The sequence below is a fragment of the Streptomyces sp. NPDC054872 genome (genome assembly GCF_053610705.1).
Genome location: NZ_JBSGYY010000047.1, coordinates 1 through 57,671, shown reverse-complemented (window position 1 = coordinate 57,671; position 57,671 = coordinate 1). Strand labels below are relative to the sequence as shown.

Annotated in this window: 53 protein-coding genes and 3 pseudogenes (1 of these 56 running past the window's edge); 32 read left to right on the top strand and 24 right to left on the bottom strand. The window is 66.7% G+C overall.

The genetic code is table 11. The features are described from left to right. The 6 genes and pseudogenes from ACWGIH_RS37945 to ACWGIH_RS37920 all read left to right on the top strand — a co-directional run. On the top strand, positions 1–45 hold the 3' portion of the coding sequence (locus tag ACWGIH_RS37945; protein ID WP_453450235.1) for a cytochrome P450. The gene continues 1,176 nt to the left of window position 1, outside the view; 45 of the gene's 1,221 nt are visible here — the last part of the coding sequence; its start codon lies beyond the left edge, outside the window; it ends in the stop codon at positions 43–45. 85 nt (positions 46–130) lie between these two features. Then, a complete protein-coding gene (locus tag ACWGIH_RS37940) occupies positions 131–976 on the top strand; it encodes a thioesterase II family protein (RefSeq protein WP_453450234.1) in 846 nt (281 codons plus the stop codon). Positions 977–1,323: 347 nt separating this feature from the next. Then, complete coding sequence (locus tag ACWGIH_RS37935; protein ID WP_453450233.1) at positions 1,324–1,464, top strand: hypothetical protein; 141 nt, start codon at positions 1,324–1,326, stop codon at positions 1,462–1,464. A gap of 561 nt (positions 1,465–2,025) precedes the next feature. Further along, positions 2,026–3,027 carry a DUF6192 family protein gene (locus ACWGIH_RS37930; RefSeq protein ID WP_453450232.1) on the top strand — a complete coding sequence of 334 codons (1,002 nt, stop codon included), beginning with the start codon at positions 2,026–2,028 and terminating at the stop codon, positions 3,025–3,027. A 4-nt stretch (positions 3,028–3,031) separates the two neighbouring features. After that, positions 3,032–3,460, top strand: a complete 429-nt coding sequence (locus ACWGIH_RS37925) for a hypothetical protein (protein ID WP_453450231.1) — start codon at positions 3,032–3,034, stop codon at positions 3,458–3,460. Positions 3,461–3,469: 9 nt separating this feature from the next. Then, positions 3,470–4,424: pseudogene (locus ACWGIH_RS37920) on the top strand (IS5 family transposase); the annotation flags it as partial. A gap of 3 nt (positions 4,425–4,427) precedes the next feature. Here ACWGIH_RS37920 and ACWGIH_RS37915 read toward each other — a convergent pair. From ACWGIH_RS37915 to ACWGIH_RS37905, 3 genes are all read right to left on the bottom strand, one after another. Continuing rightward, entirely contained in the window at positions 4,428–4,625 is a 198-nt protein-coding gene (locus tag ACWGIH_RS37915) for a hypothetical protein (protein ID WP_453450251.1), read from the bottom strand. 262 nt (positions 4,626–4,887) lie between these two features. Then, a complete protein-coding gene (locus tag ACWGIH_RS37910) occupies positions 4,888–5,883 on the bottom strand; it encodes a tyrosine-type recombinase/integrase (RefSeq protein ID WP_453691758.1) in 996 nt (331 codons plus the stop codon). 802 nt (positions 5,884–6,685) lie between these two features. Next, positions 6,686–7,099 carry a hypothetical protein gene (locus ACWGIH_RS37905; RefSeq protein WP_453450229.1) on the bottom strand — a complete coding sequence of 138 codons (414 nt, stop codon included), beginning with the start codon at positions 7,097–7,099 and terminating at the stop codon, positions 6,686–6,688. A gap of 941 nt (positions 7,100–8,040) precedes the next feature. Here ACWGIH_RS37905 and ACWGIH_RS37900 point away from each other — a divergent pair. Then, positions 8,041–8,319: a hypothetical protein gene (locus tag ACWGIH_RS37900; protein ID WP_453450227.1), complete on the top strand. Its 279-nt coding sequence runs from the start codon at positions 8,041–8,043 to the stop codon at positions 8,317–8,319. Positions 8,320–8,371: 52 nt separating this feature from the next. On the opposite strand, the gene ACWGIH_RS37895 is transcribed toward ACWGIH_RS37900, so the two are convergent. Beyond that, positions 8,372–8,557 (bottom strand): hypothetical protein, encoded by a 186-nt coding sequence (locus tag ACWGIH_RS37895; RefSeq protein ID WP_453450226.1) that lies wholly within the window; start codon positions 8,555–8,557, stop codon positions 8,372–8,374. Between the two features lie 197 nt (positions 8,558–8,754). Continuing rightward, positions 8,755–8,930, bottom strand: a pseudogene (locus ACWGIH_RS37890) (IS5/IS1182 family transposase); the annotation flags it as partial. 1,582 nt (positions 8,931–10,512) lie between these two features. Here ACWGIH_RS37890 and ACWGIH_RS37885 point away from each other — a divergent pair. The 12 genes from ACWGIH_RS37885 (at position 10,513) to ACWGIH_RS37830 (ending at position 21,844) form a co-directional block, all read left to right on the top strand. Further along, positions 10,513–10,653, top strand: a complete 141-nt coding sequence (locus tag ACWGIH_RS37885) for a hypothetical protein (protein ID WP_453450225.1) — start codon at positions 10,513–10,515, stop codon at positions 10,651–10,653. A 1,198-nt stretch (positions 10,654–11,851) separates the two neighbouring features. Continuing rightward, a complete protein-coding gene (locus tag ACWGIH_RS37880) occupies positions 11,852–12,139 on the top strand; it encodes a DNA-binding response regulator (protein ID WP_453450224.1) in 288 nt (95 codons plus the stop codon). Between the two features lie 480 nt (positions 12,140–12,619). Beyond that, positions 12,620–13,912, top strand: coding sequence for a sensor histidine kinase (locus tag ACWGIH_RS37875; RefSeq protein WP_453450250.1), 1,293 nt, complete (start codon positions 12,620–12,622; stop codon positions 13,910–13,912). Continuing rightward, positions 13,912–14,322, top strand: coding sequence for a roadblock/LC7 domain-containing protein (locus ACWGIH_RS37870; protein ID WP_453450223.1), 411 nt, complete (start codon positions 13,912–13,914; stop codon positions 14,320–14,322). The genes ACWGIH_RS37875 and ACWGIH_RS37870 overlap by 1 nt, the downstream gene beginning before the upstream one ends. Next, positions 14,319–14,681, top strand: a complete 363-nt coding sequence (locus ACWGIH_RS37865; protein WP_453450222.1) for a DUF742 domain-containing protein — start codon at positions 14,319–14,321, stop codon at positions 14,679–14,681. Before ACWGIH_RS37870 ends, ACWGIH_RS37865 begins: the two co-directional genes overlap by 4 nt. Beyond that, positions 14,662–15,291, top strand: a complete 630-nt coding sequence (locus ACWGIH_RS37860) for a GTP-binding protein (RefSeq protein ID WP_453450221.1) — start codon at positions 14,662–14,664, stop codon at positions 15,289–15,291. Before ACWGIH_RS37865 ends, ACWGIH_RS37860 begins: the two co-directional genes overlap by 20 nt. Beyond that, entirely contained in the window at positions 15,288–16,757 is a 1,470-nt protein-coding gene (locus tag ACWGIH_RS37855) for a cytochrome P450 (protein ID WP_453450220.1), read from the top strand. The genes ACWGIH_RS37860 and ACWGIH_RS37855 overlap by 4 nt, the downstream gene beginning before the upstream one ends. 157 nt (positions 16,758–16,914) lie before the next feature. After that, a complete protein-coding gene (locus tag ACWGIH_RS37850; RefSeq protein WP_453450219.1) occupies positions 16,915–18,024 on the top strand; it encodes a selina-4(15),7(11)-diene synthase in 1,110 nt (369 codons plus the stop codon). Continuing rightward, positions 17,966–19,399 carry a cytochrome P450 gene (locus tag ACWGIH_RS37845; protein WP_453450218.1) on the top strand — a complete coding sequence of 478 codons (1,434 nt, stop codon included), beginning with the start codon at positions 17,966–17,968 and terminating at the stop codon, positions 19,397–19,399. Before ACWGIH_RS37850 ends, ACWGIH_RS37845 begins: the two co-directional genes overlap by 59 nt. A 199-nt stretch (positions 19,400–19,598) precedes the next feature. Next, positions 19,599–19,781, top strand: a complete 183-nt coding sequence (locus ACWGIH_RS37840; protein ID WP_453450217.1) for a hypothetical protein — start codon at positions 19,599–19,601, stop codon at positions 19,779–19,781. Between the two features lie 690 nt (positions 19,782–20,471). Next, positions 20,472–20,846, top strand: a complete 375-nt coding sequence (locus tag ACWGIH_RS37835; RefSeq protein WP_453510381.1) for a hypothetical protein — start codon at positions 20,472–20,474, stop codon at positions 20,844–20,846. Positions 20,847–21,076: 230 nt separating this feature from the next. Continuing rightward, on the top strand, positions 21,077–21,844 hold the full coding sequence (locus ACWGIH_RS37830; RefSeq protein ID WP_453450215.1) for a DeoR/GlpR family DNA-binding transcription regulator: 768 nt from the start codon (positions 21,077–21,079) through the stop codon (positions 21,842–21,844). Between the two features lie 17 nt (positions 21,845–21,861). Here ACWGIH_RS37830 and ACWGIH_RS37825 read toward each other — a convergent pair whose 3' ends face one another. The 10 genes from ACWGIH_RS37825 to ACWGIH_RS37780 all read right to left on the bottom strand — a co-directional run bounded on the left by ACWGIH_RS37825 (position 21,862) and on the right by ACWGIH_RS37780 (position 32,811). Then, positions 21,862–22,851 carry a hypothetical protein gene (locus ACWGIH_RS37825; RefSeq protein WP_453450214.1) on the bottom strand — a complete coding sequence of 330 codons (990 nt, stop codon included), beginning with the start codon at positions 22,849–22,851 and terminating at the stop codon, positions 21,862–21,864. Positions 22,852–22,887: 36 nt separating this feature from the next. Then, complete coding sequence (gene ilvD, locus ACWGIH_RS37820) at positions 22,888–24,534, bottom strand: dihydroxy-acid dehydratase (RefSeq protein ID WP_453450213.1); 1,647 nt, start codon at positions 24,532–24,534, stop codon at positions 22,888–22,890. Continuing rightward, complete coding sequence (locus ACWGIH_RS37815; protein WP_453450212.1) at positions 24,531–25,406, bottom strand: fumarylacetoacetate hydrolase family protein; 876 nt, start codon at positions 25,404–25,406, stop codon at positions 24,531–24,533. Before ACWGIH_RS37815 ends, ilvD begins: the two co-directional genes overlap by 4 nt. Positions 25,407–25,444: 38 nt before the next feature. Continuing rightward, entirely contained in the window at positions 25,445–26,806 is a 1,362-nt protein-coding gene (locus ACWGIH_RS37810; RefSeq protein WP_453450211.1) for a family 4 glycosyl hydrolase, read from the bottom strand. Positions 26,807–26,845: 39 nt separating this feature from the next. Further along, positions 26,846–27,613: a DeoR/GlpR family DNA-binding transcription regulator gene (locus ACWGIH_RS37805; RefSeq protein ID WP_453450210.1), complete on the bottom strand. Its 768-nt coding sequence runs from the start codon at positions 27,611–27,613 to the stop codon at positions 26,846–26,848. Then, on the bottom strand, positions 27,613–28,608 hold the full coding sequence (locus tag ACWGIH_RS37800) for a D-2-hydroxyacid dehydrogenase (RefSeq protein ID WP_453450209.1): 996 nt from the start codon (positions 28,606–28,608) through the stop codon (positions 27,613–27,615). Before ACWGIH_RS37800 ends, ACWGIH_RS37805 begins: the two co-directional genes overlap by 1 nt. A 26-nt stretch (positions 28,609–28,634) precedes the next feature. Further along, complete coding sequence (locus tag ACWGIH_RS37795) at positions 28,635–29,471, bottom strand: carbohydrate ABC transporter permease (protein ID WP_453450208.1); 837 nt, start codon at positions 29,469–29,471, stop codon at positions 28,635–28,637. A gap of 77 nt (positions 29,472–29,548) precedes the next feature. Next, positions 29,549–30,499: a carbohydrate ABC transporter permease gene (locus ACWGIH_RS37790; protein ID WP_453450207.1), complete on the bottom strand. Its 951-nt coding sequence runs from the start codon at positions 30,497–30,499 to the stop codon at positions 29,549–29,551. Between the two features lie 215 nt (positions 30,500–30,714). Then, positions 30,715–32,010 carry an ABC transporter substrate-binding protein gene (locus ACWGIH_RS37785; RefSeq protein WP_453450206.1) on the bottom strand — a complete coding sequence of 432 codons (1,296 nt, stop codon included), beginning with the start codon at positions 32,008–32,010 and terminating at the stop codon, positions 30,715–30,717. 264 nt (positions 32,011–32,274) lie between these two features. Continuing rightward, positions 32,275–32,811, bottom strand: coding sequence for a hypothetical protein (locus tag ACWGIH_RS37780; protein ID WP_453450205.1), 537 nt, complete (start codon positions 32,809–32,811; stop codon positions 32,275–32,277). 250 nt (positions 32,812–33,061) lie between these two features. Here ACWGIH_RS37780 and ACWGIH_RS37775 point away from each other — a divergent pair, with 250 nt between their 5' ends. Genes ACWGIH_RS37775 through ACWGIH_RS37760 form a run of 4 tightly spaced genes read left to right on the top strand, consistent with a single transcriptional unit; the run spans position 33,062 to position 35,329 of the window. After that, positions 33,062–33,967: an SIS domain-containing protein gene (locus ACWGIH_RS37775; protein ID WP_453450204.1), complete on the top strand. Its 906-nt coding sequence runs from the start codon at positions 33,062–33,064 to the stop codon at positions 33,965–33,967. A 20-nt stretch (positions 33,968–33,987) separates the two neighbouring features. Beyond that, positions 33,988–34,323, top strand: coding sequence for a hypothetical protein (locus ACWGIH_RS37770; protein ID WP_453450203.1), 336 nt, complete (start codon positions 33,988–33,990; stop codon positions 34,321–34,323). A 32-nt stretch (positions 34,324–34,355) separates the two neighbouring features. Beyond that, positions 34,356–34,652 (top strand): hypothetical protein, encoded by a 297-nt coding sequence (locus tag ACWGIH_RS37765; protein WP_453450202.1) that lies wholly within the window; start codon positions 34,356–34,358, stop codon positions 34,650–34,652. Beyond that, positions 34,649–35,329 (top strand): polysaccharide deacetylase family protein, encoded by a 681-nt coding sequence (locus ACWGIH_RS37760; protein ID WP_453450201.1) that lies wholly within the window; start codon positions 34,649–34,651, stop codon positions 35,327–35,329. The genes ACWGIH_RS37765 and ACWGIH_RS37760 overlap by 4 nt, the downstream gene beginning before the upstream one ends. 87 nt (positions 35,330–35,416) lie before the next feature. On the opposite strand, the gene ACWGIH_RS37755 is transcribed toward ACWGIH_RS37760, so the two are convergent. The 4 genes from ACWGIH_RS37755 to ACWGIH_RS37740 all read right to left on the bottom strand — a co-directional run bounded on the left by ACWGIH_RS37755 (position 35,417) and on the right by ACWGIH_RS37740 (position 39,907). Further along, positions 35,417–36,265, bottom strand: coding sequence for a class II fructose-bisphosphate aldolase (locus ACWGIH_RS37755; RefSeq protein WP_453450200.1), 849 nt, complete (start codon positions 36,263–36,265; stop codon positions 35,417–35,419). Between the two features lie 145 nt (positions 36,266–36,410). Further along, on the bottom strand, positions 36,411–37,412 hold the full coding sequence (locus tag ACWGIH_RS37750; protein WP_453450199.1) for an N-acetylglucosamine kinase: 1,002 nt from the start codon (positions 37,410–37,412) through the stop codon (positions 36,411–36,413). Positions 37,413–37,457: 45 nt separating this feature from the next. Continuing rightward, entirely contained in the window at positions 37,458–38,612 is a 1,155-nt protein-coding gene (locus tag ACWGIH_RS37745; RefSeq protein WP_453450198.1) for an SIS domain-containing protein, read from the bottom strand. Then, positions 38,609–39,907 carry a D-tagatose-bisphosphate aldolase, class II, non-catalytic subunit gene (locus ACWGIH_RS37740; RefSeq protein WP_453450197.1) on the bottom strand — a complete coding sequence of 433 codons (1,299 nt, stop codon included), beginning with the start codon at positions 39,905–39,907 and terminating at the stop codon, positions 38,609–38,611. Before ACWGIH_RS37740 ends, ACWGIH_RS37745 begins: the two co-directional genes overlap by 4 nt. A 122-nt stretch (positions 39,908–40,029) precedes the next feature. On the opposite strand from ACWGIH_RS37740, the gene ACWGIH_RS37735 reads away from it, so the two are divergent. Next, entirely contained in the window at positions 40,030–40,824 is a 795-nt protein-coding gene (locus tag ACWGIH_RS37735) for a GntR family transcriptional regulator (protein WP_453450196.1), read from the top strand. Positions 40,825–41,133: 309 nt separating this feature from the next. After that, positions 41,134–41,452 (top strand): annotated as a pseudogene (locus ACWGIH_RS37730) (transposase); the annotation flags it as partial. Positions 41,453–41,972: 520 nt separating this feature from the next. On the opposite strand, the gene ACWGIH_RS37725 reads toward ACWGIH_RS37730, so the two are convergent. From ACWGIH_RS37725 to ACWGIH_RS37710, 4 genes are all read right to left on the bottom strand, one after another. Next, positions 41,973–43,178, bottom strand: coding sequence for a hypothetical protein (locus tag ACWGIH_RS37725; protein ID WP_453450195.1), 1,206 nt, complete (start codon positions 43,176–43,178; stop codon positions 41,973–41,975). Between the two features lie 697 nt (positions 43,179–43,875). Beyond that, on the bottom strand, positions 43,876–44,262 hold the full coding sequence (locus tag ACWGIH_RS37720) for a DUF6009 family protein (protein ID WP_453450193.1): 387 nt from the start codon (positions 44,260–44,262) through the stop codon (positions 43,876–43,878). A 150-nt stretch (positions 44,263–44,412) separates the two neighbouring features. After that, positions 44,413–46,008, bottom strand: coding sequence for a DNA primase family protein (locus ACWGIH_RS37715; protein ID WP_453450192.1), 1,596 nt, complete (start codon positions 46,006–46,008; stop codon positions 44,413–44,415). A 1,274-nt stretch (positions 46,009–47,282) separates the two neighbouring features. Beyond that, entirely contained in the window at positions 47,283–47,468 is a 186-nt protein-coding gene (locus ACWGIH_RS37710; protein ID WP_453450249.1) for a hypothetical protein, read from the bottom strand. Positions 47,469–47,763: 295 nt separating this feature from the next. Here ACWGIH_RS37710 and ACWGIH_RS37705 point away from each other — a divergent pair, with 295 nt between their 5' ends. The 6 genes from ACWGIH_RS37705 to ACWGIH_RS37680 all read left to right on the top strand — a co-directional run bounded on the left by ACWGIH_RS37705 (position 47,764) and on the right by ACWGIH_RS37680 (position 55,201). Continuing rightward, entirely contained in the window at positions 47,764–47,991 is a 228-nt protein-coding gene (locus ACWGIH_RS37705; RefSeq protein ID WP_453450191.1) for a hypothetical protein, read from the top strand. Positions 47,992–48,392: 401 nt separating this feature from the next. After that, a complete protein-coding gene (locus ACWGIH_RS37700) occupies positions 48,393–48,908 on the top strand; it encodes an Lrp/AsnC family transcriptional regulator (RefSeq protein WP_453450190.1) in 516 nt (171 codons plus the stop codon). A gap of 151 nt (positions 48,909–49,059) precedes the next feature. Continuing rightward, positions 49,060–49,896 (top strand): dimethylargininase, encoded by an 837-nt coding sequence (gene ddaH / locus ACWGIH_RS37695; RefSeq protein ID WP_453450189.1) that lies wholly within the window; start codon positions 49,060–49,062, stop codon positions 49,894–49,896. Then, on the top strand, positions 49,893–51,137 hold the full coding sequence (gene rocD, locus ACWGIH_RS37690; protein WP_453450188.1) for an ornithine--oxo-acid transaminase: 1,245 nt from the start codon (positions 49,893–49,895) through the stop codon (positions 51,135–51,137). Before ddaH ends, rocD begins: the two co-directional genes overlap by 4 nt. A 1,261-nt stretch (positions 51,138–52,398) precedes the next feature. Further along, positions 52,399–52,557: a hypothetical protein gene (locus ACWGIH_RS37685; RefSeq protein WP_453450187.1), complete on the top strand. Its 159-nt coding sequence runs from the start codon at positions 52,399–52,401 to the stop codon at positions 52,555–52,557. Positions 52,558–52,627: 70 nt separating this feature from the next. Then, positions 52,628–55,201 (top strand): class III lanthionine synthetase LanKC N-terminal domain-containing protein, encoded by a 2,574-nt coding sequence (locus ACWGIH_RS37680; RefSeq protein WP_453450186.1) that lies wholly within the window; start codon positions 52,628–52,630, stop codon positions 55,199–55,201. 435 nt (positions 55,202–55,636) lie between these two features. On the opposite strand, the gene ACWGIH_RS37675 is transcribed toward ACWGIH_RS37680, so the two are convergent. Continuing rightward, positions 55,637–56,161, bottom strand: a complete 525-nt coding sequence (locus tag ACWGIH_RS37675) for a MarR family winged helix-turn-helix transcriptional regulator (protein WP_453450185.1) — start codon at positions 56,159–56,161, stop codon at positions 55,637–55,639. Between the two features lie 39 nt (positions 56,162–56,200). On the opposite strand from ACWGIH_RS37675, the gene ACWGIH_RS37670 reads away from it, so the two are divergent. Further along, entirely contained in the window at positions 56,201–57,136 is a 936-nt protein-coding gene (locus ACWGIH_RS37670; RefSeq protein WP_453450184.1) for an EamA family transporter, read from the top strand. Positions 57,137–57,671: the final 535 nt, after the last annotated feature.

Genomic DNA, 57,671 nt, shown 5'->3' with positions numbered 1-57,671 from the left:
GTCAACGGCCCAGAGCACCTGCCCGTCTCTCTCACCGTGTCGTAATCAGACACCAACACCACCTTGCCCCACTGGACTTGAGTGGCGAAAAGTCAGCACGGCTTAGTTCCACGAAGGAGAGGACAGACTCGTGGGCGACTGGATACGCCGGTTCCACCCCCCGCCCGGCACCGAAAGCCGCCTACTCTGTTTTCCTCACGCGGGCGGTTCGGCCAGTGCTTACCACACACTTTCGGCGGCCGTTGCGAGCAGCCTGGAGCCGTTGATCGTGCAGTACCCAGGCCGCCAGGAGCGGTTCGCTGAGCCATTTGCCGAGCGAGTCGAGGAGATGGCCGCAGCAGCGCTCGCTGCACTTCCCGCCCCCGGGGACCCAACGCCGACGATCTTGTTCGGGCACAGCATGGGCGCACTCGTGGCGTTTGAGGCCGCGCGACGTCTGACAACCGAGGGGCGGCCGCCCGCCGCTCTGTTCGTTTCCGGTAGGCGCGGCCCCTCATTGCCGCAGCTTACGGGGAGGAAGCCGGTACGTGAGATGTCTGACGCCGAACTCATAGAGGACATAAGGCAGTTGTCAGGAACGGATGACGAGCTGCTGGCCTACCCCGATGTCCTTCCACTCATACTTCCTCCCGTACGCGCCGATTACCAGATCGTGGACGACTATGTCTACCGCAGCGCACCCCAGCTCGACTGCCCAATCACAGTCCTGTGGGGCGACAAGGACCCAGGCGTTACGGATGAAAGTGCTCGAGCATGGGAGAGCGAAACAGGAGCTGCCTCCTCCTTCCACGTACTGGCAGGAGGGCACTTCTTCGTCGATGATCACCTGACGTACCTCGCCGACCTTATTACCTCTGCGCTACCGGAACCGGGCGCTAAACGGCCCGCCCACTTCACCCTCAACCCCGCCAGACGGACCTCGCATGGCATTCGACTCAATCCGGGACGGCCTGCACCGACCAAGGGTAGCCAGTGAGACAGTGGCTGCATTTGCTTCGCCAGACTGCCGGCAGAGTGGCAGCCGACTTGTGCTGTCCGACATGCATTGCACTGTTGGCGCGCGGACTGACGCCAAACATTTGTCGGCCCACCCCAAAACAGACAGGAAAGAACGAAAACCCGCAGATACTTTCGAAACGTAATTACTAACGGGGACAATTTTCCGCTTATGGCCGAAATGTCGAGCGCTGAAAGGAATTGGGTGGAGATGTTTACGGGGCTGCGGGTGACACAGTTGCGCGGCTACTGAAGACGGTGCGGAAGCTGGGGTCAGTACGGGCAGCAGGGCGCGGAAGAGGAGCTGCGGGAGCATAGGTTCACCCGGTGATCGCACCGAACCACGTCACCCACTGGTCGGCAACGCGCCATTCGGCCCAGACGTTCGTGCGTCTCGGTCTGTTCCATCCACAGCACGACATCGTGGAGAGCTACCAGGAAGAGCTGTTCACGCTGGCAGGTTACTGAGTGAGTGTTTGAGATCTCTGTTCGTCGGGCTCGGCGGGTTGGATGCTGGAAGTTATGGGCTCTGGCGGGACGGCCCGGCGGTATTGCCCGGAGTGCGGGATGCCGCTGGCGCCAACGAAGTCGGCGGCAGCGGTCTTCTGTTCGGGTCGGTGCAGGTCGCGAAGGTGGCGGGCCCTGCAACAGACCCGTCGGCGGGTGGCGGCGATGCAACGCGGGGACGGCGCAACGTGTCCGGTCTGCGGTCATGAGTGGACGGTGGGGGTGGAGCATCGCCGGTCGACGGTCTTCTGCTCGTCGCGTTGCCGCACCCGGGCCTGGCGACAGAAGCTGTCACGGAATTCCGTCACGGTGACGCCAAAGCCGAACGCCGCAGATGACACGGGTGCCCCGTCCGCTCCGCATAGGGGTGCGGCGAGCGGCTGACGCACCTCGGACACTCCCCTCACGCGCCTGCCGCCGCGGTGATGAACGGATCCATTCTGGTCGTGACCTGGGCTGATACGACGTTGCGCTGTCACTGTCCGGTGGCTGGCCCTGCCCGGGGCAAGGTGGTGAACCGGCATGTCGGATCGGGTGGGGAACGTCTCGCGGACGCGTTACGAACAACTCGTCGCCGAGGCGAAGGCACTGGTCGCGCAGGTCGCCCGGGCCCAGTTCGCGCTCGGGGACAAGGCGTTAGAGATCGAGCCGATGAGGCCGGTGGGCGGGTCGGTTGCCAAGGGCACCGAGGACCTGTTCACGGTCGAGGAATCGCTCCAGATGTTCGCCGACGACATAGGGGTGGCCCTGAGCACGGTGGAGGACTGGCGGTGGACCGCCTCGCGCTGGCCGGCCGACAAGCGCAAGGACGGCGTCTCCCACACTGTCCACAAAATCCTTGCCTCCATCCAGGATGAGACCGAACGCTGGGTGGCGATCGAGGACGCCCCGGTCAACTCCCGCTCGGGCAGGAAACAGTGGACCTCCGACGGGGCGAAACGACTGGTCGGGCAGCAGGTCGACCGGCCGGTCACGGTCGAGGAGAAGGTGCGGGCGGTCACCGACCTGACCCGCGACGACGACGTCGCCGCCCAGGTCACGGCGAGCCTGCTGCGGCGGCCGGACACAGCCAAGAGCCTGCCGCCGGCCGACCGGGTCCGCGTCGTCCAGGAGCTGACCCGCGACGACGAGGTCGCCACCAGCGTCACCTCCGAACTGCTGCAGCGGCCCCGGGTCGCCCGGCAGGCCATGCGCGATGACACCACCCGCTTCACCGTCAACCGGGCGCAGTTCGACAACTCCGAGGAGATCCGCGAGAAGATCCGCGACCGCGTCCCGGCGGTCCGCCAGATCGAGCACACTCTGGAATACCTGGACCTGGTCGGCTCCTGCCACCAATACGTCGCCACCCTGGGCCGCCTGGTCCCGCGCCTGCGAGACCAGGAGTTCAGCGAGGACGAACGCGAAACGCTCCGGCGTGGAATAGCGAAGGTCCGCGGCGCTGCGGATTGGCTGGAGGCCGCACTCGACACAGGCCGGTTCACCCTGGACGAGCAGCTCGCTCAGCTCCTCAAGGGCGAGTGAACCCTTGCCTGCCCGGCGCCGCCGCGGCGGCGAGACCCAGCCGCTGAGCGAGCACTACGGCGACCTGGTCCGCGTCGCGCTGATGGAAGCCCGACCGGCCGGACTGCAGACCAGGCAACTGGTCGCCGCCACCCGCCTCACCCCCTCACAGGTCGCCCGGGGAGTGCGACACCTGCGCGACGTCGGCGCGGCCGAGCGCCTCACGCCCATCATCTGGCGCCGCAAGGACGGCTACCTCTTCTCCGACGAGCCCGCAGACTGGATCGAGTACGAGAAGAAGCAGTTCAAGCTCGTTCTGGGCCGGCTCACCCGGTTGATCACGGGGACGCTCGACCCGCACCTGGCCCGCCACCCCGACGACGAATGGGCCCAGGTCGCCGTCGCCCAGCTCACCGGCGTCCGCGCCACCCTCGCCCAACTCGCCAAAACCTGAGACTCTCCGATGCCCCTGACCGCCCGACGGCGCCGCTACCCCTCCGACACCACGGTCGCGGAGTGGGCCCTGCTCGAACCGCTGCTGCCCGTCCCGGCCTGCCAGACCAAAACGGGCGGCAGGCCGGAGAAGTGGCACCGCCGCGAGATCGTCGACGCCATCCGCTACCTCGTCGACAACGGCGTCAAATGGCGCGCTCTACCCGCGGATTACCCGCCCTGGCAGACGGTCTACTACCACTTCGCCCACTGGCACCGAGCCGGAGTGGTCGCCTTCCTGCGCGACCAGCTCCGCCGCCAGATCCGCACCGGCCAGGGGCGATGCCCCTGGCCGGTCACGCTGATCGTCGACAGCCAGTCCGTCAAGGGAGCCGAGACCGTCTCCAAGGCCACCCGCGGCTTCGACGCCGGGAAGAAGATCAACGGACGCAAGAGACACATCGCCGTCGACACCCTCGGACTCCCGGTAATGATCACGGTGACACCCGCCGACACCACCGACCGCGACGCGGCCCGCGAACTCCTCTGGCGCCTGCGCGTCATGCAGCCCCAGATCACCCAGATCTGGGCCGACTCCGCCTACGCAGGCCAGCTCACCGTCTGGTCCGACGACTTCCTGCACATGACCTTGAAGACCGTCTCCCGACCCCGCGGAGCCAAGGGCTTCGTCGTCCTGCCCCGGCGCTGGAAGGTCGAACGGACCCTGGGCTGGATCATGAAGTCCCGTCGGAACGTCCGGGATTATGAGCGCCTACCTCAGCATTCTGAGGCCCATCTGACCTGGGCTCTCATCACGTTGATGACCCGCAGGCTCGCTCGCAAGAGCCCCCGCACCACCTGGTCGAAGAAGCCCTGAAGGCGCCTCGGCCCCGTCCCTCCGGCACTTGCCCGGCCCGCACGCTGCGCTTCAACCTCGCGCGGCGGAGCCGCCTGCGGCGGCTCCGCCGCTGCAGACACCCAAGCCCTCCCTAACTACCGAGGGCTCCCCCGAGCGTCTGGGCCGCGTCCTTCATTGGCTGAGTGATCGGGTCACCTACCTTCGCGTCGTTCACGCTGGTGACAAGCGTCTTCATGGCGGGCACATCGAGCTGCCCAATGCCGCCGCCGACCGCGGAGGTTGTTTCGTCAAGGGGCACTGAGGTGTTCAGAGGGTCGTTCGCGGCCATGGAGGGTCCTTCCAGATCAGAGATCAGCACTGAAACTGACGGTTGGCCCCATGTCAGCATCTTTCGACCCTGGGCACCCATGGCAACTAGCCCAGACAGGTCTGATCCCTACCCAACCATCACGCAGTCTCGCCCGACGCAAGGCATCGCAAGCCGTTACGCCCAAGCCCTGACCCGCCTCTCCGAGGTTCCCAATCAGGCACTGAGAATCGGGAATGGTTCACGGCCTCTCTGTTGGGGATTGCGCGGGTGTGCGAGGGCGTCAATGGGTCTCCTGATCGCCCTTGTCGGGGGCAATCGTGTTCATGTGAGTCAGGGGGGATGAAGGTGTCGGCAGTTCCGATTTGCCTGGGTGCCGGGCCGGCAGGGGTAGGAGTGTCCGCGAGCCGCTCGGTGAGCGCGGTGACTGCTTCGCGGTCGCCTCGAGGGCTTCACGTTCGTCGTTGGTCAGGTCGAGGCGCTCGAGCATTTGGTCGATGCCGTCTTGGACAGCCAGGAGCTGGCCGCGGGTGGACTGCTTAGGGACGTAGAACGGGCAGCGTGCGCAAGCAAGCCGGTGGGGCACTTGGCGAAGAAGTCGTAGGAGCAGTAGCCGTCGCCGAGGCCGTAGTTTCCAGGGCTGCCCGCCTCCTGCGGCGGCTCCGGTGAGGATGGATTCGCGGTCGATCAGCACCTGGATGGTGCGGACGTTGCGGGCGAAGTAGGCGGCCTTCTTGTAGGCCGCTGTGAGGGTGCGCTGCAGAATTGTCGCGTAGTAGCGGGTGCTGGCCGGATGCTTGTGGCCGAGCCATTGCTGGAGGTCGTTGAGGGTTAGCGGCTCGCGCGCGTTGAGGAGTTGGGTGGCGATGGTGGCGCGTGCGCGGTGGCTGGTCAGTGCGCGCCGTGAGTCGGTCTGCGGGACGCCGGACTTGCGGCAGAGTGCCGGGAGGATGTTCTTGTTGAGGTAGTCCTTGCCGACGAACTGGCCGCGGTGACAGAACAGGTGCTGCCGCTTCTGCCCGGTCTTGCGGTCAATGAGATCGGGCTGGGGTGGTCGGATGAGCTTCCAGGCGCCGATGAGCTGGCCGACCACGGGGCCGACCGGCTTGTTGAACGGCCGGGATGTCTTGTTCTGCGGGATGTGCAGCAGACAGATCGTGAACGGCTCGCCGGTGGCGTCATCGGTGCCCTCGTCCCAGGCGCAGTCGAGTTCGAGGCGGCGTATCTCGTCGACGCGGCAGCCCCCGAACAGCCAAACCGCGACCGTCGCGCGGACCATCTCGACGGGGTAGTAGGTGGCCTTAGTTCGGGGGAGATGACGTCGGGAAGTTTCTTTGCGGCCCAGCGTCCGCCGATGAGGATGATGGAGAACATCGTGCGGATGGTGCCGGGTTCGTGGGTGGAGAACTTCCGCCACCACGGCCCATTCGGCCCACTCGGGTGGGACGGTGGAGAGCATGTCCGCGCGAGGGCCAGCCTTGTCCTCGTTGGCGTGCAGCGGGCGGGGATGATGTCCTTGTCGGCGAGCACGCGGGAGATTTTGACGAGGCCCCGGCGCGGCGACGACTCGTGAGGCCGTCTGCCTTGTCGTAGTCGTTCACGAGTTGGCGTACGAGGCTGTCGGTGATGTCCTCCAGATGAGGGCTTCCCGCGCTGAGCAAGGCATCGAGTAGCGCATTCTTGACCTGCCAGGTCAGCAGGTGGGTCGAGATCTGCCAGGACGTGAGAATCCGCTCGATCTCGTGGAGTGCGGGCTCGATGGAGCCGGGGCCGAAGACTAGGTCGGCAAGCCTGCTGAGCATGTTGACCCCGACTGCGTGGTGCAGCGGTGGTGCCCGCCGACGAGGTGCCCCAAGTCGACGACTTGCAGGCGAACGGGGCCGGCCGAGCAGGACACTTCTGCCCGCGTGGCTTCGTCCCACAACGTGCAGGAGGCGTCGCGCGTGCGAACCTCGTGGAGGATCCTGTCGCGGGCCGCGCGTGCAGACTTGGCGGACCATGCCCGCACTGCCTCGTCGACAGGCCGCATCACCTCGCGTGCAGCCTCGAGCGGCATCGTGCTCTGTGCGACAGGCTCGGGATCAGTGCTGTTCAACGCTCCTCCAGAAGCGAGGCGAGCAGACGCTCACTATCGCTTGGACGGTGGTGTTCGCGCGGTGGAAGCGCGCCGCCAGTTCACGGCCGGACAGGTGGATGTAGCGAATGGTGGTGGCGAGATCGCGATGGCCGGCGTACTGGGCGATTTGATCGATGGTGAGTCGGCGCGGGCCAGATCCGTCAGCCGCAGGTGCTGGAAGGTGTGGGTAGAAAGACGGTCGGCGACGACATTGCGGGAGCCGCTCGACAGTCTTTGACCAGCTCGAACAGCCCAGTGGGGAACCGCAGTTACGGTTTGACTCGGACCGGAGCAGCGGACCGCTGATCCGGCCGAACCGGTTGCGGCGTTCGGCGAGGTAGATGACGAACAGGTGCGAGGAGGCGGAGCCGTAGGCCACCTCCCGCGACGGTTTGACTTCGTGGTCTCTGCTCGCAGATGGATCAGGCGGTGGGCGGGTCCAAGTCCGCAACGTCGAGTTGGACGAGTTCTTCGCGGCGCAGAGCGCCGTCGTATGCGAGCGAGAGCATTGGCCGGTTACGCAGTGACTCTTCGGCGCAGACCATCAGGATTCGCTGCCAGATTTCGTCGTTGGGGATCCAGGGAGCTTGCTCGATCCGTCGGACGAGGCCGGGCGCTCGGCCGGTGCATCTCGACTGCCCTCGGCGGACCGGATTCTGCTCATACAGCCCGTCTTCCACCAGGTACTCGAAGAAGGACCGGACGGCCACCCCAGGCGCTGCCAGTGGCGTTCGCCAGGCCGCTCGTGGCCTGGCGGTTGCCGCGTGGCGAGCAATTCAGTGGACGGTCCAGCATGCTTCTGATCCGCGCGGCCACCGTATCTCTGCCGACCAGCAGCGGATCAGCGCCTGGAGCGGCGCAGAAGAGGAGGCGGCCCTCTACCGCGCGTCCGTAAGCGTCGATGGTGTTGGGTGCTCGACCGATGTTGGCGGTGAACTACAGCCATCGATGGGCAAGCTGGTGCCCAGCGACGGTGGGGAATTTGCCCCACGGTATCGGGGCCATTCCGGGTACTGGCGCCTGCTGGAGTCCGGTGTGGGCACGGTCGAAGCGTGCAGACAGCTGGGCATCGGACGGCAACCCGGCTGCCGGAGGCGGGCCGTAAGCGGTGGGCTCCCGCCGCGGGCTGTGCCGGCCCGATGCCGGGAACTCCTCAAGGCGGCCCCGGCCCCGACCCGGGCCGCGCGGCTGCCCCACACACAACTGGAAGCCGCGCTTAAGCGGGTCGGCCGCAAGCGCGGCATCACCGCCGAGACCCGAGCGGCTACGTTGCGTCTTCCGCGCCGCTACGCGTGACAGCCGCCGCTGGTCGAGGAGGCGTTGGGCAGGCAAATACGCGCGCTCCTGAGCGAGTTGGAGGCGGCCTGTTCCGCCGCCGACAACCTCGCCGAGGCGGTCGAACGGGCCTTGCCTCGGCATCCGGACGCCGAGATCATCCTCAGCTTCCCTCGCCTCGGTGTCCAGCTCGGCGCCCCGGTGCTCGCTGAGTTCGGAGACAACAAGACCCGGTTCGCGGACGCCCGCGGCGTGAAGGCGGGTGCTGTTGCGTCTTCCATCACCAGGGCCTTCGACAAGAAGTCGAGCATCACCCGCCGGTGAGTGAAGAACGACCGGCTCAACCACGCCGGCTACCTCTGGGCCTTCGCCTCCATCACCGCCTCCCGGCGCCAAGGTCCACCACCGACGCCGTCGCGACGACCACGGAGACTGGCACGCATCCGCCCTGCACAACCTCTTCAACCGCATGCTCGGCCAGCTCTACTACTGCCTCCAGCATCACACGCTGTTCGGTGAACACACCGCGCTTCCAACCGCTCTCGCCGAAGCTGCTTGACACGTTGAGCGCCTGAGGTGTCTACAAAGCGATCAAGTCGCCTATCTCAATGAGCGGTTGCGACCGTCGTGTGCTCCGGGCAACCAAACTTGCTCTTCCATCAAGCGGCGACAAGTTCGCTGCCATACCCGGAGTCCTCGGGCTCACCGATCCAACGAATGAACGGCGTGGGCCCCGCGCAAAACGGTGGGGCAAGCTCAGCGCTCGCTGGATTGGATACCCATACGGGCGATAAGGACGCCGAGGAGCTTGCCCCATAGTCATTCCGCAGGTGAGGGATGTCGTGCGTCTTGTCAGCGTGGAAGCGCTGGGGCTTGAAGTAGCGGCCGCGGTGAGGGTCTTGTCTCGTTTGGTGGCCGGTGATCATGGGCTCCAGCGAGCAGCTGACCAGTCACCGCCATGTAACGACAGCATGCCGAGCCGAATGGCATACCTTTTTGGACTGCTTCATGCCGGATGCCTTCGTAATGTCAAGTCTGTGAACCTCACCGCACTTGTACCCAATACAGTGCCCAGGGTCGATCACCTCAATACGAGGCGCCAAGACAACCTTCTGCGTCGACAGAGTGGCGTAATTCCGCCTTCCCTTCATACTGGCAAACCAGGTAGTTGTGTGCTCCTATAGGTGAAGTTACCACCTCATCCCGTGAGTAGTGGGTGACGAAATGCGAGATGCAAGAAGAATCGGCGCCACCTATTAACGGCAGCGCAACAGCGTCAATGCCTACTGTTGAAAGAATTTTCCGCCCAAGGCGCACTCTTACCTTTCAATATTTACTGGAGAATCTGTGATTTCTCGTAAATCTACTTATGTTTTTGCTCTCACCACGACCGTCCTACTGTTGGGGACTAGTTCAGTCTCGGCCAACGCAGAGGCGCCTAGCACAACCGTCTCTGTCCGTACGACGGATGGAGGTGCAATCGGAGGGACCGGAGTATTTTGGGGTGATTTTTATGGGGTCGAAGATCCTAACCCTGAAGTTTTGGGTGCTTGCGACAAGCAGGCAGACGGCCTCCGCGTCTACGCGAGGGTCTCATGGCAGGACAGCTCCGGTACCTGGTTTATCGAGAAAGTCGAGGATGCGACTGGAATGGGCGACGGCTGCGAACACAACTTTCTCCCGAATATCGCTGACGGAACTAAGGTATACATCGGCGCGTGCCTCAAAGATGGCCCGGACGGCGAAGTCCGCTACTGCGGTAGCGGTACGGCCATAGCTTGATCAACCCTGGTCTGACGAACCGCGCCGGGCCCAGAAGAGCCCGAGGAGGTTCATCTGTCTAAGGTCACGTAGGACGCAGTCCTAGAGGTTGTTTCATCCTGCTGTTTGATCCCTGAAGGCACCTTTTTTGTACTGGTGTCTGATCTCGCCAGGAGATGGCGTTCTCTCCGAGACGGCGGGCCATCAGGGTCGGTCAAAGCGACGTGAATCATGGCTGCGGAATGGCGTGGGTGCGTTTCGTAGTCGCGGGTCAGGCGGCTGTGGAGCATCAGCCAGCCGTAAGTCCGCTCGACCGCCGAGCGTTTGGGGATCGACGTGAAGCCTCTGCTGCCGGGATGACGTTGGCTGTTTCCTAGATCGATGCCGAGAGTGGCAGTGTGCTCGATGAAGTGCGCCAGCAGCTAGCCCAGGGTGTCGGCGATGATGCTGCGTTTGCGGCCTACGACCTGCGTGCGGTCGCTGCTGAGGCGCGGCCCACTGGCAGACGCCGCCTTTACCGACGACCAACCCTCCGGCTCGGCCTGCGACGCATCCAGCGCCGGCCCGATCTGATCGTGGGCTGTCTCACCAGCGCCGGACCCCAACTGAATCCCCATCCGACAACACCCCGAAGAGGTCAGTTCCGGGAGTTTCCAATAGGAAAGGGCCCCACCGAGGCGTCTGCGAACCTCAGCAGATCGGCACGCCGCCGACGGTGAGCCGCATTTCTGCAGGAGTCACTACCATCAGTGGGCGGTGACGAACCCCGTGCGCTGGGCGGCCGAGCGGAAGCTGCAGGAAATTGATCGACGCCGAACCAACGGCCCGCATCGGCGCGAGTGTCAAAAGCACGCCGATACCCGCACCGCGGTGCGTGACAAGACCCTGACCACCTGAGCCGCAGACCTGGAGCTCGACATCCCGAGCTGTGGTCGGGCATCCCACTCCTGCTGGAACGCCGGAGGCGCCTGCACCAGGCTCTGTTCACCTCATGAGGCTTATGTCCACGGGTGTTCCATCCGATCGGTCGAGGGCCTGGTCGTACCTCGGCTTGGGCATCGGGACCTCCAGGAGCGAGGTCGCGGGATCTGCCGGGGCCTGAGGCATCTGGGACACGTATATCCGGCAAAGACCCCATCAAGACGAGGTCGAAGAGGCGCTTCCGTCATCCCCCAGAAAGTCGCTTCACCCCGCCGTGCTGCCCGGGGAGCCGACCCGACGCCCCCCCCGCTTCCCTTGGCCAAGGGCACGTAGGCCCCCTGCGAGAACTCCGTGCCCTGCAACTCCGCGTGCACGCCGAACGCAGACACTCGAATGGCGGGCCCGCTATGCGGTCCGCTCCGGAGTGGAGGGCACCATCAACGAGTTCGCCCACGCACACGACATGTGCTGCTGCCGCTACCGGGGACAGCACAAAGCCCCACTTACAGCATCTTTTCACAGCCATCGCCGTAAAAAACGAGCACCTCAGCCGACGCCACCCATCGGGGAAGCACCGCCGTCCCGACCGCCGCCCGCCTTCCAGAACTACCCGGACCAGCACGGAATCACCCGGCCGGGGTTTTGGCGGTTCGTCAGAGATTGCGCAGTCACCAAGATCCCCGACAGGTTCAAGCTGAGATTGGCCGCGTACGTTCGGACCTCGCCGACGGCGGGCGTGGCGGAAGATCAACACGACAACAGGGGACGTCATCGACGGTTCTGCGGACGACGACGTGCGCGGGAACCCGTCGGCCGGGCCTCTACGGGGAATAGACCGGCCGGGGCAGCCCCCGTACGCCTTCTGCAATGTGGCGCATTGACGCCGCAAGTCGGGCCTTGCCCTCCGTTTCCGGCCATGGAACTGTTCTTCTCGTTGCTGTCACCGTTCCAAACGGTGCGGTCGTGTGTTGGTCCATATATCGGCCGACACAAGTTACGGGGAGGCGCACAGGCGCCATGTCGGCCCATCGGGGCTGGCGGTACATCGTTCTGCATCTTTGAAGCCCTTAGGTGGATGCCCCCGTACTTGGTCGAGCCTGAGTGAGCGAATGGTTTGCCCTGGAACGTACGGACGAGCGTTTACGCCGCGTCTGGGGCTAGGAGAGGCGAGACGGTGTCAGATCGATACGCATCGGAGGACCTTCCTGATTCTGGCCGCTGCTTCGACCACCTTGACTTCCAGATCCTGGAACTCATGGGTAAGGGCGTGCCTGATCACGCCATCGGCAACAAGCTCTCACTCGGCCATCGGACCGTTCAGCGCCGTGTCCAGCGGATGATGGAGCGCACCGGCGCGAACGGACGCTTTGCCCTCGGAATACGTGTCAGCGAGCTGGGTCTGCTGCCGTCGAGGCGGCCCGATCGTCCTCGCCAGGAAGAATCGACCTGCGGGTCGTACTAGCGCGACCGCCTCCAGCGACAAAGACAGCGACAGGAACGCCGGCACGATGACTTCTGGATCGAGCCGTGCGTCTGAGCGCCGAGGAGGCGGCAATGCGCCGTCCTGCGCTCGGGAAACCGACACAGCGTCAGTTGCGTGCTGTACTGATCGAAGTTGAGCAACTTTCAGCGAAGTCGGTCAGTTAAGTGTTCACTTTCGACTGTACTGACCCCCGGGGTACATCATGCGCGCCGCGCCCCTACCCGCGGCGCCCCTCTGTCTTCGCCATGTACTGCCCCGGACACCCCACCCCCCTGTCTCCTGACTGGACCTGTCCATAAAGTGCACTCACGCGATAATTCCTCCTCCCACAGATGTCTCCTGCCCGCTGCCCTGACTGCTGCTGCGGCCACGGTCTGTGTGCTTCTGGCATCCGCCTCGGCACGGACACCTGTCTCGGTTCTCGGGGCCGTCGTTACCATCGCGGTGGGCGTCTTGAGCATGGAACTCACCCGCCGCGGCGCAACGATCCGGCAGTTGCGAGGGACCGTCGCCGAGCGTGACGCCCGCCTTGCGCACCACCAGGACGCGACCCGTCATCTGGCAACGGTCCTGCTGCCGGACGTCGTCGAGCGGCTGCGCAAAGGGGAGTTCCCCCAGGACGTCCTCGCCTCCCTGCGCGCTCCCGAGGCTCATCTGGCCGTCGTCCGCACGGTCGTCGACGCCGTCGTCGCGGAGGAAGATCTCCGTGAATCGGCGCAGCGTGCCTTCGTGAACATCGCCCGCCGCGTACAAGCCATCGTCCACCAACAAGCGCAAGAACTGCGCGAGATGGAGGACAGACACGGCAAGTCTCCCGCCGTCTTCGGCGACCTACTCCGCCTCGACCACGGCACCGCGCTGATCGGCCGGCTCGCCGACTCCATCGCTGTCCTCGGGGGCGCACGGCCCGGCCGGCAGTGGAGCCGAGCGGTTCCCCTGTACAGCGTGATGCGCGGTGCCATGTCGCGGATCATCGACTATCAGCGCGTCGAGCTGCACACCGTCGCCGAGGTCGCCGTCACGGGCCCCGCCGTCGAACCCCTGATCCACGCCCTCGCCGAGATCCTCGACAATGCCACCCGCTATTCGCCACCTCAGGCCAAGGTCCATGTGACCGCGGTGGACGTCCAGTCGGGCATTGCCGTGGAGGTCGAGGACGGCGGTGTCAGCATGAGCGAGGAGGCACGCAAGCGGGCCGAGCACATGCTCCGCCAGGCCCAACAGGGCCTGGACCTCACCGACCTCGGTGAGACACCCCGCCTCGGCCTCGCGGTGGTGGGCCGGTTGGCGCAGTCCTACGGGTTCCAAGTGGCGCTGCGCTCCTCCGCGTACGGGGGCGTGCGGGCCGTCCTGGTCATACCGCAGGACCTCCTCACCACAAAAGCAGCCGCGACCGGCCTCGCTCACGGAATCGGGACGTCCTCCGTGCCCCGCACGACTCTCCCGTCCTCCTCGGACGCCTACTCGGCTCCGCAGCATCCCGCGTACGCCGAGCAAGCCGCCGAACACGGCCCGGTCATGGAGGAGTCGGGACCAGCGGGCTTCGTGGAGGGTCGAACCGGCGCGGGGCTCCCCCAACGCCGCAGACGGATCGCCGCGCCCGGCGATCCGGACTCGACCGCCCTCGCCGGACCGGCCACGGCCGCTGCCCAGGAGCCCGCTCCACAGGTACAGCCAGGGATATGGCTCGCCGCCTTCCAGAGCGGCCTCTCAGATGGGTCCGCAGACGCTAGCAAAGGGAACACGCAGTAATGACTCAGCGGCTGGCCAACATGGACTGGATGCTCAAGGACCTGGCCGCGGGGGTTCCGCAGACCAGACACGTGATCGTGCTCTCCGCCGACGGTCTGCGCATGGCGCAGTACGGCACGGACACGGACGTCGCGGACCGGCTCGCGGCGGCTTGCGCCGGACTGCAGTCCCTCGCTACCGCCGTGGCATCCGAACTCCCCGACAGCGAGGGTTACATGCGCATGGTCGTCATCGAGATGGACAGCGGGTTCTTCTATCTGATGGCCGCCGGCGCCGGGGCCTACCTCGCCGTTCTCGCCGACACCGGTGTGGATGCGGGACTGATGGGGCAGCGCATGCGGGATCTCGTCCTGCGGATCGGAGAGCACTTGAGCAGCCCTCCGCGTCAAGAGGACGGTGCGGCTCGGTGAGCCCCGCGGCCGGCGGGAACCTGGAGGAGGAGGGTCCTGAGCGGCTGTACGTGATCACCGGTGGCCGCAGCATCACCACGACGCCCGTGCGACTGGACCTGGTCACCCTGATCGTGGCCAGGTCCAGGCCCAAGCCAGGAATGCCGCCCGAGCAGGCGGCGATCATCCATCTGTGTCAATCACCGCTGTCCGTCGCCGAGGTGTCGGCGTACACACGACTGCCGGTCAGCGTCGTAACCGTGCTGCTCGGAGATCTTGTCGAGGACAACCGGGTGATCGCCCGTGCGCCCATCCCACCAGTCGCACTACCCGACCGCGCTCTACTTGAGGCAGTGATCCATGGACTTCAGAGGCTCTGAGCAGACGACACTCACCGCGGGGCCGCACAGTGCGGACGCGTTGCCGGCGTCTGCCACGGCCGCCGTCAAGGTGGTGATCGTAGGCGGATTCGGGGTCGGCAAGACGACACTGGTGGGGGCGGTCAGCGAGATCCGTCCTCTGACCACGGAAGAGACGATGACTCAGGCAGGCGTCGGGATCGACGATCTCTCGGGGGTCGACGCCAAGACTTCCACGACGGTCGCCATGGATTTCGGCCGTATCAGCATCAACGAGGAACTGGTCCTCTATCTCTTCGGCACACCGGGCCAGGAACGCTTCTGGTTCCTGTGGCGAGGACTCTTCGAAGGCGCTCTGGGGGCCGTAGTCATGGTCGACACCCGTCGTCTCCAGGTCAGCTTCGACGTCATCGGACGCCTGGAAGAACGCCGTGTCCCCTTCATCGTGGCCGTCAACACCTTCCCGGACGCGCCGCAGTACCCCGTGGATGAACTACGCCTGGCCCTGGACCTGCCCGAGCGGGTGCCGATCGTGCCGTGTGACGCCCGCCGGCGGACATCCAGCCGGGACGTGCTGGTCACTCTGATGCGGTATCTGCAGAGCCTTGCCACGACGCAGGAGGCGTCATGACCATGGAGCCAACCCGTTCGACCGTTGCCCGCACTCAGATCTTCACCGGCGCGGCCCCTCCCCCGGGCTGCCCGGCCCACGGCCTGGGCACCGAGCAGCTGCACCGGCTCTACGGTCCGGTGGCAGAGGCCGACCCGCGAGGACTGTACGAGGCGCTGCGCAAGGAACACGGCTCGGTGGCCCCGGTGCTGCTGCACGGTGATCTGCCGGCGTGGCTGGTGCTCGGATACCGGGAAATCCTCGAAGTCACCCGCTCACCGGCTCGGTTCACGCGCGACTCCCGCCACTGGCGCATGTTTCATGAGGGTAGAGTCGCGCCGGATTCGCCTCTCAGACCCATGGTGGAGTGGCAGCCGAACTGCATCTTCGTCGACGGCGAAGAGCACCGCCGACTGCGCTCCGCCGTGACCGACAGCCTGGGGAGCTTTGACCGGCGCGGCATCCGGCGCTACGTCATCCGGTACACCGATCAGCTGGTCGATGCGTTCGCCGCGCGCGGTGGCGCCGACCTCATCAGTGAATTCGCCGAGAAGTTGCCCATGCTGGTGATGACCCAGTTGCTGGGTCTGCCCGAGAAGCACGGTCCCATGCTGGCCGGGGCGGCACTCGACCTGATGAAGGGCTCCGCGACGGCTTTGCAGAGCAACGACTTCGTGGTGGACATGCTGCGCACGCTGACGACGACGAAGAAGAATCAGCCCGGTCACGACCTCGCCAGCCGGTTCCTCGGTCATGAGGCCCGCCTCAGTGACGACGAGGTAATGGAGCACCTTCGCCTGGTGCTGGTCGCGGCGAACGAGACCACGGTCAACCTGATCGCCAACACGCTCAGGCTGGTGCTGACCGATCGGCGGTTCCGCGCGCACCTGGCCGGCGGCCACATGACGCTGCCCGACGCGGTGGAACAGGTCCTGTGGGACGAACCTCCGCTGTCGGCCATCCCCGGCCGCTGGGCCACGGAGGACACGGTGCTGGGCGGCCGGCAGATACGCCAAGGTGATCTGCTCATGCTCGGGCTGGAAGCCGGTAACGCCGACCCGGAGGTGCGTCCCGATCCGTCGGCTCCTCTGCACGGCAACCGCGGCCATTTGGCCTTCTGCAGCGGTCCGCATGAGTGCCCCGGTCAGGAGATCGGCCGGGCCATCGCGGACACAGGCATCGACACGCTTCTGGCGCGATTGCCCGACCTGGACCTCACCGTGGACAAGAGTGAGCTGCGCTCGCACGCCGCTTGGCTGTCCCGACGCCTGGACTCGCTGCCCGTCACGTTCACACCGCCCCGCCCTCCTAAAGCCGTAGCCGCCAACACCAGGGAGCACTTCACCTCCACCACCCCGCAACCACTCCCTGCGTCGGCCGAAGTGCCTGCTCCGCAAGCAGCAGACCACCCCCGCCAGACCCAGCGCCGGCCAGGGCGTTTCTCCTCCTGGTGGCGGAGCCGCACAGCCCGTCGGCACAGGAGCTGAGCGATGCCGCACTGACGAGAGTGCCGAGAAGAGCACCGATCTCACCGGTTTACGTCCTGCCCAGCATGCACCGTATTCGACCAGGCCGAGGTGCCCTGTAGCCGTGTGATGCGGCCAGGAACCCACCCATCGACATCCGTAGGATGAGGCACCCGCATTGGCATCCCAGCTGATAGTTCCGCCCTTGTTCTCCCCCGTCCCCCCGGCGATTCATCCGCGTCACCACGACATCGATGCGGGAACCGCAGCGTGGGCCGAGCTTTTCCGCATCGGCTCACCGGACCTGCGCGGGCGTCTCGTCGAACACGACATCGGGACGTTCAGCGCCCGGATCCTTCCGGACGGACGGGAAGAGGTGGTCCTCCTCCTCTCAGACTTCGTCCTGTGGCTGTTCGGCGTCGACGACGGATACTGCGAGGAGGGAGAACTCGGCCACCGCCCGGGGGAGCTGGCCGGTGTGCTGCACCGCCTGACCCGCGTGGCACAGAATCCGCAGACCTCGATGCTGGACGACGATCCACTCGCCGCGGGGCTGCGTGACCTGCGTGCGCGGGTGGACCAGTACGGCACCACGGACCAGGCGGCACGCTGGGTGGACGCGCTGCGCGAGTATTTCTTCGCCGTCGTGTGGGAGGCCGGGCACCGCCGAGCGGGGAGCATCCCCGGGCTCAACGACTACACCCTGATGCGGCTCTACGACGGAGCAACGTCCGTAGTGCTGCCCATACTGGAGATGGGGTACGGCTACGAGCTCCAACCTCACGAACGCACCAGCCCCGCCATACGCGCGGCGGCCGAGATGGCCTCCTTCGTCATCACCTGGGACAACGACATCCTCTCGGACCACAAGGAGCGTCACGCGCCGGGCTATCACCTCAACGTGCTGCGCGTCCTAGAGCACGAGCACGGCCTCACCGCGGACGAGGCGCTCGACCTGGCCATCGCCCAACGGGACCGGGTGATGTGTCTGTTCATGCGGCTGAGCAGACACCTGACGCGCGTCGGCAGTCCCCAGACGCGTCAGTACGTCACCAGCCTGGCGCACTTCATACGGGCGGCCCAGGACTGGGGGATCAGCTCGGTGCGCTACACGACACCGGAGAATCCGGCGAACATTCCGACCGGGTTCACCGACGTCCCCACGGACGACAGTCCCGATCCGCTGCAGATCCCGGCGATCGCCTGGTGGTGGGACATACTTCCCGCCGATGCGACGCCGCCGGCGGTCCGCCACGGCTTCGCGCTCGAAGACCGAGAGCAGAGGTAGTCCTGTGCCGAGTGAGACGATCCCTGTTCCCCGAGTCCCTGGTGGCCTGCCGATGCTCGGTCACGCCGTGAAACTGTGGCGTGATCCGCTGGGTTTTCTCACCTCGCTGAGAGACAACGGTGAGTTGGTGCGAGTTGGCTTCGGCACCATGCCCGTCTATGTCGCCACCAGTGCGCGGATGGTGCACGAGGTGACGGTTCGGCAGGCACGCCACTTCGAGAAGGGGCGCCTCTTCGACCGGGTGCGGCCCTTGGTCGGCAATGGCCTGGCCAACTCCAACGGGGACCTCCATCGCACGCACCGCCGACTGATGCAGCCCCTGTTCCATCCGGAACGCCTGACCGCGTACGCCGACATCATGAGCACGCGCGCCAAGGCGCTGGCTGAGTCCTGGGCTCCGGGACAGGTGATCGCGGTCGAGGAGGAGATGAGCGCCTTCACGATCGAGACCCTCGCCGAGACGCTGTTCGCGACGGATCTCGGGCCGTCGGCCGTCGAGGCGGTACGGCGGGACCTGCCCGTCATTCTCAAGAACATGCTCTTCCGTGCCGCCTCTCCCCGCTTTCTGGACCGCCTGCCCATCCGCCCCAATCGGGCCTTCGACGCGGCGACCGCCAGGATGCGGACCGTGATCGACGATGTGATCGTCGCGACCCGGGAAGCGGGGACGCAGGACCGGCAGGACCTCGTATCGGTACTGCTGGCGGCCCGTGACACGGACACCGGTGTGTCCCTGACGGACACGGAGGTGAGGGACCAGGTCGTCACGATCCTCTTCGCCGGCACCGAGACGACGGCTTCCACCGTGTCCTGGGCCCTGTTGGAACTCGGCCGCCACCTGGACGTGGACCACGAAGTGGCGGAGGAAGTACGCGAAGTCGTCGGTGACCGGCCGGTGACCCTTGCGGACGTCCCGCGTCTCCATGCCGTGCGCCGGGTGCTGGACGAGGTGATCCGGCTGTACGGCGTCACGCTGCTGATGCGTCGCGCCACCTCGGACGTCGATCTCGGCGGTCACCATGTCCCGGCGGGTTCCGAAGTGGCCTTCAGCCTCTACGCGCTGCACCGGGACCCGTCTCTGTTCGAGGAGCCCGACAGCTTCGTCCCCGACAGGTGGCTGCCGGAGCGGCGGACGAACCTGCGACGCGAGGAGTTCGTGCCGTTTGGCGCGGGCAACCGGAAGTGCATCGGCGACAGCTTCTCCTGGGCGGAGGCGACCATCGTGCTGGCCACCGTGCTGCGGCGCTGGGCGCTGCGCCCTGTCCCGGGCCACATCCCCCGGGCCGCAGCCTCGGCGATGGCCCACCCCGACCACGTGCCCATGAGGGTCGAGGCCCGGGACCAGACGGGTCACCGGCGGAGCGGCACCGCTTAACCACCCAGGAAAGCCGAGGGAGACACTGTGACCGATCATTACGACGTACGGGTCCTGACAGTCGATCCGCCGAACCGTCGCATACGACTGCGCGTCACCGTCAAGTACTACGACACCGGCTCGCACGCTCCCCTGCCCGATGATGCGAGTTTCTTCCTCCATCTTCAAGGAGACCGCGGACAGGGCGCCGCTGGGTTAGGTGATCACACAGGAGCAGTGCCATGACGAGGCCTGGGTGGATGCCCATACCCGGTGGATCATCGCGAGTGTGGAGCGGATCGCGACGCGTAACCATCCCCTCACGGACGAGGAGCTCAATGGGCTGCTGGCCGACGAGGAGCGCGTTTTCCCTGGGAAGAAGGTCTTCGGTTCGATGAGATGACCCCGGAATCGCCTGAGAACCTGGGCCGCAGCGAGGAGACCAATGTCGGGGCCGACTACGACGTCGTCACCGACCGACGCTGGATCGAGCACCTGACGGCCGGTGACTGGTGGCGTACAGCGTCGTACCCCACTCACGCCGACCGGCTGCTCGCCGGCGAAGCCGCCTCGATACCCGATCTGCGCCACCCCGCGGCCAGACTGAGGCCCTTCGGCGGGGAGGAGGAGCCTCGTCATCTGGCCTTCTCGGACGACGGTCGCTTCCTTGCTGTCACCAGTGAGGGAGGCGCACTTGTGGTGTACAACACCACTAGCTGGAGCGAATGCCTGCGCGCTCACTCCCGCAACCACATCTCGCCCTGGCTGATGTGGGTGCCCCGGCACGCCCGTGATCACCCTTCGCTCTCACGAAGGACTGCGTCCGCAGCTGGCCTACGACGTGTCGCGTGGCACGCCGGTCGAGGCACCCCCGCACGCCGGCGTGTTGCGCTCGGCCACGGGGTACCGCACCCGCTGGGTGTCTGGTCCTCGCATCGCCCTGCTCTCTCCGACAGGAGAGGAGTCGGTGATATCACTGGACGAGAGTGGTCATTCGGGCCACTGCGAGACAGATCTTGTGGGTCCGGATCCGTACGCGGCAGTCGCGCTCTCCGCGGATGAGTCAAGGATGTTCGTCGCCCAAGGGGCACGCGTGAAGGTGATGGACCCGGAGGACGGCCGCGTCCTACAGGTGATCGAGAACGACGGCATCGAGATCCGCTCTCTCACGGTGAGTCCTGGCGGAGACCATCTGGCGATCTCAGGAGAGTCACCGGGGAAACTGGAGGTGATCATCCAACGGTTCAGCGACCACCAGATGGTCACCCGCCATGCGATCGGCAGGGGGTGGTATCCGTTGCAGAGCTACGACATGGCGTGGTCGCCCGACGGCCGCTGGCTGGCCGCCAACCTGATGTCAGTGGAAGTGAACGATGGCTGGGAGGTGAAGGGTGGCGAGACGCACATCTTCCCCGTGGGCCTCCCCACCGAGCCCGTGGTCGCCGTGCCGGAGCAGGCGGAGCCGTAGGGGGAGATGACGGCCGAGGTGAGGACGAGTGAGCGGCGCCGGTCACGCCTCCTCCGGCGCTCCCGTCTGTCCACTTCACCAAGGGACCTCGCATAGGTGCCACCGGCCCATGGGATGCTGAGGGGCAGCGCCGCCGTGACACCGACCGTGCAGGGCGCGTCGGGGACGGACAGGGGCACTCCGCCCTCGGCAGGCGCGTCGGTGGCGATACCGACGGACGGGACGGGACCATGCTCAGCGCTGCGCGGCGCAACGAATTGATGAGACTCATACGGGATGAAGGTGTGGGCGAGGTGGCCGAGTTGGCGCGCCTCATCGAGGTCTCGCCTTCGACCGTCCGGCGCGACCTGACGGCTCTGGAGACGGCGGGCACGCTGATGCGGGTGCACGGGGGCGCGGTCCTCGCCGGGCCTCCGGATGGTCCGACGGACGAACCTGTTCCCGTCGATCGCCGTCAGGCGCATGCCCGTGAGAAGGATGCACTGGCGGATGCCGCCGTGGAGCTCATCGCTCCAGGCTCCACGCTGCTCGTCACCGGGGGGACCACGTCCGAGGCGCTGGTGCGACGCCTCGACCGGGTCGAGGGGCTGACCGTGGTGACCAACTCCCTCACCATCGCCGGTTTTCTGTCCGACCAGGCTGGCACGGAGGTGGTCGTGCTCGGCGGGTATCTCCGACACGGTGAGAACTCGCTCCTCGGTCATCTCACCCACCTCGCCATGGCGGAGCTGAGCGTGGACCAGGCCATCGTCACTACGTACGGCATCAGCAGACACGGACTGACGGGTTCGAACATCGCCGAGGCCGACACGGACCGCTTCCTCCTCAAGAGTGTCCCGCGCATCGTGGTCTTGGCCGACGGCAGCAAGTTCACCAGAACGGGCGGAATCCGCATCGTCGGTCTGGATCGCATATCCACCGTTGTCACCGATGCCTCCGCGCCCGAGGAGGAACTGGCCACGTTGCGCGAGCGGGGCATCAAGGTGGTGCGGGGCTGACCGCGCCACCCCTGGCGTCACCTGCGGTGTACCCCCTCCGAGATTCCGGCGCCCGGGAACACCCGGCTGCTTGCCTCGCTGACGTGCCACTCGCCCTGGGGGCCGCCCTCCTGAACGAGGTGCAAGAGGGCGTGGCCTCGCTGGACCGCGAGTTCCGTGCGGCCGGTGTCGTAGTGGACCCTGGTCGCGGCGATACCCCGGACCGGGCCGGAGCCGGGCAGTGGCACATCCGGCCAGGGGTGTCCGTTCGCGTCCTGCACGTGCACTCGGTCGTCGCTGCTCGAGGCGTAGCAGCGCAAGGTGTCCCGCACGGTGACGACCGCGACATGTGCCGCACCGGTCACCGAGCCGATCGACTTCCCGGAGCCGGCTCCCTGCCACACGAGCAGCGCTCCCCCGCGGGTGGCCGCGACCACAGCGGGCTCCGCAGAGAACGCGCCGTCCGCTGCGATCGCGGCCGACACCACGGTCGACGGCGGCAGGCGATGCATGGCCGTCACCTTCCAGGCGACCTCCGGGTAGGCGTCGGGCAGGGCGGTCAGACGCGCCACGCCCCCGCCGGGCAGGGGCACGGCGGCGTGCAACGTGCCGTCCGCACTCTCCGCGAGGGCCGGCGCGCCCGCGGGGCGCACCGGCAGGGTCCCCTCGTGGGTGAACGCCTGCTCGGGGCTCCAGCGCAACCGGTGGAGGGCGTCCCCGGTGCCGGCGAGCAGCTCCAGGTGGTCGGGGCCATGGGTGCTCTGGATGATGGCCGCCGAGGTGTACCGGCGGCCGCCGGCGAAATGGAGGCCGCCGCTCCAACAGCCGGGCGGTGGGCCGGGTGCTGGGTGAGTGCCGGGGGCCTCGGGATCGTTGTTGTGCCAGAAGACCCACAGCCCGTCGTGGGGGTCGGGGACGACCAGTTCCAGGTTCCCGCGAGCCCCGTAGCGTCCCTGGACCAGGCCGGGCGATCCCAGCAGCGGCGGAAAGGGCACGTCGAGCACGGGATTGGTTGAACGGTGATGCATCGTGTGGACGTCTCCTCGGTCCGGGTGCATGGTCGGTCAGACGGTGACGGCGCCGTCGGACGCGGAAGCGACGGTTGCCACGTACTTGGCGAACACCCCGCGTTCCACTGGGCGTTCGGGACGCTTCCATGCCGCGCGTCGCTTCGCCAACACGTCGTCGTCAACGAGCAGGTCCAGTGTCTTGGCCGCGGAGTCGACCCGGACACGGTCGCCGTTCTCGACGAGCGCGATCGGTCCTCCCTGGTGTGCCTCCGGGGCGACGTGGCCGATGACGAGTCCGTGCGAGACGCCGCTGAAGCGGCCGTCGGTGACCAGGGTCACGGAGTCTCCCAGTCCCTGACCCACCAGCGCGCCGGTGATGGACAGCATCTCCCGCATGCCGGGGCCGCCGGCCGGGCCCTCGTAGCGCACGACGACCACGTCCCTGGCGCCGACCTCGCCGGCCTGGATGGCGGTGAAGCACGCCTCCTCGGAGTCGTACACACGGGCGGGGCCCTCGCGCCGGAAGTCCGGGCGACCACCGAGCTTGAGGACGCAACCGTCGGGAGCCAGGGAGCCGCGGAGAATGGCGAGTGCGCCCGGGGGCTTCACCGGCTCGGCCACGGTGGCCACGACCTGCTGACCCGCGGCTTCGACCGCGGCGTCGGCGACTTCCCGGTAGGTGCGGCCGTCGACGAGGGTGACGTCCTCGCGCAGCAGACCGGCCTCCAGGAGACGTTTGGCCACCAGCGAGGTGCCACCCGCCCGCCACAGGTCCGCTGCGGTGTGGGAGCCGCTCGGCTTGAGGCCGGCGACGATGGGCACCTGGCGGCAGATGTCGCCGATCTCGTCGATCCGCAGTGGCAGTCCGGCCTCGCGTGCGATGGCCAACAGGTGCAGGACTGCGTTGGTGGAGCCGCCCATGGCGGCGACGGAGACGATGGCATTGTGCATGGCGTCTTCCGTGAGGATGTCCGAGGGGCGGACTCCTTCCTGTACGGCCCGCATCGCGATCTCACCGACGCGTGCCGCGGCCTCGTCCTTCTCCTCCGCCACTGCAGGGATGTCACCGGCACCGAACGGAGCGAGGCCCAGAAAGTCGGCCACCGAGCCCATGGTGTTGGCGGTGTACTGGGCGGCGCAGGTGCCAGCACCGGGGCAGGCATGCCGAGCGAGGTCGTCGACATCGGCCTGCTGCATCCGACCCACGGCGCGTTCGCCGAGTGACTCCCACATGTCCTGGATGGTCACGTCGTGCCCACGCCACCGGCCGGGCATCATGCTGCCGCTGTAGAGGACGACCGCGGGGATGTCGAGCCGGGCAAGGGCCATGATCGCGGCAGGCACGGTCTTGTCGCAGCCCACGATGGCGACGATGCCGTCGAACTGGTGGGCCCGGCCCATCAGTTCGATGGAGTCGGCGATCACCTCCCTGCTCACCAGGGAGGCACGCATGCCGGGGGTGCCCATGGTCAGGTTGTCGGAGACGGCGATCGTGTTGAACTCCATGGGCGTGCCGCCCGCGCGGCGCACTCCCCCGGCGATGTGGGCGGCGAGTTCGCGGTGCGTGAGGTTGCAGGGCATCGTGCCCGTCCAGGTGGACGCGATACCGATGACAGGTCGGCGCATGTCCTCGTCGGACAGGCCCATGGCGTAGAGGTGGGCCCGGGCCGGTGCGCGGTCAGGGTCCTCGGCGATGGTCACGGGCGCTCCTCGGGGGTCGTCGATGCGGTGATCTGTATGGGGGTGCGCAGGACGCCGATTCCCTCGACCTCGACCTCGACGACGTCTCCGTCGCCCAGCCAGAGCTGCGGGGTGCGTCCCATGCCGACGCCGTGGGGTGTACCGGTGGCGATGACATCCCCCGGGTTCAGGGTCATGTACCGGGAGAGATACGAGATCACCTCTCCGACACTGAAGATCATTTCTTTGGTGGAGCTGTCCTGCACGGTGGCGCCGTTGACCCGTGCGCTGATCGCGAGAGCGTGTGGGTCGGGGAGCTCGTCGGCGGTGACGATCCATGGGCCGAGCGGGCAGAAGTCGTCGAAGTTCTTGCCCCGGAACCACTGCCCGTCGGAGAACTGCGCGTCGCGGGCGGACAGGTCGTTGGCCACCGTGTAACCGAAGATGTGGTCGACCGCGGCCTCGGGTGTGACGTGCCGGGCGGCCCTGCCGACGACGACGGCGAGTTCGGCCTCCCAGTCGAGTTGCTCCGTGGCGCCGGCCGGGATTGTGACGGTGTCGTGGGGGCCGGTGAGGCACTGGGCGGTCTTGACGAAGGACAGCGGTGTGGTGGGGGCGTCGAGTCCGGTCTCGCGGATGTGGTCGGCGTAGTTGAGGCCGATACAGATGATCTTCTGGGGGGCTGCGAGCGGACCGAGCAGTTTCACCTGGCCGACCGGCACGGCGGGTGCGACGGCGTCGCGCGCGGTGAGGTCGGTGCCTGCGGCTATCAGATCGCGGACGGCGTCCGCCATGAAATGCGTCTGCTCCTCCACGAGTGGGACGGCCAGGGGGCCGTCGACGCGGGCGGCGAAGACGCGGCCGCCGGGATACTGGATACGCGCGAGTCGCAACGAAGTCTCCTCGGGTACGAAGGGGGGGGCGGGCCCTGTCAGCGGAAGCCGGGCAGGAAGCGCTTCTGTGCGCTGAGCAGGTCGTCCATGAGCGCGGCGGCGGCATCCGGGTCGCTCACGGCACCGTCGACGAGCACCGCCTCGACGGCCAGGTCACGGCTGCCGGTCATGGCGGCCTCCACCGCGAGATCGACGGAGGTGAGCCTGCGGGCCAGGATCGCGGTGAGCGGGGCGGACAGGTCGGGCACGGATACGGGGCGCAGTCCGCGTGCGGTGGCCACGCCGGGGATCTCCAGGGCCGCAGCCTCGGGAAGACCGGGCACCGCGCCGTGGTTGGGCACGTTCACCGAGAACATCTCACGACGGTCGAAGGTGATCGAGCGGATGATCGCGATGAGCTGTTCCTGCTCACCGGTCGAGCGGTCGAACACCGTCTCGTCGAGCGGCACCTCGCCGTCGGCCTGGGCGCGCATGCCCTGGTAGCGGTTCTCGCCCCACTCCAGGATCTCCGGCACCGAGAAGGCGTCCACGCCGAGAGTCTTGCCGTAGTAGGCGCCGCCGATGAATCGCTCGGGGAAGAACTCCACGACGTGGCGGTCGTTCGCGGCGGGATAGGCGCCGTAGCGGCGGAAAATCTCCCACGAGAACGGGTTGTGCCAGGCCTTGCCGTTCTCCCAGATCGACCCGATTTCCGCGGGGACGGCCGGCTCGGCCAGTTCCCGTTCCATGCGTGCACGCACCGCGGGCCAGGCATCGCGGCCGTTGTGACGGAAGTCGTAGATGAAGGTGAGGTGGTTGATGCCGGCGTAGAGGGTGGAGGTCTCCTCGAAGGGCAGGTCCGCGAAGGCGGCGAGCTCCCGCTGAACGTGGTGCATGCCGTGGCACAGGCCGACGACGTCCACTCCCGCGTACCGGGTCATCGCCTGGATACTCGCCGTCATGGGATTGCTGTAGTTGAAGAAGAATGCGTCGGGCGCGAGTTCGGCGATGTCCCGGGCGATGTCCACCATGACGGGAACCGTGCGCAGGAGACGGGAGATGCCGCCGGGCATGACGGAATCGCCCACGGGCTGGAAGACTCCGTGCCGCATGCAGATCTCGTGGTCTTCCTGCCAGGCGGGCCGTCCTCCCACGCCGACGCAGGTGACGATGTAGTCGGCGCCGGGCAGCATGGCGCGGCGGTCGGTGGAGGAGCGAACGGTGATCCGGCCGTCGGCCGCACGGGCGGTGGCCATCTGCTGGGCGAGGCGCTCAGCGACGGACAGCGCCTGTTCGTTGACGTCGACGAGACGCAGTTCCCAGGAGCCGAGGTCGTCTGCGGAGATGAGGTCGGCGAGCAGACCGCGGGTGAAGACGGCGCTGCCAGCGCCGATCAGTACGAGGACCCGGGTGTCGGGCATGAGGTGTGTTCCTTCCTGAGGGCGACTGGGCGGCGCGGGTCAGACCTGGTGGACTTCCACCAAGTGCTCGCGCAGGGCATCGAGCGGTTCCTCGGGGGTAGCCCGGTCCGTGACGAGGACGTCGATGCCGGCCTTGGGGGCTATCCGCACGGCGCTGCGACGGCTGAACTTGCTGTGATCGGCGAGCACGACGAGCCGGCGGGCGGCGGCGACCATGTTGCGGTCGGTCTCGGCCTCGGCGAGATGGGCGCCGAGGATGCCGTACTCGTGGTCGACTCCGTAGGCGCTGAGGAAAGCTATGTCGATGTGGATCTCGGCCAGGGCCTGGGTGGTCAGATAGCCCAGCAGGGACAGCTCCCCGGTGCGCATGAGTCCGCCGAGCACGAGGACCTGCACGGGGGCCGGCATCGTGCCGATGGCGTGCGCGATGGCGATCGAGTTGGTGACCACGGTGACATCCGGCACCTCCGCCAGGAGGGGGACCATGTGAGCAGTGGTCGAACCGCCGGTAAGCAGGATCGTACTGCCAGGTTCGATCAGTTCCACCGCGCGGGCGGCGATGCGGTGCTTGGCGTCCGAGTTGTCCACGGCCCGCTCCTTGACGGGCTCCTCATGGGCCTCATGAGTCTGCAGTGACAGGGCTCCGCCGTGAACCCTGCGCAGCAGACCCCGCTCGTGCATCTCGTCCAGGTCACGCCGTACGGTCGAGACGCTGACCCGCAGCAGGTTGGCCAAATCGTCCACGCCGATGGACCGGTGCTCCCGCACATAGGCCAGCAGCGTGTCCCTGCGTTTCTCGCTCAGCATCAGTACCCCGCGTTTCGGTCGACGAGGTTGAGCAGTTCCCGCCCAGCGAGGAATCTGTGGAGGTTCTCGGTGAACAGTGCTTTGACCTGCTCGTGATAAGCGGGTGAGAAGCCGGCCACATGGGGGGTGATCAGTACGTTGGGTTCCCTCCACAGCGGGCTGTCGAGGGGCAGCGGCTCGGTCGCGAACACGTCCAGCGCGGCGAACCCGAGCCGCCCGGAGCGCAGTGCCGCCAGCATCGCCCTCTCGTCGACGACTCCGCCGCGGGCGGCGTTGATGAGGGCGGCACCGGGGCGCATGGCGGCGAACGCCTTGGCGTCGAGGAGGTGATGGGTGTCGTCCGTGTACGGGACGGTGAGCACGATGTAGTCGGAGCGGTCGAGCAGATCATGCAGTCCGTCGCTTCCGACGACTTCGGTGGCGGCGTTCTCGGGAGCTTCCCCGTACCGTTCGCCGCTGCGCCCTGCGCCCCGGCGCATGCCGATGACGTTCATGCCGAAGGCCTGGGCCAGACGGCCGATTTCGCGGCCGATCCTGCCGTAGCCGACAATGCCGACGGTGGCGCCGGGCAGCATGCGGGGCATGAGCCGGTTCCAGCGATGGTCGAAGTCGGGCCATCGGGGCTCGCTCTGCAGCTTCACCGTGGCGGGCAGGTGGTGGGCGTGGGCGAGGATCATCATCAGCGCGTACTCGGCGAGCGGCTTCGGGGAGACGCCGCCGATGGTCGTGACAGGGATGGACGACTGCCACAGCGGAGCGCTCCGGACATGGTCGCAGCCGGACGTGTCGAGCTGGACCCAGCCGAGCCGGGGTGCCTGCTCGGCGGTGGGGAAGGCGGTGCTGGTGTACAGCACGTCGGTACGGGCCAGCAGTTCGGCGGGGATGTCGTCCGCGGAGGCGGCCAGGTGCTTGTGCACGGCGATCCCGTCGGACACGGCGGCCACTTGTGCGAGCCACTCCTCGTCGAAATCGAGCGTGACACAGACGTTGATCATGTGGGTTTCCCGAGAGTGTGGGGGCATCACTTGATGCCGGAGCGGGCCATGCCTTCGACGAAGTGCCGCTGGAAGAGGGCGAAGACGACGAGCATTGGAAGCATCGACACGAGGGACATGGCCATCAGCGCGCCGTAGTCGTGCCCGTACTGGTTCTTCAGGAACAGGAGGCCGACCTGCAGTGTGTAGCTCTCGGGATCCTTCAGCACGATCAGGGGCCAGGCGAACTCGTTCCAGCGCCACATGAAGGTGAAGATCACGAGCACCGCGATCAACGGCTTGCACAGCGGGAGCACTATGCGGGTGAAGATGCGCACCTGTCCTGCGCCGTCGACCTGCGCCGCCTCGATCAGTTCGTCGGGGATCGCCATCATGAACTGGCGGGCCATGAACAGTCCGAACGCCTCGGCGAGCCGGGGCAGGATCACGCCCCAGTCCGATCCGATCAGCCCGAAGTCCACCACGAGGTGAAACTGCGGCACCATCACCACTTGGACCGGCACCATGAGAGTGCTGAGGATGAGGATGAACAGAAGGTTCCGGCCCGGAAAGCGCAGTTTGGCGAAGGCATAGCCGGCCATCAGGTTGATGACCACCGTCAAGGCGACGGCCGCAACCGCGATCACAGCGGAGTTCAGGATCCACGTGGAGTAGGGAAACTTTTCCCAAGGTTCGCTGAAGTTGCTCCAGTTCAGCGTCGACGGCCACAGGCGCAGCTCCGCGTCGCGCTGTTCGGCCGGTGTGGACAGGGCGGTGACCACCATCCAGTACACCGGGAAGAGCATGGCCAGGGCTCCGGTGACGGCCAAGGCCAGCCGTGCCCTGGTCGCGCGCTTCTCGCGCGTGACCACTGCGGTCGCCATGGCTGTTCTCCTCTTGCGTGCGGGCACACCGGGTTCGTGGAAGGTGGCGTCGGGGCAGTGACGGCCGGTCTTGGTGCTCATACGGCGTCCCGGCGACGGCTGAGGCGCCACTGCACCACGGTCAGGATCAGGACGATGGCGTAGAGGACGACCCCGAGCGCTGAGGCGTATCCCTGCCGGCGCTGGTCGAATCCGGCGGTGTAGGCGTAAGTGACCAGCATCGTCGTCGAGTTACCGGGGCCGCCGCCGGTCATGACGTACACGATGTCGAAGACCTGGAAGCTGTTGATGATGCCGATGACCAGGAGGAAGAAGGTGGTCGGCGCGAGGGAGGGGACGGTGATGGAGCGCAGGGTCTGCCACCAATTCGCACCGTCGACCCGGGCGGCTTCGTACAGCTCGCGGGGAATGCCCTGGAGCGCCGCGAGGTAGACGACCATGTTGAAGCCGAGGCCGATCCACAGGCTCACGACGACCAGCGAGAGCATGGCCGGTCCGCCCTGGGACTGCCAGGCCACACCCTCCATGCCGAGCGCCGTCAGCAGTTTGTTGACGATGCCCAGGTCAGCATTGAACATCCAGGCGGCCGCCAGTGCGCTGCTGACCCCGGAGATGACGGCGGGCATGTAGAAGATGGCACGGATCAGGCCGCGGCCCGGCATGGGGCGGTTGAGCAGAAGGGCGGCCCCGAGGCCCGCGACGAGGCACAGCGGGACGGACAGCACGGTGTAGAGGGAGGTGTTGAGCAGCGCCTGCCAAAAGACGGTGTCTCTCACGATCTCGCGGTAGTTGTCGAACCCGACCCACTCGGAGAGCCCGAAGCCGCTGGTGTTCTGGAAGCTGATCCAGAACACCTCGATCAGCGGCCAGAACATGAACACCGCGAACACGACGACCGCCGGGGCGGCGAAGGCGAGGCCCGTCCACGCCTCGCGGGTGCTCCTCCTGCGGATCTTGCGTGCGCCCGAGGGAGGTCGTGCCTTCACCCGGGCGGACGCCGGCCGCTTAGGGCTGCTTGTCAAAGTCATGAGCTGTACTCCTTGAACAAGGCCCAGGGCCCTGCCGTCGACGGGTATCCCCCTCCCCCCGGGCACCGTTCCAGGTGCCGGTGCCTCGTTCGTGATGTGTGCCGGCCGGAGGGGGTCCGGGGGTTCGTCGAGAGGTCGGCGGGCCGCTCTGCATGTTCCGGCTTGCCGAGGACAGGAGGTCCTGGCAGAGGACGGGGTGCGGCCCCCTTGAGTGGTCAGACGTCGAGCGCCTTCTTCAAGGCAGCGGAGAGCGCCGTGAGCGTTTTCTCGGTCGACTGGCCGCCGGCGAAGTGGGCCTCGAGTTGCTGCACGAGCGCGTCGTTGACACCCGAGAACCCGGGGAGCGTGACGAGCTTCGTGAGGTCGGCGGGGATGGCGGTGGCCTGTTCCTGGAAGACTGGCATCAACTCGGGCTGGACGGCGTAGGAGAGTCGTTCGGTCGCCAGCTTCTTGCGGGCGGGCAGCACGGTGGTCTTCTCACAGAACAAGCGCATTTGCTCGGGTTCGGCCAGGAATGCAGCGAATTGTGCCGCTGCTTCCGGGTTCTTGGTCTGCGTGGTGACAGCCACCGCGTTGCCGCCGAGGTCCGCCGCGGCACCGCCCTTGCCGCGGGGCAGGAACGTGGCACCGAACTCCATGGACTTCGCGCGTTTGGTGAGGTTGGGCAGGAGGAAGTCACCCACGAAGGCCATGGAGATCTTGCCGGTGGGGAAGACCAGGTCGGGCGAGTTGTTGGTCTTCAGGAGCATGTTCTTGGGCATGAGCCCGGAGTCGTAGAACGACTTGGTGAACGCGAGGGCCCGCCGGGCCTCGGCCGACTCGATGGCGACCGACTTGCCGTCCTGGCTGAGGGCCCGGCCACCGGATTGCCAGAGCCAGTTGAACCAGCGATACGCGCCGAACTGCTGCCAGTTGACACCGAAAGCGGCGTGACCCGTGGAGGCCTTGAGGCGCTGCGCTATCTCGAAGAACTCCTCCCAGGTCCAGGCCTCCTCCAGGGTGGTCGGCACGTCCTTGATGCCGGCCTTGGCGAAGTGCTCCTTGTTGTAGAGCACCGCCGAGGTGTCGGTGTGGTGGGGGACGCCGTAGGGCTTGCCCTGGTACTGCACGCCCGCCCACAGGGCGTCGATGAAGTCGGCCTTGCTCTTGTTGATCGTGGAGCTGAGGTCCTGCAGCACCTTCTGGGAGCTGTAGATGCCGATGTCGTTGTAGGTGACGCGGAACAGGTCGGGGCCCTGGCCCGCCTGCAGGCGGGCGTCGAGCGTCGTGCGCATCTGCTCGTAGGGCAGCCGCTCGACCTTGATCTTGATGTCGGTGTGCCGCTTCTCGAAGGCACGTGCGATGGCGTTGAACGCAGCCATCTCCGCGTCGGAACCCCAGACCGAGAAGGTCAGGTTCCCGGGAGTCGATCCGCCGGTGGAGCCTCCGCAGGCGGACAGGGTGCCGGCCGCGGCGATGCCGATAGCAGTGGAACCAGCAGCTCTGAGGAGCTGGCGACGGTTGAGATGCATGGGGCCTCCTCTTAGGCCTCAACAATGTGAGGCGTTCCTATCAACCTCTTCCAGAAAGCGTCAATAATCTGCACCGAACTTTGCCAACTGCGGGCCCATTGCTGCTTCCACGACCCAGGGATGAACTCTTGACCGTGCAGGACGGCAGGGCTACGGTGCGACTCACCTTCAGTTGCTTGTTTCTGCTCATTTCTGCTCGCGACGACAGGCAGGTTGCCCGGCCTTCCCGTCGCAGGAGGCGATGTGGCCGATCGCGGCGTACTTTCAGTTCCCGGGTCTGGCGGACCAGGGACGTACCTGGCCGAGTACGGCGCTCTCGTGCCGATCGGCGACACGCAGCGCCGCTGCCGAGATCTCGTCTGGGGTATGCCAGCGGGAGCCGTTCGGGCCGCTGTGCCAGCCGAGCAGGAGATGCCGGACCTCGGCGCTCCCACGCGGGCCGTCAGGCAGCGGCGGCATCGCCGCCCCCTCAGCAGCGAAAGCACTCACCCACAGGGCTACCAGCGGCCCCTGCGTACGGTCGGCCAGCAACATCCAGCTCGATGGCGGCGCGAACGGCTGGTAAGCCAGCGTGAGCGCGATTGGTCCGCGCAGTTGGACCGATCGGTGAAGGGCATCGCCCAACGCCACGGTGTCCCTGACATCGGCGACGACAAGTGCCGAGGAAGCCAAGGGCACTCCGGGCCGCGAGGCGTCAGCGGAACGGGACACCACCGACACCGCACTGCCGCGTGCAGTCAGCGCGCGGACTGCTGGGGCCAGGATTCTTGTCCCACCGACGACCAGGACGTGCTCATGCATCACTGTCTCGCTCTCCTCGCAGGGGGCCCGCGCGGCGAAAAAACACCGAATGGCGGCAACCCGCCACATGAACCATTCCGTCGCAGCGCGCGCGGTCACGCCGCACCCGGCGACCCGCGCGAGGGCCCGGTCGACACGCACCGAGAGGCACAGCGACTGCGCGGCCCCGCTTGCTCGACGCCACCCTAGGCCCTGCCGCGCTCGGTCCCATCGAGCACCACCCCACCGAACGACCTCACCCGGAGTGCCCATGCCGACCGCATCACCCGTCCAACTCGCCTTCCACACCGAGCGAGAGATCCACAGTCAGCCCGAGGTCTGGCGGCGCGTCCTCGACCGTGCCGACTCACTGACCGCTCTCCTTCCAGGACCGGGAAAGCGCGTCCTCGCGGTCGGCTGCGGAAGCTCGTACTACATCCTCGACTCCTACGCCCGACGGCGGCAGCAGCTCGGCCTCGGAACCACCAGGGCGGCCATCGCCACGGAACTGGACGACCGGGACGGCTACGACGCCGCGGTGGTGCTCTCCCGGTCCGGCACCACCAGCGACCTGCTCACCGTCGCGCGTGACCTGTCCGCCCGCATACCCACCGTGGCGGTGACCGGCACGCCTGGCTCGCCGATCACCGAGGCTGTGCACACCAGCGTTCTCCTCGACTTCGCCGATGAGCGCTCCGTCGTACAGACGCGGTACGCCACCAGCGCCCTCACCCTGCTGCGTGCCTCTCTCGGGGACGCCGTCGCGTCGTTGCCCGCCGAGGCGGCCGCCGCCCTGGCCGAACCGCAGCCCTGCGACCCGGAGGACTTCGACCATCTGGTCTTCCTGGGCAGCGGCTGGGGACGGGGGCTCGCCGAGGAGGCCGCCCTGAAGTGCCGCGAGGCCGCGCGACTGTGGACCGAGTCGTACGCCACCCTCGAATACCGGCACGGGCCCATCGCCTGCGCAGGGCCTCGGAGCCTCGTCTGGGCTCTGACGCCACCGCCCGCCGACGTCGTCGCGGCGGTGGAGGCCACCGGGGCGACGCTGCGGATCGCCACCGGGGATCCGCAGTCCGAGCTCGTCAGGGTGCACCGCACAGCGGTCGCCTACGCCCGCCTGAGGGGCCTGGAGTGCGACGCCCCGGAGCACCTCTCACGATCCGTGGTGGTGGATTGACCATGCCCTTCATTCAACTCATGACCCACTCCCCCGCGGCCTCGAGCCGCGGCATTGCCGTCGCTGCGGCCTTCGACTCCGCCGCTGTCGCCGGCCGGCTCGCCGAGGAGTTCGCCGCGGCACTCCACCTGCCTCCGGACGCGGTGGTCGTCCAGCACACGGTTGCGGAAACGGCCACGGCGCCCGGCGCGGTGGCCGTCGTGCGCGGGCGCCCGCGTGACATCCCCATGATGCACCGAGCCGTCGAACGCGCCGGGGCGCTGCTGAGTGCGGAACTCGGCATCCACCCCGATCTGATCTTCGTCAGCTGGCCACACCCCGGTACGGCATCCACCGGCGCCCACCTTCTGCCCTGACGATGTCCCATCCCACCGAAGGAGAGAGCGACATGAGTCCGCAGTACACACCCCACCCTGATCCACGAGCAGTGCTGGCCGAGTGCGAGCAGCGGGCGCTGGAGCGCGAGGGCATCCCCATGTTCCTGGCACTCGAAGACCTCACCACCGGGTCCATACCCCCGGTCACGGACGCGGCCGCCCTCGCGGAGGGGCCTCAGCTGGCCGCACTGACCACCACCTACCGGCAGCAGCTCAAGCCGGAGGCGGAGGACGCGGACCTCGCCGCACTCGCCTCCGTCATCACCGTCCTCGCAGCCACCCACCTCCACGAGGAGAAGCAGGCATGACCGGCCTCGGATTCGGACAGCACACAGCAGCCCTGAGTGAGGGCCGCCACCTGCGCGTCGTCAACTATCACAACACGCCGCACGCCACCGCCGACCAGCTGCGTGCCGAACTGACCGCCTACGCCGCCGCTTTCAGGTCCGTCACGTTGGAGGATCTGGACCGCTTTTTCACCACGGGCGTCTGGCACCTCGACCGCCCCGGCTTCATCCCCGTCTTCTACGAGGGGTACCTCAACAACGCCACGGTGGCCGCACCCCTCTGCGATGAACTGGGCATCACCGCCTGGTTCCCGGTCATCACCCAGTTCATCGACTGTCCGGTCCCCGAACAACAGGCGTTCGCCGACGCCCACCACATCTCCCTGGTCGAGGAGGAGCGGCACGGCGGGCAGATCGCCATGTCCTGGGATCAGGTCGCCGCCCTGTCACAGAAGCACGTCATCACGCCGCACACGGCCACGCACGAGCAAATCACCAAGATCATCACGCCGGAGGACTTCGAGCGGGAGATCGTGGAGCCGCGCCGGGCCGTGGAGCGAGCCACCGGGCGGGAAGCTCCGGCGTTCGTGGCTCTGTACGGCACACCGCACGGGACTAGCCCCGACCATGACCGCGCCATCCGGGACGCCGGTTACCGCTATCACATCAGCAACACGGCGATTCAGCGCATCGGTTGAGGCACGGCCAGCACTCGGCCCAGCGCACGGGGTCCGGGTCGGCACGTGGGATCGTGCCGACCCGGACCCCGTGCGGTGTCCTCGTGGTCAGGCGCTCTGAGCGTGCAGCAGGTCCCGGACCGTCGCAGCCAGCGCCTCCCGGGCAGGCGTGAAGTATCGGCGCGGATCCGTCAGGGCCGGATCGTCCCGCAGGGCGCGGCGTGCCGCCCCCGTGAAGGCCACATTGAGCGCCGTTCCGACGTTGATCTTGGTCATTCCAGCCCGCACCGCCTTGCGCAGGTCCTCGTCACGGACGCCTGAAGAGCCGTGCAACACCAGGGGTACCGGTATGGCCTGGTGCAATTGCTCGATGAGGGCGTGGTCCAGCGACGCCGAGCGCTCCGTCATCGCATGGGAGCTGCCCACCGCCACGGCCAGTGCGTCCACCCCCGTGCGCCGTACATAGTCCGCGGCCTCATCGGGGTCGGTGCGCACGCCGACCGCATGCGCGCTGGCGGGTGCGCCCGGTTTCCCGCCCACGTACCCGAGTTCCGCTTCCAGCCACAGTCCCGCGGCGTGTGCCCACCGTGCGGCGGCTGTCGTCGCTTCGACGTTTTCGGTGAAGGGCAGTGCGCCGGCGTCGAACATCGCGGAGGAGAAGCCGGAGTCCGCTGCTTGCCTCAGCAGGGCCGCGTCGGTGACGTGGTCCAGGTGGAGGGCGACGTCGGTACGGCTGAGGCGGGCAAGCTCGACCGACGCCCGTGCCAGGGGCGCCACTTGGCCCGCGTGGTAGCGGACGGCGTTCTCGCTGACCTGGAGAATCACCGGCCGCTCTGCCGCCTCGGCGCCGGCGATGATGGCTTCGGCGTACTCCAGCGTGATGACGTTGAACGCGGCGACGGCTCGTCCCTCGTCGGCGGCTTGGGCGACCAGATCTGCGGTGGAAACCAGAGACATCACGGGGTCCTTGCTCGTCGGTTTGCTGTCTGGTTCACCTGAAGGGAAGGGCCATGGCGACCCGTAGCCCAGGCGGGGGCGCCGTTCCGCGGCCCTGGACGGGACAGCCAAGCGGTGTGTGACACCTTGCGCAGCGTGCCCGGCCTCACGGTGTCTCTCCGGTGCGGCGTGGGCGGTCAGCGGACCGCAAGGAGTCCAGTGAGGATGCGGCGAGCGGGGCGCCGGCGCGTTTGGCCGCGTAGATCGCGGCCCCGATCACCGGTGTGAAGAGCGGCAGGCGCAGGTCGTAGACGGCGTCGTGGGCGCGCAGCCCGGCCGTGAAGGACGCGAGGACGGCCTCGGACGAGAAGACTCCCCCCGAGTAGGAGACCGGCACGGTCTCGCTCGGGGCGAAGCCGAGGCGTCGGCGTGCACTGTCGACGAGAAGCGCGAGTTGGTCCCCCGCCTCCGCCAGGATGGCTTCGGCGTGCGGGTCACCGAGGCTTGCCGCCTCGGCCACCCGCGGGCTCAGCGCGGCGATCTCACGCCGCCGGCCCTGCCACCGGTTGAGGACCACGTCCACCAGGTCGAGGTCCGAGGTGAGTTTCAGGTGGCGGCGCAGGACCCCGGCGAGCGGGCCGTCGGGGAGCCGTCCGTCGCTCATGCGGGAGAAGGCGTTGAGACCTCGGGCGGCGATCCAGTATGCGGACCCCTCGTCGCCGAAGAGTTCACCCCACCCGCCGGTACGTGTCTGCCGCGCGGACCGTTCCCCATATGCCATGGAGCCGGTGCCGCTGATGACGTTGATGCCGTCGATCGCGCCGAGGGAGCCCGCCCAACCGCAGACCATGTCGTTGTCGCACAGGTAGCGGTGGTGTCCGAGGACCGAGTACGGCACGGCTTCCAGCGCGGTCACGTCCGCGGCGACCTCTCCGTAGCCGGGCAGACCGAAGAATGCGTAGGAGATGTCCCCGGGCCGGATCCCCGCCTGCACGCAGAGCGATGTGACGCCGTCGCCCAGCACGCGGGCGACGTGGTCCACCCCGCGCGCGGCAGGGTCGGCGAGGTAGTAGGAACTGGGACCCAGCACAGTGGCCCGTACTGTTCCGGACGGGTCGATGAGGCAGAAGGCCGTTTTCGTGCCCCCTCCATCCACACCCAGGAACATCGTGCTTCCTCCGATCGGTCTGTGTGGATGCAGGGCAGGACTGTGTCAGTCGTTCGGCAGCGGGTGCACGGTGACACCCTGCACCACTCGGTTGACTTCGCCCGAGGGAAACGGATTGTCGGGGCGGATGCCCCTGATCAGGGAGGCACGCAGGGCGATGAGCTGTGCGCACACGACGGCGAGCAGGGCGAAGGCGGCGTCGTCCGCGTCCTCGGGAACGGGGAGAACCCACGTGCCTTCCAGGGGCAGCCCGTCGGGGCGGGCGGCTATGGCGATCACGCCGCCCGGCGGCAGAGCCGCGCGCAGCTCGGCGACGATGTCCAGGTCATAGCGGCGCGTATACGGGTTGTTCGACACGTACACCACGACGGCGGTGTCGTCGGTGAGGACTGCCTTGGGACCATGGCGGAACCCGAGCGCGGAGTCGGCGGTCGCCACGACAGCACCACCGGTCAGTTCGAGCAGCTTCAGGGCGGACTCCTGGGCGAGGCCCTTGAGGGCTCCGCTCCCCAGGTAGACCAACCGCTGCGGTGCCCGGGCCAGCAGGGCGTCGAGATTCCCGTCGAGGCCACCGCCGGTGACGTGCTCGGCCCCGTCGGCGAGTTCACCGACCAGGTCCGCGGTGGCATGCGGACCGAGCGCGAGGAGGGCGGCGAGCACCATACAGGTGAAGCTGGACGTCATCGCGAAGCCCTGGTCGTTGGCCGCGGACGGCATCAGCAAGGCGCGGGACGCCGGCCTGCTGCCGTGCTCACGCGCGAGCCGCCCCTCCCCGTTGCAGGTAATCACCAGGTGGGCCACGCGTGACAGGCAGCGGTCGGCGAGTTCGGTGGCGGCCGCACTCTCCGGGCTGTCGCCGGACCGGGCGAACGAGACCAGCAGAGTGGGCACGTCCTCGGCGAAGCAGGCGTGCGGGTCGGCCACGATGTCGGTGGTGGCTACCGCGTCGACCCGTCGGGCGAGGTGCCTGCTCAGTGTGGTCCGCAGCACTTCGCCGGCAAATCCCGAGGTACCGGCGCCGGTGAGCACGATGCGCGCGTTGTCGGCAGCGAGCAGCGGGGCGAGGAAGTCATCCAGCGCCGTCCGCTGTGCCGCCACAATGTTGCCGACCTCCCGCCACAATGCGGGTTGCTGCGCGATCTCGGCGACCGTGTGCTCCGCTCCGGCGTCGGCGGGCAGGATGCTGAGAGCGGGGTTCACACGTACTCCTCATCGTTGACGCGGCATGCCCGGTCATAGTCCCTCAGTACGTCGCGGACCCGGTCGACGGCCAGGGACTTGGGCGTGGCCGCAAGCCGGCCTGCACGTACGCGCCGGTACTGGTCGGGCAGATGAGCGCTGAGCAGAGGCAGCGGTATGGTCAGCCTCGACAGATTGTCGAACAGCAGGTTCTGGGCGGCGGTGATCTCGGGATCAGGCCAGTAGTAGCGAATCCGGTCGCTGTAGCTGTAGCGCCGGGCCAGGCGCTGCTGGACGAGGCCGCCGTCGTAGTAGCTCTGCCACCAGGATGGCTGCGCGCGCATCCGCTCATCGGTGACGCATACGAGACGCGATCGCCGGTCGGGGTCGACGAGTTCGTCCTCGATCGTGGCAAGCGCGAACAAAGCCTCACGCAGAGCGAAGGTCAGGCCGGGACCGACCTTGAGAAAGGCCCAGTGGTCTTCGACCAGTTCGGTCAGGGCCGTTGAGGTCTGGTAATCGGTGGAGTGGGCCTCGAAGACCATGTCCGGTTCGTCGTCGAGGACGGTGCGCAGTTGCGCGGTCCGCTCCCGTCGGTAGTCGACGACCTGCACGTGGTCGAACTCCACACCGGGCTGCACGACGAGTGCCATGATCCTGGGCCAGACAGCGGCCAGGCCTCGGGCAGTGAACGCAGCACGGTGGCGTTTCACGGTCTCCCGGGCTGCTTCGGCCGTGGTGGGGGCGACGCCGTTCAGGGTCTCGTGGGCGCCGCCGGGCACGGGCACCTCCGTACCAATGACGTATCGGATCCGGCCTGCGCCGGGCCCCGCGGCCTCCTCCGAGGCCTGGACCAGACGCGCGGCACGTTCCGCCACGATGTCGTCGGTGAGGGGCGAGGGATCTCCGGCACAGGAGAAGCTGCAGTCGAGATGGATCTTGGTGAAACCGGCCCGGACATAGGCCGCGACGAGCTCTTGTGCCTTTGTCATCGCCTCTTCGGCCGGAAGTGACTGCCAGCGGTTCGGTCCGAGGTGATCTCCTCCGAGGACGATCCGTTCGATCGGGAGACGATGCTCCGCCGCTATCCCGTGCACGAGCTCCCGGAAGTCGGCGGGGCGCATCCCCGTGTAGCCCCCGCACTGATCGACCTGGTTCGACGTGGCCTCGATCAGCAGGAAGCTCCCGGTCTCGACCGCCTGCTGGACGGCCGCTTCGATCACCAGCGGGTGGGCCGAACAGACCGAGGCGACACCGCGGGCCTCGCCGGCCTTCTGCCCCTTCACCAGCTCGTCCAGTGGGCTCGGGCTCCACATTGGCCCCTCCAGGGATCGGCACGTCGGCAGCAAACGGGGGCATGTTCGCTCACCCAGATCACTGGAACCCTACTGGTCTGCAATCTGGGACGTCAACGGCCTTCTACTGGTATGCTACTGGTATGCCTACGCTGGACGAGACACGCCGCCTCCCCCTAGGGCTGCTGAGCGACGACGCCCTTCCGCTCTACGTGCGCATCGCCACCCGCCTGCTTGACGACATCGCGACCGGCGGGGCACAGGCCGGGGACCGGCTCCCCTCCGAGCGAGCCCTCTCCACCCGGTATGAGGTGTCCCGTGTAACGATCCGCGCCGCGCTGAACGAACTCGCCACCCGCGGGATGATCGAGTCCTCTCCCGCCCGGGGCTGGTTCCTCACCGAGGCGGGTGCCCGCACTCCGGGCATCGTCGGCAACCCCGCCGCCCCGGCGGGCCGTACGATCCAGGGCTTCGCCGACTACGCCGCCAAGCACGGCCTCGCAACACGGACGGCCGTCCTGGCTTCCAGAGTGCGGCCGGCAGCGGTTCAGGAAGCCGAGGAGCTGCGGGTCGGCCCCGGAACTCCCCTCTTCGAAATGCGCCGGCTGCGCTTCCTCGACGGTTTGGTGGTCGTCGTCGAACACAACCGGCTGCCCCTCGCCCTGTGCCCACAACTCGCAGGGACCGACTTCACCACGGCTTCGCTGTACGCGACGCTGCGCGCTGCCACGCCCCCGCAACTGCCGCGTGTCGCCGACTACTCGGTCGAGGCGCGACAACCGGACGACGAGGAGAGGCGGCTGCTGGAAATCTTTGACAACACGCCCGTACTCGTCGCCACCCAGCTCGCCTTCAACAAGGAGTCCCGCCCCTTGGAGCTGACAATCGCCATCTACCGCGGGGATCGGTATCGCTTCCGGGCGTCGATCACCGACTGAGCTGCACTGAACGAGCCGACAGCGCCACCGGGGCCTCGGAAGCCGGTTGACGGTCCCCCGAAGCAAGGTGCCGAGCCATGGCGCTAAAAGAAGCGTTCTGGTCCGGCGTGGTTGTTTGGCGTTGATTCACAGGCTGAGCCGGTATGGGCGCTCGGGGACCTGTCTGATGCAGGGCGAGGGGTTCGTGTCGTCGTTCGGTGACCCGTTTCGCTCCGTTGCTCCTTTTTGATCCCAACACCCCCCCGGTTGACCTCGTTTGCGCCCTAGGGAGGCGGCCTGCTCGTCGGTACTACCGAAAACCGAAATGCGATGCGACACCGTCCTTATCCAAGCGACCTCTCCGATGCACGCCGGACACTGATCGGGCCCACACTCATCACCTGGTGGGTTGAGGCCGAGGCAAGCGTTTCGACATCGGCCGCCCGCCTGAGCATGACCTGCGCCGCATCATGGACGCCATCCTCTACGTCGACCGCACCGGCATTGCCTGGCCATACCCGCCCCACGGCTTCACGCCAGGGGAGACGGTCTACGGATACTTCGCCGCCTGGCAGATAGAGGGCGTCTTCGACCAACTCAACGGGCTTCTTCGGCGCCTGTCCGGGAGGCCGAAGGACGCGACGCCGAGCAACAGCGACTACCTCCGGGAATGCGCCACGTCGCCCAGCGCAGGCAGCAGCACGGCAACCCGAGTTAATAGCTCTCGCGGCCTGTGGGTTACCCAGAACAGTTCCGTCGGCCAGCGGCGTGCCCAGTCGGGCGGGTCGGTTTCGTTGTAGCCGTTACGTGTTCCGATTTCGGGCCGCAGCTCGATGAGGTCATCATGATGAGGCCCGCGCCGCGCAGGACTTTGACCCAGTGGCCTCAGGTGAGCTGATAGCTGGTCGCGCCGTCGTGATCGGCGATGGCGTTCGGCCCGAAATACTGTGCGGGGGCGCCCAGTTGAGCCCACCGAAGTCGCAGAGCACCAGGTCGAAGCTGTCGGCGGCGAAGGGGAGTTACTCGGCGACGCCTTGCACCAGGAGCCTCAGCCCCCTGCCTATGCTCCCGAGGAAGCCGAATGGAGGAAGAGTCGCGCCGGGGTGGTCAGCACCTGACACCCGGCACACAACACCCCGTACATGGGCTGCTCCTCCTTACCGGGGTGGTCAGGAGTGGCGAAATCCACGGGCGGGGTCGCGGGCGTGGACGGAGTCGAACGGTGCGAACCAGTCAGCCGGGGCCAGGTTGTCCATGGCTTGGCCAATGTCGCTGTCCTCAAAACCGACGAATGAGCCGTCGAAGAGCATCAACACGTCACGGCCCTGGAATAGGCAATCGGAGCAGGCGTCCCAATCGTAGTCCCGTCGGTGAGCGGGCAGCTCCCCCACTGCTTCGCGTACGAGCCGCGGGCGGTTGCGCTCCATGGCACGGGCGTGGGCAATGCCCAAGTGCAGCGCCATCTCCTCACCCGTACAGCGAGGCTTGACCTCGGCTCCGGCTATAAGATCGGCGGCCAGGTCGTCGAACGCCCGGGCCATGTGTCGCCGCCAGCGGCCGTCCCGGCCCAGGGTCACCGGCGGCAGGGCGCCGAACAGGCCGCCAGCGCCGCGCCGCAGCGGCTCGTCCCCGAGCGCTGCCACCTCCTGCCACGCCTGCTTCGAAAGCGCGCTCAGGGCCAAACACAACACAACGGCCGTGCGTGCAGTGAGCACCTGGTGGCCGTCCTCGTCGTCCTCCCATTCATTGCGGTCCGTCTCCGCTGAGTCGATCCCCCCGTAGCGAGCGCGCCCGCGCAGAAGGTCGCGCACCTTGTGCGTCGCTCTCTCGGGAGCGGCCTGACAAGTGTCGAGGATCAGCAGTTCGTCGGAGAACGGCATGGCACTCAGCAGGATGCCAGCCTGCTCGAGCAGCGCGGCGCCCTCACTGCCCGGTGCTCCGGAGCGGGGGAACACCACGGCGTAGAAGTTGTCCGTCAGCCGTTCGACGATGCTGGCGGCCACGGTGGCGACGATCAGGGAATCGTCCCAGGGCGCCGACATCTGAAGCTGGTCAATCACCAGCACACCGCTGATCATCTCGGCAAAGTCCTCGAGCTCCCGGCTGCGCGAGCCGTCCGGGTTCAGCAGTTGCTCGGCGACCACGGCGAGAAACGCTTGCTCGTCGCCCATCCGCTCCCGGAGATTGTCAGACTTCCAGTACAGGCCGCGGGTGGCGCGCAGTTTTCCCACCGGCTGGCCACCGACGACCACCCGGACTTGCCACGTCTGTATGCCCTCTTCAGCGGGGGCCAGGAGCTGGTGGACGTGGTGAAACTCCAGCCTCAAGGCAGCGAGGTCCGCCTGCGGATCCGCTGAGGGCGACAGCTCGGTCATGGTGCCTCTCCGGAAACTCTGCCGGCACGAGCGCGCGGCCTCTACGCCACCAGGTCGAGGACAGCCCACACCCTGCGGCCCTCGGCGGTCAGTTCAGTACTGCAGGACACCGCGCTCATCTCCAGCAGGCGCGGCCTTACGGCTTTCCCAACGGGAATGCCGGTGGGCTGGTGGCTGAGCGCCAGAATAAGCACCTGGTGGTTCTGCGCGGCGGAGGCGACGGCGGCTTCTTCGGCGGGAGATTCTTGAGTGGGTAGCCGTGGCGCGGCTTGGTGGCCTCTGCACAGCGCACGCTTCCATGAGGGCCTCCCAGCGCAGCGTGCATTCATCGTAGAGTCCACCCCTCACACCCGACCGGTGAACGACGCATCCCCGACCATCCATTGCGGCCGACGCGCGCCATCGAGGCCCTCGGCGCCCTAGCCGATCTCGGTTTCCTCGGCCTGGACGAGAGCCTGGACGTGACTGCGCCCAAGTAGCCCGAGCTCTCGTACCGCCGCCGAGACTGCACGCATGTCTCCGCGGCCCGCTCCCATGACCGGAAATGCTTAGCGGGCCCACGATAATGAAAGCACCAACTCCCCCGCACCACACGAAGGCCACCTGTCGTCTTTACGCCGACTCTCGCCGGCCTCACCCGGCAGCCCACACCGGCTCACCCAAGCGTTCCCCGCCGCACCATCAACAGCGCCAGGACTCACCTGCCGGCCGGTGTCCTCTCCGCGGCACAGCCTTTTTGGGAACGAGGCGTCTTGATGCCGACCTTGCCCGGCTCAATGGTCCTGGGATCGATGGCCTCGACAGGCGCACCCACTTGATAGGGACCAGAAGCATCGTTCGGCCGGTCGTGCGGCAGGAGGAAGAACGTGCGACGAGCGAACAGCCCACTGTCTTCGTCGCGGTCGGCGTGGGGGCCGAGATTGGTGTAACCGACAAGACGGCCGCCCCGTTCGTAACGCGGTTTGCCACGACGGGTGTTCACCTTGTCCAGGGCCTGACGGACATAGTCGAGACCGTCAATCTCTTCCAGCCAGACGACTTCTCTCTCACCGGTGAGCTGGCTGTCGCGCAGCATCGAGCTCATGGCCGCAGACCCTCCTCATTCTTCGTGTTCGGCCCCCGGTTTTGCCATGCGGTGTACCCAACCGGGTTGGAACCAGTGATGCGGTCCGTGCGGGGGTGGCGCTGTCCATCGTACGGCTGTGCACAGTCCCACCCAGGGAGCGCGGCGACTTCATACAACTGCCTGTCCGCTAGCCCGCGGCGGATGGGGGTCCTCCCTAGCGCCGTCGACAGCAAGCAGGGCCAGGCCGGGATACAGCTTGCGATTGTTGTTCTTGATCATCTCCGTCGGCGACACCAGACCGAGTTCCTGACGCACCCTGCTGGCGAAAGCACGGCTGGTTGCCGGGCCGATTCCTTCGTCGGCGCACCAGCGGACGTACGTCTCGTACAAGAGCTTTTGCTCGACTCTCAGTTCAGGATGGGGCCCAAGCCCGCTGCCGGTGGTACAGCGCTCGGCCAGGAAACGGCCGATGTGGTCTTCGGTTCTTTCGTAGGCTTCGGTCGCCAGCCGGATAGATGCCGGTCCAGCGAGCGAGTCACGAGAGGCGAGGTACTCCCGGGCCCCCTCAATCAGCCAGTACAGAATGCCGGGGCCCTCCTCCTGCACGAGTTCGGCCGCGAGATTGTCGATCTTTCGGCGGTCCGGGACCTTGCGTTCGAACGGGATGAGCCGAATACGGCGCCAGAAGGCATGACCGCCGGTATGGACTTCCGGCCGGTGGTTGCCCAGCAGCCACAGCTTGTGGGTGGGGGTGAAACTGAAGAAGTCCTGCCTCATCCTCCGGGCAGTGATCTTGTCTCCGCCAGTGAGAAGCTTCACCCGGGCCTCGTTGAACTTGTCGTTCGGCTTGAGCTCGCTGCACACCACGATGCGCCGACCGTGAAGTTCGGTGAGTTCCGTGCTGTGCTCGGCGAACTTGCCCTTCTCCATCAAAAAGCCCGGCGGCGCGGCATTGGCGTAGTCCCCGAGCACCTGCATCATCACGTCCAGCAACACCGACTTGCCGTTGGCGCCCGAACCATAGAGGAACGGCAGAATCTGGGCGCCGACATCTCCGGTGATGGAGTAGCCGAGCAGGAGGTGGAGGAACCTGGTTGTCTCCAGACCAACCTCGTCGTCACCAAACGTGTCCCGCAGGAAGTTCTGCCACCGAGGGATCGGCATCCGCTGGGGTCCCACCGTGGTCGCGCGGGAGTGCATATCCGTGAGCGCATTCGGCTTCCGCAACTCCCCGCTCCTCAAGTCCACTACGCCTCCCGGCGTGCAGAGGGCGTATATGTCGCCGTCGAGGACTTCCGGGTCCAGGCTGAGACCGGGGGCCGCCTGAGCTTGTTGCAACAGCGCCTTCATGCCCGCAGTGGACTGAGTGCGCCGTCGATGCACGGCCACCTCGCGGTCGCTGAACACATCGTAGGGATCGGTCCGTGGCATCTGCTCCGCCATGTCGCCGGCCGCCCATACCGCCGCCTTCTCTCCACCGGCGCGCCGCCAGCGGTACTGGTCCCAGCTGAACCAGCCCAGCCCTTCGACGTGCCGGAAGCGATCGCTGTACATGCGAACGAAGAGTTTGGCGTTCCCTCGGTCGGTGAGTTCGTCAGGCAGTACCCCCGCGCTCGCGCCGATGCGCGGCCGCGTGGCGTGCGTCTGTTGGGCCGGCAACGGCGGTTGCCAGTCCGCCGGGGGGAGGTCGTCGAGGCTCTGCTGCTCTTGGATCTGGTGAGCAACGGCAACGGCGTCGAAGCAAGAGGGCTCGGCGCTGCTCATGAGCATCCTTGGAGGTGGAACGGGCGCTGGACGTCTGCGGAGAAGGCGGGATCAGTGATCACCTGGTGTGGCGCTTGGCTGACGCCTGGGCGCTGCCGGGCGCTCAAGGCGTGCCGAATGCGTGTGGGGGTGCAGCAGAGGACTCACTGCAGAGTCTTGGACTGAATTTCTGCGGGGTCAGCGGGCGCGTTCGCCCTGGGACGGAAACGCCCGGGCTTGGGGGCCTGACTGCCTCACGGCCGTCCGGGATTCTCTTCTGGTGCGGGGCAGAGGGGCGACACGGCCGCCCGCCTCCCCCGCGCCATATGAGCTTGACCTGAGCGCGCGCCCGGTTCAGGACGGGCGCGCCAGTGCTCGCAGCGTTGCTCTGCACCGGTGTTTTTATGGGTCTTCACACTCAGCCCTCCTTAACTCGCTACCGGCTGACGGTTAAGCCGTGACTCACGGGACTGACGGGACTGACGGTTTCACATGCGGCACAGAGATTAGCGCACGATTCAGCCATCTCCTGTCACCGCGACGGCCGTTCAAAGTTCCGCCGATTGCGTAATCCCGCCGCAGAGCGGGACAAAGGATGAGTCCCGCCGCACGCGACGCGTTCGGTCCCGCTCCCAGCGGTGGCTGCAAAGGAGCAGGTCAAGGTCGTAGCGGCAGGCTATGACGGGACTGACAGGACCCACAGTGGCAGATACGACACGCCTGCATCACAGGTCTGCACAGACAGCCGCGAGCACGTACGCGCACCCCCATGAAGACAACCTTCGACTTCGGTCCCTTCAGTCCCGTCCAGCCGATAGGCAGCCCTCTGACACGGCCTTTTACGAACGGGACCGCAGAAACCCAGGGCAACCAAGGCACCCCCGATCTTTCTACTGGCGTATTCACGCCAACCCCCAACCCAGGCACCCGATTTCGACCGATATTGCGCAGCAACGGTGAATTCGGTGACGAAGCTGAGTGTCTCGGTGAGGCTGTGTCCCTGGACAGTGAAACGAAGGTGCCAGCGGGTAGTCGCGCCCAGCCCACAGGGCGATACGTCCGGGCATACCGCACTACGGCGAGGGAGCAACCCTCTTCGCGGCGTCCGCGGAGTATCAGACGCCGGACCGATAAGTAGTCTGCGTCTCGAATGCGTCGGAGGTTCACTCCGGAGTCTGTGTAGTCCCTGTCGTCTGCAGCTGGCCTACTGCAGATCGAGCAGCATGGTGGTGTCCGCATGGTCCCGGCTCTCGACCACCCGGTAGCCCTCCGCGTAGTAGAGCGCGGCAGCAGGATTAGCGCGTTCCGCGCTGAGGCTGACGGACTCCAAACCGTGCTGTCGGGCGGGCGTCGGCCAGCGCCCGCAGCAGCGCACGTCCCACACCGCGCCCCCTCCAATCAGCGACAACGCCGATCGCCAGCTCGGGGATGTCGGCATGGACGAAGCCGTAGGCCGGCTCATCCTCGGTGAAGAACCTCAGCCATGCCGCACCGACGGCGCGCCCGTCGGCCTCGGCGGCTACCAGACCGAGGTCGGTCGGTAGCACGTGGCCACCCGTTGATGTAGCGCGCAAAACCACCGCTGATGGATCAGGCTGCCGCACCGTGATCAATCCTCAGCACTCACCGGTGCTACGCAGTGCCAGATGTCGGGTGACGGCAGCGATACGAGAACTGGGCCGTCTGGTCAGATGCCCGGGCGGTGAGGGGGATCCCGCAGGAGCGACGCGTTTCCCAACGCGGTGCAGGTGCACACCCCCGGTGCATGCCTCCTGGGTGAACCAGGTGGAGATCTTCTTCGCAGCCGTGCAGCGCAAGGTCATCTCACCCAACGACTTCACCGACCTCATCGAGGCCGAGCACCGACTCCGAGCCTTCGAACAGCGCTACAACACAACCGTTCCAGTGGAAGTTCACCACGTCGACCTCGATGATCTGCTGGCCAGGCTCGACCGGCACACCGCCGATCACCCAGAGGAATCCTCCGCCGCAGTGGCAGCATGATCAACCCCGAAGGATGTACGACGCAGATCACTAAGCCCCCAGGCGATGGGGCGATGATGCGCCGGATGGTTTCTTCGGCATCAACAGAATTTGGCCGGTGCTCCGGTAGCGGCGGCCTGTTGCTCGTTCGCCGCAACCGGAGCTCCGGCGAACTCGGTGGCTACCGCTGCTACTCAGCCGCCCGAGGCATGGGCGGCCGTCCTTCAGCAGAAGTCACCAAGCTGGGCCGCTTCATGGCCGCCTGGGACTCTGGTCTTCGCGGTGGGACGGACGAGTCGCCTGAGACGCCGCTGGCCTTTCCGCTGCCGCGTCAGCCCGGCTTCCGCTCGGTAGTGGGGCGCTCCGGCAGGATGGGGCCAAGGCCCCGTACCGGGGCGGGACCTAGGAGAAGAGCTGCTGCCATGACCGCCAAGTCCACGCCGTTCGACGAGCTTGACCGGAAGATCACTGCGACCCTGATGGCGAATGCCAGGGCGAGTTTCTCCGAGATCGGCGCGGAGATCGGTCTGTCGGCCACAGCCGTCAAGCGGCGGGTGGATCGGCTGCGCAAGACCGATGTGATCACGGGCTTCCGGGCCACCGTCCGGCCGGCTGCGCTCGGTTGGCGCACCGAGGCGTACATCGAGGTGTACTGCGACAACGCGGCGCCGCCCCGGCGTCTGTCGGAAGTGGCCCGCAAGTACCCGGAGATCGCGGCGGCCATAACGGTGACCGGGGCCGCCGACGCACTGCTGCACGTCAGGGCCACCGACGTGGGCCACTTCGAGGAAGTGCTGGAGCGGATCCGCAGCGAGCCCTTCATTCGCAAGACGATCAGTTACATGGTGCTGTCCCACCTGCTGCCGGAAAGCCCGGAGGCGGGAGCCAGTGAGTCGGCGCCGGACACCCCCACCGGCGGGAGGCCAGCCACGCAGTGAACCTGCCGTGAGCCACTGTCCTGCGCAGCATTCCTGCATATGCACGCAGCTTTTCGTTCTTGTCGTGCGTATCAGCCGCTTCCTACGGTGTAACCATCCCCGTCGTCACCGGCAGAAAGCGGAGGGATCCCCTGTGCCCGCAGGCCCCCCCATGCGTCGCCAACCCCGGCGCTATGTGATGTGCGAACCCCGCTATTTCGATGTGCGCTATGCCATCAACCCCTGGATGAACACAGCCATTCCAGTCAACCGCGCGTTGGCCCGTGACCAGTGGTGGACGCTCGTCCAGACGTACCGCGACCACGGCCACACGGTCGAGACGCTGGCTCCGGTGGAGAGCCTGCCGGACATGGTGTTCGCGGCGAACGCTGCGGTGGTCGTGGACGGCCGGGTCTTCGGCTCCTCCTTCCACGCCCCGGAGCGGCGGCCGGAGTCGGTCGCGTACGAGACCTGGTTCAAAGCGGCCGGGTACGACGTCCGCCGTCCTGAAGCGGTCTGCGAGGGCGAGGGCGATCTCGTGCCGGCCGGCCGCTTCGTCCTGGCCGGCACCGGCTTCCGTACACACAGAGACGCCCACCGCGAGGTACAGGAGTTCTTCGGTAGACCGGTCATCAGCCTGGAGTTGGTGGACCCCCGCTTCTATCACCTGGACACCACGCTGTTCTTCCTCGGTGATGAGGGCGACGAAGGAGACGATGCGGTGGAGAGCGACGGCAACGTCGCTTACTACCCGGGGGCGTTCTCCCCCGGCAGCCGCGAGGTCCTCAGGCGGCTCTACCCGCGCGCGGTGATCGCCACCGAGGAGGACGCCCTCGTGTTCGGCCTCAACTCCGTGTCCGACGGCCGCCATGTCTTCGTCGCTCGGGAGGCCCACGACCTCATCGCCCAGCTCGCCCACCGCGGCTATGTTCCCGTCCCCGTCGACCTCTCGGAGCTCCGCAAGGCCGGTGGTGGCATCAAGTGCTGCACCCAGGAGATCCGTTCATGACCAGCCCCATCACCGCCCCCGCGCCCCGCAGTACCTCCAAGACACAGTCCTCGGCACAGCTCATCCGCGCCGAAGGCCCGGTCCTCGCACACAACTACCATCCGCTTCCCGTGGTGATCGCCCGTGCGGAAGGCACCTGGGTCGAGGACGTCGAAGGCCGCCGCTACCTCGACATGCTGGCTGGCTACTCGGCCCTCAATTTCGGGCACCGCCACCCCACCCTGGTCGAAGCCGCGCACCGCCAGCTCGATAAACTCACCCTCACCTCACGCGCCTTCCACAACGACCGGCTGGCCGGCTTCGCCGAGCGCCTGACCGAGCTGACCGGCCTCGAGATGGTCCTGCCGATGAACACCGGCGCCGAGGCCGTGGAGAGCGCCGTCAAGGTGGCCCGCAAATGGGCCTATGAGATCAAGGGCGTCATGCCGGACCAGGCGACGATCGTCGTCGCCGACGGCAACTTCCACGGGCGCACCACCACGGTCGTGAGCTTCTCGACGGACAAGACGGCACGCGCGGGATTCGGGCCCTTCACGCCGGGCTTCCGTGTCGTCCCGTACAACGACCTGACCGCCCTGGAAGCCGCTGTGGATGAGACGACTGCCGCGGTGCTGATCGAGCCCATCCAAGGCGAGGCGGGCGTCGTCATCCCCGACGACGGTTACCTCACCGGTGTCCGCGAACTGACCCGGCGCGTGGGATGTCTCTTCATCGCCGACGAGATCCAGTCGGGCCTGGGGCGCACGGGCCGCACGCTGGCCGTCGACCATGAATCAGTGAGGCCGGACGTCCTGCTCCTGGGCAAGGCCCTGGGTGGTGGCATCGTGCCGGTCTCCGCCGTGGTCGCCCGCCGCGATGTCCTCTCTGTGCTCCGGCCCGGGGAGCACGGCTCCACGTTCGGCGGCAACCCGCTGTCGGCGGCGGTCGGTTCGGCGGTCCTCGACCTGCTGGCTACCGGCGAGTTCCAGCGGCGTGCCGCCCAGCTGGGCGGCGTACTGGACCGTGGCCTGGCCGCGCTCACCGGAGCGGGTGTGATGGGCTATCGATCCCGCGGCCTCTGGGCTGGCGTAGACATCGACCCCGCGTTCGGGACGGGACGGCAGATCAGCGAACGGCTCCTCGCCGAAGGCGTCCTGGTCAAGGACACCCACGGCTCCACGATCCGGCTGGCTCCGCCGCTGACCATCACGGAGGAGGAACTGGAGTCCGCCCTCACCGCCCTGAGGAAGGTCCTGACATAGCCACCGGTCCTCGAGGAAAGGCCCTCAAAACCACGGCGTGGGCCCCGAAAGGGCCCACGCTCGCCGGATCCACGCCTCGGGATGCGGGGAAGCACGGGGGAAGGCATACGGCCCACACTTGGCGAAGCACTGGGACGTCTCCAGGGATCCGCGCAGCGGCCCTTTGGTCACGTGCGGCCGACCGCCCATGCGCCTGACTCGCTCACTGGGGCGTTTCCCTCACGAGCGTGCCCGCAGGATCTGCGGCCCCCCCCCCCCCAGGAGGAGGACGCGCGCGAACGCGCCGATCTGGATCCACCAGTTGGAACTGCCCATCAGGTGGACGAGGGACCGATGCAACAGCATTCAGGTGACCTCGGCCAAGAGGCGCACCCCGATGGCCGAGCAGCCCACTGCCCCGACCGCCGCGTAGACCTTGGCCCGCGCTGGACAAGGCCGTTGACCTCGCCGGCGAACTGCGGACTCTGGCGTCCGCGTCGCCCTCCTCGTCCACGAGCTCAGCGACTGGGTAGCGGCATCGAACTGACAACGCTGGCCGAGGAGCTAAAGGCCACTGACGACTGAAGTCGGCTTCCCGGCTGATCGAACTCCAGGGTTCGCATGACACCTCCGACGCCATGTCCAACGTACTGGCCTCGTTCTTCGGCATAAAAGCGAGTACATCCGCCACCGCACCTCGAAGCCAACGAGTGCGCAGGTGATGGCAGAGCACGCCATCGAACTCCGCTGGCGAGTTCGCTCGGCAGATCGGTCGCGTCGGCCTCCACACAGCTGATCAGTTCATTCACGCCGCAAGCCACGGCCCGCTCGGCGGCCGCGTCGAGCAGGGCGGCGGAGTCGACGACGCGACGCGCCAGGGCCGGGGGGTGGCGTCCCCACCGTCACCGCCTGCAGCAGCGGTCCGCCGCCCTGGCCGTCGAGGTGGCAGCTGCGGCGCCTATCGCAACCGCAGGTTGGCGAGGTGCCGACCGCTGGCAACCCCCGTCCCGGCCCTCACCCGGTATTGCATCATTCATTCGAGCCCACACTCTTAGCTCACCTAATGAGGTATGAGTCAATACAGCGCCATTCAGGTACCAGCTCGCAAACCATGCCCCAGCGAGTCCTTTCCATGGGGATGTGCATTCAGCGGGACTGGGGTGGCGCATATGCGCCGTCGTGTCTGGATCGGTGGCCGTCCCAGCGAAACAGGCTCTACGCTCCAAGATGTCGCGACACACAGCTCAGTGCATCACCGCGCAATTCAAGCACAGGAGTGACCATGGAAATGCTCGCCAATCTCACCCCCCGCCAGATGGGTTCCCTGCTGATGGAACCGGAGGTTTCGTTTGCCGATAACGACGGAACTCAGGCAAGCGCCGACAAGTGCCCGATCACTGCTTGTGACCGCACCTGCATGGGCACGGGCAACACCAGCTGACACTTCCTCCAGCTAATCGGCGTATAGCGCAATCGCGAGGTTCAACAGGATGCCCCGAGGGAGATCGACCGTGACTGACTGGACTGCAGAGCGCGCGCTGCGGGAACTCATCAATGCGGCCGGCGCCTCGGGTCACTCCTTGTCCATAGGCCCCACGTGGGTTCGCGTGACCCCACGTCCTGCACCAACCTTGCCTGATCACGGATGGAAGATACACATCTCCTCCCGTGCAGCAACCTTGCGTGGTCTATCGGACATCCTCCTCCCTTGGCTACTTGAACAGCGCGTGCAATTCAAAATTGCGCGTTCTGAAAGTGTTCTGCGCCGTTTGAACAACGGGCAGAGCAGCCCTGCAGCAGTCGGCAAGGCTGTCACGATCTATCCAGATCAGACACGCGTCGAGAGCATCGGTCGCGATCTGGCGAAATTCTTGGCAGGGCATAACGGACCCCGCATACTCAGTGACAGACGGGTGAGTCCCCAGGCACCGGTCTATTACCGCTACGGGCCCTTTCGGACACAGTGGCATGCAGGACCGCAGGGCACTCTGGTTGTCCGCTTGCACGGCCCGGCAGGCGAAGTATTCGATGCGGCGGCCACGCTTACCTACGAGCAACCCTCGTGGGCCGTGGACCCGTTCCTCCCACAGCCGGAGTGCGATACCAGCTCCAACTCGCCCGCCACGCTTCCGTCGGCCCTGCTTGGTGGGCGTTACGAGGTACTGGAAGGACTCTACGAATCAGCCCGGGGAAATGTGTACCGAGCTGCTGACGTAGAGAGCGAAGAGCGATCTACGGTTATCGTTAAAATGGCGAGAGCCTACGTAGCCGAGGACCGCCATGGAACGGATTCGCGAAGTCGCCTCCGTAACGAACGACGGATCCTCGAAGCCTGTGCCGGCATCAACGGCACCCCTTCGCTTCTTGATCATTTCTCGCACGGCGACGACGAATACCTGGCTACGACGGACGCCGGTCCAAATAATCTGCTGAATCACATATGGCAGAACGGCTCCATGCTGCCGAGAGAGTCCAGTATCTCTGATCGCGACGAGGAATTCGCTCATTTTGCGTCAGAATTGGTCACTACACTGAATGAGCTGCATTCACGCGGAGTGATCATGAGGGATATCACGCCACGGAACGTGGTGCTTGACCAGGGACGCGTCACCATCATCGATTTTGGCATCTCCGCGCTCGACGGCCTGACGCTACCAGGTGGGACTCCCGGATATGCTCCGCAGGGACAATTGGACGGATCCGAAGAAGCTCATGTGAAGGATGATCACTTCGCATTGGGAATGCTTCTGTCTTTCGCAGCGACAGGATTGCCGCCTCTGGCAGGAGAAGTTTCCCGGGAACTGGCACGTATCCGCATGGTGCAGTCTCTCCATGCAATTTACGGCAACCTCCGCAGTGGTTTCGTGGCGGCCATCGACGACCTGCTCTCCGGTGACGCGTCGAGGGCTTCCCACGCTTTGCAGGTATTCACCTGTCGATCTTGGACCATCCCGGCAAAACAACCCGTAGCCCCTCCCGTAAGTGCAGATGCTGTTAGCTTGTTGCAACGGAAGGTGCTCGAGCTATTGCTTAATGACGGCAGCAGGCATCATACTTCCGGGGGCGAGCGGAACGATTTCGCAGCAGTAGATGCTAGCCTCTATACGGGCAGCGCCGGAATAGGCCTTGAGCTTCTGCATCACCAAAATGAGCCTGGGACGCTGCGTACTCTCGGGCAGCTTGTCACGCACGCTCGTGATGCCGTCGAGGCCGTAGCCCTGCCGCCGGGATTGTTCTCCGGCAGGACCGGCACCGAAGTCTTTTTGCATGTCGCCGAGGCCGCGGGCATTCAGTCGCAGTCTCCTATGCGTGCCTTGAAGGCAGACCGTGACCCCAAAGACCCCAACGACTATGACGTGATCGCGGGTCATGCAGGGGTCGGCATGGCGCATCTGATGACCGGTGACTTCGAGCGTGCTCTCGCGGTGGGACAATCACTGGTCGCACGATCGGAGCTGGCCGCCGTGCCGGCGGATGCTGAGACCAGCCTGGGTCGCAGCACGGATTTCGGTTACGCACACGGCTTTGTCGGCGTGACAGACTTCCTCGTTCTGCTGACGGCGCGAAGCAACGACCAGAAGGTCGGCGACGCCGCCTACGAGCGTGTGAGCGCTCTGGCAGACCTTGTACCGTCCCTGGGCAACGCAGCTGGAGCACCCTCGGCCTCCCCCATGGCCGCGTCCTGGTGCAGGGGGCTAACCGGTCTGGTCCGTCCGCTCAGGCATGCTTGGATCATCTTCGGGGACACAAAGTTTCTTCAAGCTGCTGAGACTGCAGCGCTGGCCTCTGCAGAGTGGATCCCGAGGATGGGCACTGCGGGGCAATGCTGTGGAACGGCAGGCATCGGTTCGATGTTGCTTGACATGGCATTCGACACGAACGAAGAACGCTACTGGGATGCTGCGCAAGAGGCTGCACGACACCTCATGCGACGCAGCCACGGCCCCGATGACGCCCCTCGCCTTATAGCGAATAGCGATTTCAGAGAAGCCCCCTACTCATGGGCTCAAGGCTATGCCGGGATTCTCACCTTCTTGCGCCGTCTGAACCACCCGCAGACTCCGGACTTGTTGCCCTCACTCTGAGGGGTTGTAGATCGCGGACCTGTCAGAATCTCGGGAACTTCGGAGGCTGCCCCTGTGCTCGAAGCCGCAGGGTGCGTCACGCTCCACCGTCGCCAGCTGTGGGGCGTTGGGGCGTGCGCTTTCGAACCGGTGAGTGTCGGCAACCGAGGGTGAGCTCAAGTGGTCAGCGCATCACCGCTGTTCAGGACAGCAGCCTAGACCTCTGGAGCGCGGTAGCCGTGCGGGTAGTGTTTGAGTTCAGGGCGTCGAGGTAGCCCCAGGTCTGCTTCTCAACGCCGCGACGAGGACGTCGCCCGCCTCGCCCCCATTCATGGGGCGGCACATCACCGCAGCCAAGGCATCCCCACTGGCCAGGGCTCCGCGAGGCGTGTACGGAGCCGTCTCGCCAGCTGGAGACTCCCCCCCATCCGCCCCGTCCTCTCGGATCCGGTCGGGTCATGTGTTGTCGGATGGACGCGGATATTCCACGTGCGAGATCCAAGTGGTGAGCAGTACTTCAAGTCCTTTGGCCTCGACGGGCGTCAGCAGGCTCAGTACGCGGTGTTCGTTGCGCATGTGGTCGGTGAACGCCTGGTCGATCAGTTCGCGACCGGGCTGGGTGAGGGCCACGATCCGGCCGCGCTGGTCGTCGTCGGAACGTCGGCGGGTGACGAGTCCGGACCTCTCCAGACGGTCGATCCGCTTCGTCATCGCGCCGGTGGTGACCATCGTGTGTGCGGCGAGTTCGCCGGGCGCGCGCTCATAGGGATCACCGGCGCGGCGCAGTGCGCACAGAACGTCGAACTCGCCCTCGCTGAGTCCGTAGCGCCCGTAAACGAGGTTCAGTTCTTGGGTGAGATGGTCGGCCAGCCGGTGCAGCCTGCCAATCACACCCTGCGGGGAGACATCGAGGTCGGGCCGCTCACGGCGCCAGTCGGCCTGGATGCGGGCCACGCGGTCCAGCCGTTGCGGATCGTCCATGCCCCCATGGTAGCTTCTCAGGAAGCTATATTATCTTCCATGGAAGGTAATATACGGTGGGTCGCCCTGACCGCTGTCGCACCGGTGGCCTGGGGCACCAACTACTACGTCACCCATGAATTCCTGCCACCCGACAGCCCCCTCTATGGGGCGGCCCTGCGGGCGCTGCCCGCCGGACTCGTCCTGCTGGGCCTGCGCAGACAGCGACCGCACGGCGCGTGGTGGTGGCGGTCCGCAGTGCTTGGGCTGCTCAACGTGAGCGTGTTCTTCGTGCTCGTCTACGCCGCCTCACAGCTCCTCCCAACGAGCGTCGCCTCGACCGTAATGGCGATGTCCCCGCTGGCGATGATGCTCATCGCCTGGGCCCTCCTCTCCGAGCGGCCAGGCATCGCGCACCTGGCCGGAGCCGCGATCGGGCTCGGCGGGGTCTGCCTCATGCTGCTCACGGGAACAGGAAGCGTGAGGGTGCAGGGAGTCCTCGCCTCAGCCGGGGCCATGCTCGTGTCGGCCTTCGGCCACATCCTGACCAAGCGGTGGAACAACACCGGCACTGACGTGCTCGCCTCGACCGCCTGGCAACTTACCGCCGGAGGGCTGTTCCTGCTGCCGGTCGCCGCAGCCGTGGAGGGCCCACCGCCCGCACTCTCCGCACTGGCGCTCCTCGGTTTTGGCTACGTCACCCTCGTCGCCACCGCGCTGGCCTTCGCTGCCTGGTTCACCGGGCTACGGCACCTTCCCACAGGGACCGTGGGCCTGGTCGGACTGCTCAACCCTGTCACAGGCGTGCTCCTCGGCATGGGAGTGGCCGGAGATGTACTGACAGGCCAGCAGTTGTGCGGACTGGCACTCGTCCTGGTCGGAGTCGTCCTGGGACGGCCCAGACCCGCAGGACGACGCGCCGGTAGTCAGACTCCTCTCCAGCCTGAACCCGACAAGCCTCTCGCCCGCGAATCCTCCCCCGGCCATTCCCTGTGAGCATCGGCCCCCGCTTCACACTCAGATCGATCGACTAGAGCTTCTTCGTCTCGTACTCAGCACTAGGGACCCCGACTCCGTGCGGCATTCAGCCTTGCTGCACTCGTACCTCCAGCCGCTTACGTGAGCGCTACTGCCCTTGCAATAGGCGCACGCCTACACATACTTGCCCGACCCCGCACACTTGGCGTGGATTGGCCCTGTCTTTTCTTCAAACCGCGCCAGACAGAGCGGCATCAGAACGCCACCGGTTCTGCAGCACCGAGAGCGGCCGAGGCGGCCTGAGAGACCGAATCAGATCAAAGCGATCTGTTCGAATCCTTTCGATTCTTCTCCAGAAGCGATCCTAAGGCTCCGACCTCCCCACCAAGTTTCCCGATCGAGCAAGCTGTTCGCTCCTACACAAGTGACTGGAGGCACCTGAGATACATCCCGCCCGCGCCCCCGTGAGGGGGGCAGTGTTGCACCCCGCGCGTCTATGCAGCCAGGGAGGGCGTCGCCCCTTCTCTCCAGCCGGTCGGCTGGAGAGAAGGGG

Bases quoted from the DNA above. Each gene is read 5' to 3' on its own strand.
- rocD (WP_453450188.1), top strand. From the start codon at position 49,893: ATGACCAGCCCCATCACCGCCCCCGCGCCCCGCAGTACCTCCAAGACA.
- ACWGIH_RS37780 (WP_453450205.1), bottom strand. From the start codon at position 32,811: ATGCATGAGCACGTCCTGGTCGTCGGTGGGACAAGAATCCTGGCCCCA.
- ACWGIH_RS37825 (WP_453450214.1), bottom strand. From the start codon at position 22,851: ATGCATCACCGTTCAACCAATCCCGTGCTCGACGTGCCCTTTCCGCCG.
- ACWGIH_RS37775 (WP_453450204.1), top strand. From the start codon at position 33,062: ATGCCGACCGCATCACCCGTCCAACTCGCCTTCCACACCGAGCGAGAG.
- ACWGIH_RS37725 (WP_453450195.1), bottom strand. From the start codon at position 43,178: ATGACCGAGCTGTCGCCCTCAGCGGATCCGCAGGCGGACCTCGCTGCC.
- ACWGIH_RS37785 (WP_453450206.1), bottom strand. From the start codon at position 32,010: ATGCATCTCAACCGTCGCCAGCTCCTCAGAGCTGCTGGTTCCACTGCT.
- ACWGIH_RS37830 (WP_453450215.1), top strand. From the start codon at position 21,077: ATGCTCAGCGCTGCGCGGCGCAACGAATTGATGAGACTCATACGGGAT.
- ACWGIH_RS37800 (WP_453450209.1), bottom strand. From the start codon at position 28,608: ATGATCAACGTCTGTGTCACGCTCGATTTCGACGAGGAGTGGCTCGCA.
- ACWGIH_RS37805 (WP_453450210.1), bottom strand. From the start codon at position 27,613: ATGCTGAGCGAGAAACGCAGGGACACGCTGCTGGCCTATGTGCGGGAG.
- ACWGIH_RS37700 (WP_453450190.1), top strand. From the start codon at position 48,393: ATGACCGCCAAGTCCACGCCGTTCGACGAGCTTGACCGGAAGATCACT.
- ddaH (WP_453450189.1), top strand. From the start codon at position 49,060: ATGCGTCGCCAACCCCGGCGCTATGTGATGTGCGAACCCCGCTATTTC.
- ACWGIH_RS37670 (WP_453450184.1), top strand. From the start codon at position 56,201: ATGGAAGGTAATATACGGTGGGTCGCCCTGACCGCTGTCGCACCGGTG.
- ACWGIH_RS37870 (WP_453450223.1), top strand. From the start codon at position 13,912: ATGACTCAGCGGCTGGCCAACATGGACTGGATGCTCAAGGACCTGGCC.
- ACWGIH_RS37790 (WP_453450207.1), bottom strand. From the start codon at position 30,499: ATGACTTTGACAAGCAGCCCTAAGCGGCCGGCGTCCGCCCGGGTGAAG.
- ACWGIH_RS37860 (WP_453450221.1), top strand. From the start codon at position 14,662: ATGGACTTCAGAGGCTCTGAGCAGACGACACTCACCGCGGGGCCGCAC.
- ACWGIH_RS37760 (WP_453450201.1), top strand. From the start codon at position 34,649: ATGACCGGCCTCGGATTCGGACAGCACACAGCAGCCCTGAGTGAGGGC.
- ACWGIH_RS37875 (WP_453450250.1), top strand. From the start codon at position 12,620: ATGGAACTCACCCGCCGCGGCGCAACGATCCGGCAGTTGCGAGGGACC.
- ACWGIH_RS37675 (WP_453450185.1), bottom strand. From the start codon at position 56,161: ATGGACGATCCGCAACGGCTGGACCGCGTGGCCCGCATCCAGGCCGAC.
- ACWGIH_RS37720 (WP_453450193.1), bottom strand. From the start codon at position 44,262: ATGAGCTCGATGCTGCGCGACAGCCAGCTCACCGGTGAGAGAGAAGTC.
- ACWGIH_RS37845 (WP_453450218.1), top strand. From the start codon at position 17,966: ATGCGACGCCGCCGGCGGTCCGCCACGGCTTCGCGCTCGAAGACCGAG.
- ACWGIH_RS37715 (WP_453450192.1), bottom strand. From the start codon at position 46,008: ATGAGCAGCGCCGAGCCCTCTTGCTTCGACGCCGTTGCCGTTGCTCAC.
- ACWGIH_RS37915 (WP_453450251.1), bottom strand. From the start codon at position 4,625: ATGGCCGCGAACGACCCTCTGAACACCTCAGTGCCCCTTGACGAAACA.
- ACWGIH_RS37765 (WP_453450202.1), top strand. From the start codon at position 34,356: ATGAGTCCGCAGTACACACCCCACCCTGATCCACGAGCAGTGCTGGCC.
- ACWGIH_RS37735 (WP_453450196.1), top strand. From the start codon at position 40,030: ATGCCTACGCTGGACGAGACACGCCGCCTCCCCCTAGGGCTGCTGAGC.
- ACWGIH_RS37750 (WP_453450199.1), bottom strand. From the start codon at position 37,412: ATGTTCCTGGGTGTGGATGGAGGGGGCACGAAAACGGCCTTCTGCCTC.
- ACWGIH_RS37910 (WP_453691758.1), bottom strand. From the start codon at position 5,883: ATGGTCCGCGCGACGGTCGCGGTTTGGCTGTTCGGGGGCTGCCGCGTC.
- ACWGIH_RS37770 (WP_453450203.1), top strand. From the start codon at position 33,988: ATGACCCACTCCCCCGCGGCCTCGAGCCGCGGCATTGCCGTCGCTGCG.
- ACWGIH_RS37810 (WP_453450211.1), bottom strand. From the start codon at position 26,806: ATGCCCGACACCCGGGTCCTCGTACTGATCGGCGCTGGCAGCGCCGTC.
- ACWGIH_RS37685 (WP_453450187.1), top strand. From the start codon at position 52,399: ATGGAAATGCTCGCCAATCTCACCCCCCGCCAGATGGGTTCCCTGCTG.
- ACWGIH_RS37855 (WP_453450220.1), top strand. From the start codon at position 15,288: ATGACCATGGAGCCAACCCGTTCGACCGTTGCCCGCACTCAGATCTTC.
- ACWGIH_RS37795 (WP_453450208.1), bottom strand. From the start codon at position 29,471: ATGGCGACCGCAGTGGTCACGCGCGAGAAGCGCGCGACCAGGGCACGG.
- ACWGIH_RS37930 (WP_453450232.1), top strand. From the start codon at position 2,026: ATGTCGGATCGGGTGGGGAACGTCTCGCGGACGCGTTACGAACAACTC.
- ACWGIH_RS37740 (WP_453450197.1), bottom strand. From the start codon at position 39,907: ATGTGGAGCCCGAGCCCACTGGACGAGCTGGTGAAGGGGCAGAAGGCC.
- ACWGIH_RS37755 (WP_453450200.1), bottom strand. From the start codon at position 36,265: ATGTCTCTGGTTTCCACCGCAGATCTGGTCGCCCAAGCCGCCGACGAG.